The organism is Paracidobacterium acidisoli (assembly GCF_003428625.2).
Taxonomy (GTDB): Bacteria; Acidobacteriota; Terriglobia; order Terriglobales; family Acidobacteriaceae; genus Paracidobacterium; species Paracidobacterium acidisoli.
This window is the reverse complement of record NZ_QVQT02000002.1, coordinates 1-57,671: the sequence shown is the minus strand read 5'-3', so window position 1 is coordinate 57,671 and position 57,671 is coordinate 1. Positions and strand designations below refer to the sequence as shown.

Below are 57,671 nucleotides of genomic sequence, written 5' to 3'. Positions count from 1 at the left end.
GATCCTGAGTGGCATGGAATCCTGGATTCAGTGCCAGCTGATAATACTGGCGAGCTTTGTCGTAATCCTTATTGCTCAACGCATCGTCACCCCGCTTGATATAGCCGCCCGCCAGTCCGCTCAGCGAGGGCGGAGCGCTCTCCTGGCCAGCGAACAACGTCTGCGGAGTAACCATCAGGAACGCTGCCAGTAAACAAAGGCCACCGGACTTTCGCAGCATCATTTTTGCCCCTCAACCAGGCTATCGATATCCATTTGATAGCCCGTGTTCACGGTGCATGTGTTTTGCGCTGAGCTGACTTCACACCGTCCCATTCCCTTTGTGCCATCCGGCTTCGTATAAAAGACCTCATAACTTCCCGCTGGAAGATTCACCAGCATTGGCGTGTCCTGATTGATTACATGTTCCTCTGATCCATTGCCTGCTGAGCGTACCATCCGATCAATGTGAGCCCAGGGCTGAGCATTGATTTGTACCCCGATCTCCAGCACATGAATCGGACTCGCCGGACGAAGAAAATACGCCAGTGCACCGCCAGCGAGCAACACAACGACCACCGCTGTAATCAGCATCCAGCGACTCAGGCCCTTGCGAATAACAACATTTCCGGTACCAGAGCCCTGCTCAACAGTTACCCCTGCTTTGGCTGCTGCTTCCACTAACCGCTGCCATTCCTGGGTTGCCGAATCTGACGCAAATTTCAGCGCAGGCTGAGCCGCCTGCAGTCCCTGTGCCGCCTCTTCATGTTTCTTTGTCAGCAGGGCTTCGCGCGATTGCCGCACCGCCTGCTCCACAACCCGGTCGGCAACTCTGGCTGCATTCATCCTGTATTCGGAAATTGCAGATTTCCATTGCGGAAACTCACCGTATGCGTGACGAACTCCCTCAAGAACATCTATCCCTTTACTTAGTTCACCCGCCCGCAACGCTTCCGAGGCAGATTCTTTCGCCGTATGCAGAGCTGCTTCGCGTTCGATTGCCGCGCGTACCTTGTCCTGCAACGATTCAAGCTCAGGAATTACTCCGAACTGCCTTGTCACAGCTTCGATCGCTCGCAATGCATCATCGTACTGACCCGCGTCAATCAGTTCGCTTACTCGTTCCGACGCTGCCAGAATCCTGCGTCCACCCTCTTTCTCGCGTTCTCTCGCTTTTTCCAGCAATTGCTGCAGCGATGCATCAGAGGTTGTTGCTAAAGCAGCTTCCAGTACCTGCGCTGCCTCATTGAAGCGTCCTGTACCCGTCAGTCGATCCGCTTCCAGGATCGTATCCTGCACCATCCTTTGCCGCGTATATTCCTTCTGCTGCGTCTGCGCAATATCCAGTAACTCATCCAGTTCCGGTGAATGACCAAACTCTGCCCTCAGCCCTTCCAGAATCTCAATCGCCTCACCGAATCGCTTCTGACTTAGCGCTGTATTGGCCTGCCTCAGTGACTCTGCACGCTGCGCGCCCGATGCCTGCCGCTTCACCTGCTGCCGCACGCTCCGCTGCATGTCCAGAAGGCGCGTGTCTGACGGATACCTGCTTAGCGCGGCACTCACAATCTGCAGTGCTTCTTCCGGAGAGCGGCTCAGTGCTTCCTGCACAGCTCGCTGTGTTGTTTCCACCAGCTTCTGTGTCTCTGTCTCCTCCAGATGACGTTCCACCTGTGCTTTTCTGCGCAGCAGCGACGGCTCGCCTGCCAGTTTTTCCAGTGCTCGATTCAGCTTATCCAGAGCATCCGAATACTGTTCCGCGCGAATGCTTACGTCGATCTGCTCCTCAATCTGCTCCAGTATTCTTCTGCGGTGCTGTTGTTCAGCAGCGGCCTCCGCATCCTGACGCAGCTGATCGATATCCGCCGACTGAATACCCAGCGTCTGTGCCTCGCTCAGTATCCTCAGTACCTCAGTAAACTGCCGTGAGTCGAATGCTCTCTGTGCATTCTCAAGAATCGTACGGCGCTTCCCTGCCAGTGCCGCCTGTTGTGCTTCGCGGCCAATCTCCTTCTGCACAAGAATCACGGACGAATTTGCGGGATCAAGTCCGGCGGCCTCCGATGCAAGCGCCAGAGCCTGGTCATAGTCGCCGCGCGCTCTTGCTTCATCCGCCCGATAAATAAGATCATTCACACGATTCGCACGGCGTCGCTTTTCGGTAATCTCTTCCCTGATCTGCAACAGGGTTGCATTTTTTGCATCCCAACTCAGCGCTTCTTCTACTTTGCTCAGCGCATCGTCATACCGGCGCTCGCGCAGGGCATCTTCAATTTCAGAGGTCAGAACGCGCATCTTTTCACGGCGCTCCTGTGCAGCCAGCTCATTATCCAGCTTTACGCGCAGCTGGCGGGCCTGCAGATGATCGCGATCAATCCTTGTGATCTGCAGCACAATATCTTTTGCGCCCACCAGATCGCCGGATTCATATGCGCGCTGTGCCGTGCGGAAGAGATCTCCCACCTGCTCGCGCTGCATTGTTTCGATTACTCCAGCGAGATCGAGAGACATCTCTTCGGCCGTTGCGTACCGTTCATCCGGATTTTTTGCCAGCGACCGCGCCGCGATCTGATCCAGCACTTCCGGCGCATTCGGCAAAATCGACTGCAGCGAGGCATACGACTCATTGAGTATTTTCAGCTGCACTTGTCCTGCATCCGTGCCTGAAAACGGCAGTTCGCCGGTCAGCAACAGATACAGCATCACGCCCGTCGAAAAAACATCGGCACGCCCATCGCACTGGTTGCGAAACCGTTCCGGGGCGAGATAATGCAGCGTTCCGATTACGCTGCCCACCTGAGTCAGCGTGCTGTCATACTCCGGTCCGTTATCCGGCTGATCGATTCGCCTGGCGATTCCGAAGTCAATAATGGTCGAAGTGCCATCCTGCTGCACGATCACATTTGCCGGCTTAATATCACGGTGAATTACACCATTCTGGTGACAGTAATAGAGCCCGTCGCACACGCTGCGAATGATTTTCAGCCGCTGCAGCATTGGCATAGCGCGGCCTGATTTCAGAATCGAATCAAGAGGCTCGCCGGAAACAAACTCCAGTACCAGATACGGCAGTCCATCCTGCTCCCCCGCATCCAGAACACGAACGACATTGGGGTGAGTAAGGAAACCAGCCTGTTTTTCCCGTTCGAAGCGCCGCAGATTCTCTTCGGTGCGATTCGTCAGCGTCTTAATCGCCACTTCACGCCCGCGGATGCCTTTTCTGTCCACAGCTTTGTAGACAACACCCATCCCGCCCTGGCCCAGTGTGCCAGTTACTTCGTACTTGTCGAAATGCGTGACAGGGGACGAACTCACCGCAGTGTTTCTCCCGACAATTTCAAAACCTCTCTCCCAAAGCGCATCAGGAATCTTTACTTCACCGTTATATAGAAGTAGTGCGTTCCTGAAGCGCCACCACCTGAATAATTCACCGCAATCGCATATGTTCCCGAAGGGGTTGCCGCAAGGCCTGACGTCGTTGCCGGCACACTCGGTCCCGCTCCGCAGGCCATTAAGCCTGTGCACATGGCCAGTCCGGCCAGCAGCCACACCACTACCATGAATCTGGTATTTCCCTGCATCCACTTTCGACGGAAGGTCAGTGGAACAATCATCCATGGTGCGAGCAACGACAGGAAAAACTTGCTCGGCAGCCCGGGACTTCCTCCGATCGCCGGTCGCTCCATCCTGGCAACCGTCGCCGTCGTACCAATTACGACACCGGGAATTGTGCTGTTCGTAAATGTATAACCTGTTGGATTCAACGCGCACGTAATCCCGAGCGAGCTCGCTGCCCAGCTTGAACCAGAGACAGACGTGAATTGCACTGCTGAGCCACCGAGCGTGCTCACGCTCGCACAGCTCAATTGATAGGGCACTCCTGCATTCCCGCTCGCCAGAAAATACAGGCTTTCCCACGCGAACGCCTGGCTCTGTCCCGCCTGAATTGTTGGAACGGCATAACCAGCAGAAACGCAGTTACTCTCGCTTGCTGCGCAGCTTGCAGGCTCATTCGGTACCTGGACATCCGGATCGAGATATCCGCCGACTGTCACTCCGCCGCCTGCACCACCAGGACTCGGCAGATACAAAACCTCCGCGCCTGGAACCGTAACATTGTTCTTCGTTAGCGGCAGCGCCTGCGATTGTGACGGAGTGCTCGCTGCGATCGCCTGCGCGTTGCAACTCGAAGCCGCCAGATATGCATACCCCGCTCCCTGCACATTGGGGTCGCAGAAGCTCTCCTGATTAAACGTCTGACTGCCGATCTGATCCGTGACCACCACATTCAGGCTCGCGCCGGTCAGCAGCGTCACGCTTTGCTTTCCTGCCGACGGAACCTGGCTGAATGGGGCCATCGGATTATTCGTGCCCGGATACGCATATATCGGAACTGCCGATCCTCCCAGCGAAACCAGAGAAGCCGAAGGGCTCACCGGCTGTGGAGGCTGCAGCAGATTATTCCCCGTAAACAACCATGTCGTCAGATAGTTGTTATCGTGACATGCCGTTCGCTGCCCACCGAGGTAGCATGGCTCGCCGTCGTTGTAATCGAATACCCCACCACTCGCGATCGACAGATCGAGAGTATATGTGGATGCCGTCACACCCTTACCACCGCTTGTTCCCGTCGGTGTCGACAGCGCTGCGTTCGTACCGAATGTGGGAGCAAAATTCAGCGGCTCCAGGAGTGCCAGCTTCATCGGCGAGCCACTCGCTGTCACATTGCCACTCGCAGGATAGCTCAGCGCTCCATTCGCGTATCCGTCTACCGTTCCACAGAAAGGCTTACCCAGAGCACTGTTCAGAACACTCTTCCCTCCGGCAGTCACGGTCGGATAGCCGTCGGTAAACTGCTCCTGCTCAGTTGCTCCGCTAATCTCAGCAATCGGCACAGAAGCATTTGGAGGTGCAACATTGAATACTCCATCTGACTGTACAGAAATTGCTCCCGATTGCATTGTTCCGGAAGGCACACCTTGAAGTGCCCACAGCAGTGCCCGTTCCGGCTTTACAAAAACCTCAGGAGGATTCGCGATACACACCGTCGTCATTCCGGTAATCGCAGCATCGCTGGCCGATTCGTAGTAGTACGGTCCGGGCTGCGTTGCATTACTTGTCGACGGAGAGCCATACACATATAGCTTTGCACCCTTCGCGTAAGCAGCTGTTGCCGCAGCGGCCACCGGTAAATCGCCGTCACTTTGTGAAGCTTTTACCTGCTCCACGCTGGTAATTCCGGCCTGGCTAACCGCCGGAATCGTCAGCGTCAGCGGCACATTGCTTCCTGCAGTCTGCGCAGGATCATACGGCTGCAGCGTAAATGAGCTTCCAACGGGCGTGTTCACCACTGTCACCGGCAGAATGGCCAGGAGCGGAGGCAGCGGCACATTGCCATTCCTGTTATCCTCCGCCTTTGCATCCGCAACACTGCCAAAGGCAAAGGCCTGCGTCTGAGCTGTGGTTCCACATAATGAATTCGCCGGGGCGCCCGTCTGCACATCGCAGTTCTCATTGGCAAACGCTGACAGGCCATAAAATCCATCAAAATCAAACAGCTCCGCTGCACTGCTCATCTGGCTCAGCGGGCCAAGTGCCTGACCAGTACTCGTGCCCGAACCTGCCGCAGCCGTAGAGGCATAGGCAATCACTGCGCCATTCAGCGGCTCGCCCACCAGCGTAAAGTTTTTATCTGTCGCCGCAGTCAGCTGCGGTTGTACCGACCAGTTCGGCCCATCGTTCACCACTGTCGCTTCATACCGAAGATAATTCGCCACAGCCCCGCCCTGCACTGCGGTCTGAGCCTCGGCGATACCGGCTCCACTCACACCGCCCACCGGTGCCAGTGCCGTCTCATTCGTCTGCATGATCTTCGAGCTCAGCACATGCAAATGCACGACTCTCTGCACACTGAAAGGAATAGTGCCGCTGGCAGCATCGCTGTTACTCACCGGATCGACTGCATCTGGTACCAAAGTCATCCCGTTCGTCGACACCGCCTTCGAGGATGCTGCAATCAGCGGAATCTCAGGAGTCCATCCGCTGACGGGTGATCCTGTAATATCTGCTGCCGCTCCCTTTCCATCGATAAACTTTCCCTGATAGCAAAGGAACGCCGCATTTACCGTGCATGCACCGGCGGGGCTGAGCGCAGAGCCACCCGCGAGACTGCCCGACAGAGTGCAGCTCATCGCAGCACCGCCTGCGCCCGTCATGTAACCTGCCGTAATGGTGGCCCCTGCAACGACACAACTCGCCACGGATGGATTCGGAGCTGTGACAATTTCAAAATACGGAGGCAGCATCTCCGTCACGGTTGTCCATCCTGCCGGAGCCGCATTCGCACCCAGGTTGCTCAGTGTGAAATCGAACTCCAGAGCGTCATTAGCTCCTGCTATCAGCTGGCCTGGATGCTCATCCAGATTGATTACCGGTTGCCCATTGCCATCTGTTCGAATTGCGAACGTCGCCGCCGGTATATCGATCGCGATGTTCCGCGTCTTCGTCAGCTTCAGATGAACCGCCCGCGCCACGTATATCGAGGGGAGCGCGCTCGCTACAGTTGTTGATCCGCTTGCCGGCTGGCCCGCACTCGCTGCTGTCGTCGATACCGTTGCAGTGCTGGCCGCAGCGACTGCAGTCGACGCGGTGGGAACCGTCGCAGCATCATACGTACCGGCGAAGGTTACCGTCAGCACATTCGTTCCCACCGGCAGATTTCCGCCTGAACAGCTGATCGACGCCGCTGTTGCGGTACAACTCACGGCGCTTCCAAATGCAGGCGTACCAGGTGTCTCCACTGGTCCGGTCGTTACATTCACAATGTGTGCCGTTGCTCCATTCAGCGCCTGCGGCAGCGGCAGTGTGAAACTGACGCCCGTCGCTATGTCAGGTCCATTGTTACTTACCTGCACTGTGTAGCTCGCGATATCGTTTGGCCCATATGGAGACGCAATGGTATTGGCCATATACACGCACGGCGACTGACCTGCCGGGCATGACAGGCTGCCACCCGTCGCAGTCGGTGTCGGAATCACCAGTGTGGCCGTGCGATGCACCGGACTGTTCACCGTCGCCGTGTTATCGCCCGAAGCGGTTCCCGCAGCATTCGAATCCGACGCGCTCCTCAATGTGCTGACCGCCGAAAATGCCTCTGGGATCACGGCCCCGGTTACCGCGGCATTGGTTGCTGTATCCGCGTAGGAACCCTGCACCGTAAATGTCACAGAATGATTCGCCGGAATCGACGGCAGAGTACACAGCGGGTTTGATCCCGTCCCGCAGCTTCCTCCCGCAGGTACGGCGATATTCGTGACCGTAAAAGCTGCACTGCCTGAGGGAGGCGTCAGCTGCAGTGTATCTGTCGTGCCTGTCTGATTCGGTCCAGAGTTTGTCACGGTCACCGTATAGGTGACTGTGTCTCCCAGATTGAACGCCGTCTGTGCACCGGAATAAGCACTCTGGGATGTATTTACTTTCAAATGTGCCGATCGCTCCACGGTGATCGGACCCAGGCTCCCCGTATTGCTGCCTGATATCTCGGTAAAGCCCGTTGGAACCGTGATTGTACTGCCGACCGTTACAGGTGTTCCCGATCCTAGTGATGCATTGACAGGGGCTGGGCCATCAGGAAAGACCACAGTGGCGGTGAAGGCATGTGCCACGCCATCGGCCGGCAGCACCGGAATCGTGCAGCTTCCAAAACTGCTGCAGGAAATTCCGCTGCCTGTCGAAACCACATTTATGGTCAACCCGCCGACCGTCAGCGTGTTGCCAAGCTGCAATCCATAGACAGCACCTGGACCTGTATTCGTCAGGTTGTACGTCAGCGCAATATTTGTACCGAGAACAAAGGATGACGCACCGGGACCGGACACGCTGAAGTTGCCAATACTGAACCCTCGATTGACCGTTGTGGTCACCTTTGTCGTATCTACAGCCGTCGTTCCGGTGGCAACCGCAGTGGCATTCACATCCTGCAATACCGTCACCGGTGTCGCGTCCGGAAACAGTGCTGAGTCGCTGTAGTACCCGGTGATCGAATAGGAGCTGCTGCCGTTTGCGGCCAGTGTTGCGATAGAACATGTCATTGCGGTGCAGGTCGACGGAGAGACCGTCACTGCGACGAAGTTTGCAGGTAGCGACGGCGTGATCACAACGTTGCTTCCCACATAGCCCGACGCATTGCTCACCTTGAAGGTGTATGTCTCCTCAGCAGTACCGCTGAATGCCAGAGCCACGGTCTGCGATGCAGCCGCGTACACAGTAGCCGACGACTGCGCAATGCTCAGACTCAGTTGCGGCGCGCTTGCCTGGTTCAGAGAAATCTGATCGCCTTCCGCGTCATATCCGGTTGCCATCAGTGTTAATCCGGCGGCAGGGCCACCCGAGGCGCCCAGCGTCAGCGCTGCAGTGACTGTAACGCTGCTGCCATCACCAAGTGACGGAATTATGCATGTGAGTCCTCCCGCGCCTGTCACGCATGAGCCCGGAGATGCCGTCCCGGTTGCACCGGTGACAGTAAATGCACTGTTCGCGCTCGCAGTCACCGGCAGGTTGACGACTACATCTTTGGCACCGCCGTTTTGTCCTGTTAGTGTCCAGATCCACGAGACAGCGTCACCAGCTGCAAGCCCGTTCGCTCCATAATTGTTGGTCGCTGACGCGACCCTGAACCCCGCCCCCGTTCCCGGAGTTGCTGCAGCCAGCGCTGCGACATAAGGCGTCGATGCGCTGCTTCCCTGCCCACTTTGCAGGCCAGATGCCGAGGCATACGCGACACCTGTCAGGTTCAGCGCAGCATACGACAGTCCCTGTGCATCGGCTGTGATTGCGGCAGTTGCCGGACCAGTCCCCACCGGGCCCAGATTTGCATCGTACAAGCCTGCCGACAGATCACCTTTTATCTGCACTGCGAACGCGTGTGTGCCAGCGGCATTTTGCATATCGGAAGGCAACGTGGCCGCAACCGAAGGAACAAACTTGCCCGACGTGGAATCTGTGCTGCCTACCAGAACGACATTTCCGTTGCTGTCCAGTGTGCCGCCCTGCAAAAAATCTGATCCATCGCCACCAAGATAGGTAAAACCCACTGGTTTTCCAGTTGCGTCCACCTTTGCCAAGTAGCCGCCCGGTGTACCGCCCGTACTCTTTGCTGGAAATACCAGTTGCATCGCCGTGCCGTTGAGCGTGCCCGCAGTCGGCGCTGTTACCGGACCTGCAGTATTCGTATAGGTGAAATTTGCTCTCAGATCGCTCGATGCTGTAGTGCCAAAGGCATAAGCATTCCCTGCCGCGTCGAGTGCCAGGCCGGAAGCCTCATCCGCCGCGCTTCCGCTCAGCCATGCAGCATAGGCCACACCGTATGTTGTCGCTGCGCCGACCGGCGGCGTAATCTTCGCAACAAATACGTCCCCGGTACTGCCATCGCTGCTGTTGTGCGCAAAGCTGTTCGTCTGTGAGAATGCACCTGCCTCCGGGAAATCTCCGGTCGATTCGCCGGCCAGATAAATTCCACCCAGTCCATCCACGGCAACCGATGCCAGCGTCGTTGTTCCTGTAAACCCTCCCAAATACGTCGCCAGCTGTGCGCTACCTGTCAGTGTTCCATTCAGCACCAGCACTGCGGCTCCGGGGTTCGTCGTGTATCCCAGCGCATTCGCCGTCGTCGGAAACGTGCCTGTCGGATCTACTCCCAGAGCCGCAGTAACATTCCCTGACGAATCCACTGCCAGGCCCGCTATGGTCACCGTCGTCCCCGAGCTGGCGGGAACAAACGTCGCACTCTGGATTGCGCCGTTCAGATTCAGGCTTGCAATCCATCCCACGGAGGCAATGCTCCCTCGTGAAGTCGAGTATGCCCCTGAAGTCGCAGGAAAATCGACCGACGCCGTGCTGCCGCCGAAATAAATCAGCCCGGGCGTCGTCGGAGCAAGCGTAATTGCTGAAGACGTCGCGCCCAGAGTCCCGCCGATAATCGTCACCCACGAAGCTTCTGCGCCCTCACCATTCGCCGGTAATGCAGCGACAAATGCATCCGCCGTGTTGTCACTCGGATTGTTTCCATCTTCATTCGCAACAGCACTGCCGGGCCCGAAAAAACCGGCACTGTCGAATGCTGTTGAGGCCGCCGTGGACGTCACGTTTCCTGTCAGGTACAGATTCCCGCTCGCGTCTGAAACAATTCCGGTCACCGTTGTTCCGGTCGACAGAGTGCCTGAAGCATTCAGAAATGTCGACCACACAATTACCGGATCGATAATCAGTTCGCGATGCCTGTCGTAATCGGCAAGCCGAAAACGGATCGAATTTCCCGCAACAACATACTCTGCAGCTATCGATCTCCGGCTTCCATCCTTATTTGTCTGGTAAGCCTGCGGTCGAAGCATATTCACGACACCGGACCGCGTCATCAGCCTCAATGATCCATCTGCTTCACGCGCAATTTTCTCTGCGCCGCCCACATCGATCACGACCCGCGCCGGCTCCGCTTCCGGCGCAATTACAAAATCATGCTCCAGATGCGATCCCGTGCCGTAATACTCCACATGAATGCCTGGATAAATCTCACTCGTGATCAGCCGTCGGTAAGTCGGCAGATTTTCCTGCCACTTTGATCGGTCGGAACCGATGTATTCATTCAGCTTTGTCGGTGACTGCTCCGCGCGCATCGCTCCTGCAGGCATTGCACCTGCAAACCGCAGCTGCACGCCTGCGATGTGATTCTCGACGTGGGTAGTAACGACGGAAAATCCCGTCTGACGCACCCATAAAGCGTATTCGCTGTTGAGGCCGCTGTATGCGCCGTCTGCCCCTGGCACGCCATTCGGATCTTTTAAAAACAGCAACGGAAGATTCTGCGCCTGCCGCCTTGCCACAGTTGGTGGGAGAACGGAGCGCTCGGGGGAAGAGCCTGAAATCGAGCCATCGTAAGCAGCAGCCCGAAAGCCGCCTGCCAAAAAGCCTGAAATCAGGATGACGAGAAAATAAACAGGTGCAGATTTCACGCACCAAGGCAGACGTAGGGGCATTGCTTATCACCCGCTTACGCTAAATTTCTACAAATTATTTCAGAAGAACTTTAGATCAGCGCGTAAGAGCGGTCAAGGGCAATCCATTACGTCCACGACATTGCCAACAAATACACACTTCCCATGTTGACTGCCTCTTCACTTTGGTAACAGTCATGCTTTCAGTTTACTTTTCGGTTCTGCCCGGGTTCTCCTTCATCGCTGCCGTCTGTCTGCGATAAAGTCCCAGCCGCTTTGTCATTTTGCATGGCCTGCTGGTCTGACAAATCTTCCGGCGGCAGAGCGTTCTCTTTGGTTTCAATCTTCGTTGTCTTGCCTTCCGCGGCGATATTGCCTTCCACTTCTGCCGAAACCTTTGATGATACGCGCATCCGGTCCAGCCGGTACCCCGCTTTCTTTGCTGCTTCTGTCGCATCGGTTATTCGTTTGGCTATAGCTGATGCCAGGGTTGAGTCTTTTGCAGAGGCGGCCGCTTTTTTCTCTGTCTTCTGCATCAGCATTTCCGTCAATTCCGGCAGACAGGTCCACCACAGCAGTTGCTCATGGGCTTCTTTGTTGAACCAGCGGATGCCGTTCACCTCGTGCAGGCCGGTCAACCAGGAGACGTCAGGATCATTCCAGTTAAGATTAAGAGTAGTCTGCCTTTCTTTGCCGTTCAGCAGTATCCGGATACGAGCGGCGGCACGATAGCCATCGTCGCCGTTAAGACCCAGCGGATGAAAGCTCTCTGCCAGCGCCGAACGCAGATAGAGGCGATCGAAGATTGTGGTGGCCTCCTCGATGGGATGTGTTTTAACCAGGGCCTCCACCAGACACCAGGCTGCCACCGGAGCCCAGATCAGGATCGCATTCACTCTCGGGCTGCGGCTGGGGAGAACCGCACGCGCATCCACAGGCCATCCACCAGCAAAAGCGTCTTCCAGTTGCGGAATCCTGGTCGCCGCCATGAGCAGCCTGCTGTACATCTGCGCGGCCTCATAGCGCCATGACGTTCCTGCCGTCTCTCCATCTGTTCGCAGAGCGGCGTTCGCTTCGGTGAAGAACTTCCCCGCTCGCTTTACAAGCCCATTCAGAGCCTCGTCGCGATTACACGGTGGCTGGCTCGCGCGAGAGATATGCCTGCTGTGTTCCACGTCTTCAAACTCGGCAATATCGGCCAGACAGCGCAGCAGCGCCGGATCGAGAGCCTGCTGCAACGCTTCATGTAGTGGCCGGAGCCTGTACTTCGACAGCGCCTCATCGGGATTCCACACTCCGCGCCCATTCAATTCATCGCACAATGCGTCCCAGGGGTATTCATCGGTCGTACGCAGTTCCTGCCAATGCTGAAATACGTGGTACTGATATGCCCGCAGCTGCAGCCGCAATCCCTGAAAGGTCAGCTCCGATGAGCGCCGCAGATAATGAAGCCCTGTAGCATTGTCATGATATGCAAAGATAAGTCCATCTTCTGCATTCAACCCCAGTGCCTGATGCAAAAAACGCTGATGCAGCGCGCCTGTTCCTTTATCTATACCCGCTGCTGAACGATGTAAAGTGCCCGTCGTATCGGAATACTTGTTATGAAAGATGACCAGCGCCCGCCGATCTCCAAGGCGGTTGGAATAGGCGAAGACGTTTTCGTCTACAGTTCCATCATCCTTATAGAAATCAAACAGTGAGAACTCCGCGCTCTCAGCAAACACCTCGCGGTTCTTCAGCAGGGGAGCAATCTCACGCTGATGCCTCTCCACCAGGCCTTCGTTGGGTGCCTCTTCGTAGCGTGGACTTTTGTACTCCATACCGTACTTCTCCGTGAACGCTTCAATCTGGCCGTGGCCAAACATCGGCAACCCCGGCAATGTCGACATCACAGTGCATACGCCAAAGTACTTATCACCCGTCCCAAACTGATCGATTGCCGTCCTCTCATCCGGATTGCTCATAAAGTTCACATAACGCTTGAGAATATCCGGATCAAATTCAACTGTGTTTTTAATAACTGAGCGATACTTTGCGTTTTCCTCGTCGCGCAGCATATTCATAAACGCGCTGTTGTAGACACGATGCATCCCGAGAGTGCGAACAAAATATCCCTCCAGCAGCCAGAACGCTTCTGCCAGCAACAACGTGCCGGGGACCTCGGCAGCGACGCGATCCACCACCTCACGCCAGAACTCATGCGGCATCGCCGCATCGAACTCTTCCAGAGTCATACTCGATTCTGCGCGCGAAGGAATCGATCCTCCTGTTCCCGGGAGCGGAAACCACAGTCGCTGTACATGCTTGCGGGCCAGTGTCATTGCTGCATCAAAGCGAATAATGGGAAACTGCCGCGCCACATGAAGAATTGTCTGGATCACCTGTTCGCGCACGTCGGCACGCAGATAATTCAGTTGCGCGGTATCGTTCCAGGGAAAGCTGGTCCCATCGTTTCCGTGATACACGTAACGGGTTTCGCCCGTATGGTTGTCGCGGCGGCGGAACACGACAGCGGCATCGCTTTGGTTGTAATAATGATCCTCAATTTTGATCTCGACACGCGGATCGCTCGACAGGTCGGGTCCATTGAAGCTGTATGCCGGATACGGCGAATCCCACCGAGACAAGAACCAATCCGGATGCTCGACCACCCAGGGTGAATCGATGCCCATGTGATTCGGCACCATATCACTCGCGAGCCGAATGCCGCGCTGCGCCGCGCGCTCACGCAGGTTATGATAAGCCTCTTCCCCTCCCAGGTCCCAGGCAATGTGATAGCTGCTGAGTGAATATGCCGACGCTACCGCATCCGGCTGCCCGCAAAGTCGTTTGATCGTCTGCGAAGCCGGGCTTCGTTCCCATATTCCAATCAGCCACAGCGCATTCAGTCCGCGGCGCGAAAGCAGATCCAGCTCTTCATCCGGAATCTGATCCAGCCGTTCAATTGCGCGGTTGTATTGACGCGAAAGCTGCGACAGCCAGACATAGGTGCTCTTGGCGACCATGACGACATTCGGCATCCAGTCCACATCGGGGCTGAAACGCTCATACTCCGGATCGCCAGGCCTCTCGCCCGCGGCTCGCTCGTAAAACGGAACCTCTGCATGGACGCTGCCGGCAGGAAATGGATCGTGGTGCCACTGCTCCGACGCCGGATGAAACCGCATCCAGACAGCGACTTCTTCCTCTTTCAGGACGTCCGCAGCCAACAACACGCGACGCAGTCCCTCGCCCAGTGCACTGCCCAGCCCCGTAGCCCAGTTCTGACGAATCCACGCCAGCTGCCCACTCAGTGAATCCGGAGCAGCTTCCATCGGTGCCTGCAGCAGATCAAGAAGGCTGCCGCGGCCCAGACCTGTATCGGGACGGGTGGCAAAATAGCTGCTCAGCTCAGTCGTAATCTGCGAATACGCAGTATTTTGTGCCAGCTTTGTATCGTCGTAAAGCTCACGAAAGGGTTGAAATGCCGGGTTGCGATTCGCCAGCCATAACAAAATCAGCTCTTCCAGCACGGCCTCACGATGAGACATGCCATCTGCTGTTGAGCCTTCCAGCCACTCATCCGGTTTTTGCTGACCGCGATAAATCGCAACGTTTGGAAACTCCCGCACAAAAGCTCGCAACAGCTGATCGAGATGCTCTTCTCCGACCTTCGCGCCAAACCAGTCAAGAGCAGCACGCGTCACCTCGGGGTCGCGCTGTTTGCGGTAATGGGCGATGAGCGCGTGGCTGATCTCATCGATCAGTCCCATGGCAAAGAGCGCCCCAGGATGAATCGTGCGTTCCGGATCGTTCGCCGTACCGCGCACCTCGTTCATGCGATATGCCAGTTCACGGCAGGCCGAGAGATCGCCAAAAATAACGTTGCCAACAAAGTTAAACAGCATATCGCTGACCTGATAGCGATCCCGGGCTTCGCGCGAAATGTGAAACTCCATCATGACTTTCCTTTGAGATGCAGAAGTAAGCCTGATCCGTCGGCCCGTTTTCCGCACTCTGCTATATCAGCCACTGTAAACCCGTAAATGACTCATTCGAGGAAAGAAGCAGCGGGCTCATCATACATGGTGCGGCGTCTCAGTTCACTATTCGGAGCAGCATATCCAGCAGGACCCCCTGTCCCTTAAGGATTTTTTCGCGCGCGGTCTCCAGTAAGAACCATTCTCCACGATCGACCTCCGGAACCTTCATCTTTTGCCCGGACCGCGGCGGCCATTCAATCGCGCAGGTGTTGGCTACTAACGTGGAGGGATCAAAATCCCCCTCCATCGCCCAGGCTGTGACAACCTTGCCGCCAGCCTGTCGAACCTCTCCCAGCGCAAAGAAAATCCCTTCCGGCTGCATGCCGGTCTCCTCGGCAAACTCGCGCTTGGCCGCCTCCATTCCATCCTCATTTTCGGCGATCTCACCCTTCGGAATTGACCATGCTCCCAAATCCTTCTTTGCCCAGAACGGCCCGCCTGGATGTACCAGGAAGACTTCGATCCCCTGCTCACGCCGCCGAAACATCAGCAGCCCGGCGCTCCGTTTCGTCATAATGACCTGCCTCATTGCTATCATGCGATACACGCGAGGTCATTTCCATGCCAGAGGTCGCCGCTCAGTCCGCACCAGTTTCCCTGAATGGCTTCGTGATCGTTCTCATTCAGTTCGATATCTGTGAGGAAATTCGCCTCGATCAGCTCCAGCAGATCATTTCTGCACGTATTGTTCAGCAGCCAAGCCTGAAGCATCCGGCCCCTGGATACATCCGTTATCAGCGCCCGCCTGTCGTGGAAACGATCGAGCCGATGGTGCTCGAAAGCGGCGAACGCCTCGATGTTGAAATTAAATACTATGATTACGGCATCATCAGCGTCGTACTGGAGCTTCCCTTCTCAGGTGACTGGGAAACTCTGGTCCGCCTCTCCAGCCGGTGGGTATGGGATGTTGATTTCTCAGCCCATGCCGGCCGTATCGTGCGTCAGCGGCTTGAACGTGCCGCCCCGGCGCTGGTCAAGCCCTACACCACCGAATGGCTCAGCGAAGACTATTTCATCTTCCATGTACAGGAGATGACAGATTCACCTTCAGCCAGCCAGATGATCACAGCCGACGGAAGTCGCATTGCCCAGGTCGTTCGCGGTGAAGTGGCTGCACTGGCCGAAGGTGAGATCAACGAAGTCCTCCAGTCGCGCATCTCGTACTACGCCTGTGATCTTGCCGTCATCGGCTGGAACTGCGCTTTTCTTTACGACACCGGTCCCGGAGCGGACACTGCGGTTCAATTGCTGGAATATGCCAATTCTCAGCTGCTGGAATTCCGCCACTACGATGAGCTTTTGACCGCTGAGCTCGAAACCGTCTACGACTCGCTGGACAACGGCACCGGTCTTCTTGCCCGCTGGCGTCTGGCGCGCTCAGCAACCCGCCTGCATACCGTGCTGCTCGACGTCGTTGAGCTGACCGAACACGCCGATAATGCGATCAAATTTCTTAGCGATATGTTCTCCGCTCGTCTTTACAAACTGGCGGCAGCCCGCGTGGGCGTGCCCGACTACAAAGATCTTGTTTCGGAGAAAATCCGAACGGCAGAAGACCTCTACCGCTTTATGGTCGATCAGTTCAATCAGGGACGCGCATTCTTCCTGGAATTGACCGTGGTCATCATTCTCATCATCGAGCTCGTCTTTCTTTTTCGCGGCAAGCCGTTCTGATGAGCCGGAGCTTCGTCATGAAGACATTCGATGGTTCGCATAACAGGATTCAATTAACTGACCAGGATGTCCTGCTTGTCGTGGATGTTCAGAATGATTTTTGCCCGGGAGGTCGTCTTCCCGTTCCGCACGGAGATCATGTCATTGAAGTCATTCATCGCCTTGCAGTCCGTTTCGCCCATATCATTCTCACTCAGGACTGGCACCCTCCGGGACATATCTCCTTCGCATCGTCACATCCAGGAAAGCAGCCATTTGAGTCCATTCAGACCGGCCACAGCGTACAGGTGTTGTGGCCTGATCACTGCGTTCAGGGAACGTCAGGAGCGGATTTTCCATCAACCCTGCACCTGCCTCAGGCAGAACTGATCCTGCGCAAAGGCTTTCGCCCGGAAATCGATTCTTACTCCACTTTCTTCGAAAATGACCACACCACATCCACAGGACTTGCCAGTTATCTTCGGGATCGTGGATTCGCACGCGTTTTCTGTGCCGGGCTGGCCTATGACTACTGCGTCGGCTTCTCCGCTGTCGACGCGCGGCGCGCCGGTTTTGCTTCCGTGATCCTTCCTGATGCCTGCATGGCAATCGATCTCAACGATTCCGTCGCCAGTATCGAGAGAGAATTCTCCCGGTCCGGAGTTTCAGTCGCACACAGCCAGAGTCTGGTGAGATAATGAGTTCCGCAGAGCTGCTCTTATTACTTCACCACTGACTGGAAGAGCGGCGACTGCAACAGACTCGAAAACTGGCTATCGGAAGCCGCAAAACTGACCTCGAGCTTACCCGCAGCAGAGTTGATCGTGGTGCTGTCGACGGCCTGCTTCTCTGTAGGCGTCCCACTTACTTTTTCATACATAGCTGCCGCATTGAGCAGAGAGGACATCGTGGCGGCCGTAAAGGTATCCGGTGTAATGACATAGAGGCTGAACTTAACTCCATTGTCAAAGTTCATGGTGTAGCTCGAACTTAACAGGCGCTTTTTGACGGTATCGTAATCGGCAAGCTGAGAAGCCTGCCCCAAAAGAGAGCGCATCATATACTGCGTTCCCTTTTGATCGAGAATGCTCCAGAGAGGCTCGGAATCGACCGACTGCATCGCCGTCATCATCGCGCTGTTATCCATAAAGTTCTGGGCGAGGTCATCGCGAGCGTCGAGTGCAGGCCGAATGGCGTCATTGGAACCGAAAAGCATCGTTGTCGGGTTAAGAAAGGTCACAAGCATCCCACTGGAACCCATCGGATAAAGATGGTTGTTACGAATGGAAGTGAATTTAATCTTCTTTTTCTTGAAATTTGCCAGAATATCGGCCACCGAGAACTGCCCCTGAGCAATTCCAACGACTTTGGTGCTGTCGCCATTTCCCGCACGGTAAGCGGCAAAGGCCAATATCTCTACATCATGGTTCTCATTAAAGCCTGAACTCTTCAGTGCATCTTCGAGCTGTTTCAGCTCCGGAGGCAGGACACGCGCTTTGAGATCCATCGCTGCCGTCGAATTCTGCATGGCACGGTAGTCAATCACGATAAGCTGCTGAACATTCAGGGGAATGGCTGAACGCGCATCGTTATCGAGCTGCGCTGCAGAGGCGGGCATTACAGAGACAGAGAAGGCCAAAGCGGCAATCAAAGTCATGCTCAGGATATTTCCGTATCGCTTACCGTGTTTCACGAAGACTTTCCTCCACATTACCGGCGGTACCGGATCATTCCGTTGACCGCCATTGTCATCTTAGACCCGAACCGGCTGGCAGAGATGCGGGCCAGGAAAGCGGGCGCTCCAGTCTGCGCTCGATGATCCGGCTGTCGGAGTCGAACTCCTTAAATAGACGCATCCACTCGCTGTCCCGCTCAATCGCGGCTTCCGGGATAAGACCGATAAGCTCGCCCTCTGTTACCGAAGCTCCGTAGCGAGCAGCCTTGTATTTCACCATGGCGTACACCTTTCCGACCGGTGTTCTCATGAAATCAGTGATATTCATTGAAATCTGAGCCCGCCCATGGGCCAGCACCCCCATTGCTTTTACGCCGGTAAGCCCGCCTCCGGATTGCCTGATTTCCTTTGCAATAGCTCTGGCAACAGCAACATCAGGAATGTCAAGATAAAGATTATAGGCAATAAGAAAACGGCGCGCGCCGACAGCGGAAGCTCCTGCGGTTGGATGCAGATCAGGACCGCCAACATCCGGCTGACGGGCTGTTTCTTTCTTTACCGCCTCGCGCAGACCTTCAAATTGCCCTCGGCGAACCTCCTCCAGCAAAACCCGGTCCGGGCGGGCGGTTGCGGCTTCATAGAAATAGACCGGCACACCGTACCGGGACCATATCTGCTGGCCGGCCTGACGCGCCAGCAGCGCACACTGATCCAGCGAAATGCCCTGTACCGGAACAAATGGGATCACATCCGCGGCCCCGATACGCGGATGAACCCCTCTCTGAGACGTCAGATCAATCAGCTCGGCGGCACGGCCCGCTCCGCGAACGGCGGACTCGAGCACACCGGCCGGCGGCCCGACTATGGTGACCACCGAGCGATTGTGGTCCGAATCGAGCGACCAGTCCAGAAGAGACACACCCTCTACCGCCATTGCGGAAACGATCGATTCAACAATGACGGCATTTCGGCCTTCTGAAAAATTGGGAACGCACTCGACAAGAGCATCAGACATTGTGTTCTGAGCCTTTCCCGTGCACTCTGCCCTGCTTCACTTCCACCAGGTATAGCCAATCTGGAACTGTATGCTGGCATTGACGCCTGGGTTTCTGTCTCCCAGCGAAGCACTGGAGATATGGATAGCGTTTGCGGAGAAGGTAATCGACTCCTTCGGCCTTACAAAGTAATGAAAGCCGCCGCCGCCCTGCGGACTGAAATTAAAAACACTGGTAGCACCTGGGGTTCCGTGATGAACCAGAACATCGGGCGGAAACTTATGTGTCGTATAAATCAGACCGCCGGCCCCCTGAAACCAGGGAACAAACCTTCCGTGCGGCTTAAAGTTCCAGCGCAGAATGATCGGCGTAATACTGACACCGGTATATGTGCCGCCGCCCACTGGCTCATTGACATAAGTTGTCAGGCCGGTAGCAGGATCGACAAATTTTTCCGCCTGGAGATGTGGAGGAGGTGTAAATGCCTGCCAATACGGCATGATCTCTCCCGCATACTCGAACTGCCCGCGGAAGAAGCCTCCCAGGTGCTGGTCGGTAATCACTTTACCCAGACGCACGCCTGCGCTGGTAAAGGAAAAGTCCGAGCGCTCGCCTACCCCGACACCGCCCTGAAAGAATGGTCCCCACTCCCACGGCCGTGCAGCAAGAACCGCGTCAGCTGACCGATCACCTGACCCGGTTGATACGTGCGCGGACTGCGCATGGACGTTGGGGACTGTTGTCAGTGAAATCCCAAACAGGGCAGCGAAAAAAAAAGCAAAAAGCTGTTTGCGCATTTAAATCCGTTCTCTCCACGGAGCAAAGCAAAGGCCGCCGATGGGCGGCCTGCCGGATGATATGACTACGGCCGTCAGCCCGCAACCTCTTCGAGCTGCTTCGCGTCCATGTCAAAGTTCGAATAAACGTTCTGTACATCGTCATGATCTTCAAGGGCATCGAGCAGGCGCAGCATCTGTGCAGCAGCCGCCCCTTCGAGCTTCGTGTAAGTTGAAGCGATCATGGTGATCTCGGACATGACGGTCTCAATACCTGCATCGCGAACAGCCTGAGCAACGGCTTCGTACGAGCCGGGATCGGTGAGGATTTCCCAGGTATCGCCCTCGTCGTTGAGGTCTTCGCCACCCTGCTCGAGCACAATATTCATGAGCTTCTCTTCGTCGGCCACTTCTTTAGCGACGGCAATGAGGCCTTTCTTCGAGAACATGAAGCGGACGGAGTTCGGCTCACCGAGGTTGCCGCCATTTTTTGAGAAGGTATGGCGGATTTCGCTGACGGCGCGGTTGCGATTGTCGGTGGTGCAGTCGACGATGACGGCAACGCCGCCAGGGCCGTAGCCCTCGAAGGAAATTTCCTCGTACTGCAGACCGGGGATCTCGCCGGTGCCGCGCTGAATGCCACGCTTGATGTTGTCGGCGGGCATGTTCTCGGCCTTGGCAGCCGCGATGGCAGAGCGCAGGCGAGGATTGCCGTCGGGATCTCCGCCTCCGGAGCGGGCCGCGATGGTGATTTCCTTGATCAGACGGGTAAAGATTTTCCCGCGCTTGGCATCGAGCGCGCCCTTCTTGTGCTTAATTGTCGCCCATTTTGAATGGCCGGACATGAGGACCTCGGAAGCATTTTGCTGGAGATGATTTTGCGGCGAAGTACAGGAAAAGAGGTGACTTCAGAGTACGTCCCGCAACTTAAAAGTATATATCAGGCCTTCGCGCATGGACGAACCTGTACCGGCGACAGACAACCGTAAGCAGCAAAACTGAAGGAACAGATCGGCATTCCCTGCCTCTGTAACAGGAATCAGAAGCTCTTCGGTGAGGCATAGTCACCTGATCCACTTTCATTCCCGGCATCGATTCGGACATTTATGGGCATCGAAAGAAGCATACCGGTGCCATAAGAAGTACTATTTCCCGCTGGGAACAAGAGCAGCGAATATAAAGGAGCGTTATGGAACCGCAGCTTCAGCGATCTGCTCATCGAATCTGGATTCTGGCCATCCTCCTGTCTTTATGCTTTTGCGGTTGCCTGCACCAGGTAGAGGCGCAGTCATTTCCCGGGAGAGAACAGGTCGAGATCGATGTAAATGCGAAGTCAGCTCCTTTTCCCCACTTCTGGGAAGAGATGTTTGGCTCGGGGCGAGCTAATCTGATGCTGCGTGAAAGCTGGCGCGACGATCTGCGCGCGGTGAAGCAGGTGACGGACCTGAGCTACGTGCGCGGCCACGGGATTCTGGATGATGAGAATGGTATCTATACCGAAGATGAACATGGAAACCCGGTCTATAACTTTCAGTACGTCGATCAGATTTACGACGGCCTGCTGAAAGCCGGCGTCAGACCCATAGTCGAGATCAGCTTTATGCCCAGAAAGCTGGCCTTCAATCCGGATGCGCTGCATGCCTTCTGGTACAAACCCAACGTGTCGCCGCCAAAAAGCTGGGAGCGATGGGATGGATTGATTACGCATCTCGCGCAGCATCTGGTCGATAGATACGGCGTCGATGAAGTATCGAAGTGGTATTTCGAAGTTTGGAACGAACCGAATATTGATTTCTGGGGCGGCATTCCCCGGCAGGACAGCTACTTCGAGTTGTATGCACACACAGCACGCGATATCAAGGGAGTCAGCAGCAGGCTCCGCGTAGGAGGCCCTGCAACAGCGGCAGCACAATGGGTGCCTGAATTCCTTAAGTACACGTCTGAAAATCATGTTCCCGTCGATTTCGTTTCCACGCACGGCTATGCCGATGACACGGTGTGGAACCTCTTCCACACACATGAAGAGATTCCGATGGACGACCGGGTGTGCCGGGCAATCGGAATGGTGAAAAAACAGATTCAGGCATCGTCAATGCCCAGCCTGCCGCTTCTGTGGACGGAATGGAATGTGCCCGGGCACGATGCCATTCGCGATACGACATTTGTCGGTCCGGCTCTGGCAAATACTGTGCGCGAATGCGACGGGCTGGTAACGATGATGTCGTTCTGGACCTTCTCGGATGTTTTCGAGGAGGGCGGTCCGATTGCCCAGCCCTTCGAAGGGAATTTTGGATTGATCGCGGAAGGGGGCATTAAAAAAGCGAGTTATTACGATTTCAGCCTGCTGCATAAGCTCGGCGATGAACGGCTGGCAAACTCATCGCGAGACGCAATCGTGACCCGGAGAAGCGATGGATCGCTGGCAATTGCCGTATGGAACCTGGTAGATCCGCAGGAGGGCGGCCTGGTAAAAGGCTCTCCAAAAGAGATTGTGCTGAAGCTTACAGGACTCCCTGCCGGAGCCACCGCTGCAGTAAGCCGTGTGGATGATGAGCATGGAAATACCCTGGGACTCTACCGAAAGACAGGAAGCCCGCAGTATCCCACCGTGAAGCAGGTTGATTCGCTGAATCAGGAGAGCGCACTGCCTCCACCCCAGGAGCGCAGAATCGAGAATGAACAACTGGAATTAAAGCTGGAGCCAAATGCATTGCTGTTGGTAGAGATAAAGAAATAACAGAAGGACGGCGCCCGCCACGGAGCAAATGCCCGAAGAGCTTTGTTTCGTCATTGCACTCTTTCTCTGCCCACTCTCCTGGAAGTAAAGAGGTGGGCAGAGAAAACGCAGCTTATGCTATTCGTTGGAATTTCCGCCCTTATAGACAGGGACAGGAGGCGGATTGCGTTCGGCGAACTGCCGCTGATGCCAGTAGGGATAAATCGGCGTCCGTTCACTGGCTTTGTCTAGTTTCTTCACCTGTTCAGCGCTAAGGGTGAATGTTGCCACCTCAAGATTCTGGCGAAGCTGGTGTTCATTGCGCGCGCCAAGGATGATGCTCGAGACAGTAGGACGCTGCAGAAGCCAGTTAAGGGCAATCTGCGGAACAGATTTCCCAGTCTCTTTGGAGACTTCTTCAAGGGCATCGACAACCGTATAAAGATATTCGTCGTCGACGGGCGGTCCCATCTCGGCAGTTTTGTGCAGACGGCTTTGTTCGGGAAGCGGCTGACCACGACGAATCTTACCGGTGAGACGGCCCCAGCCAAGCGGGCTCCAGATCAGAGCCCCAACACCCTGCTCCAGACCAAGCGGCATCAGTTCCCACTCGTATTCGCGGCCAACGAGCGAGTAGTACACCTGATGCGCAACATAGCGCGCCCACCCATAACGCTCCGAAACGGCGAGAGATTTCATCAAATGCCAGCCGGAAAAATTGGAGCATGCGATGTATCGGACCTTGCCGCTGTGCACCAGCGTATTCAAGGCATCTAAAGTCTCTTCGACAGGCGTGGCCGCATCGAAGCCATGCATATGGTAGATGTCGATGTAATCGGTGCCCAGACGCTTCAGACTGTTGTCGCATTGCTGCAGCAGGTGATACCGCGAGGAGCCGACATTGTTCGCCGCTTCGCCCATGCGGAAGGTAGCTTTGGTGGAAATCAGAACCTGATCCCGCTTGCCCTCGATAGCCTTGCCCAGAACCTCTTCAGCAAGACCGTAGGAATAGATGTTGGCCACGTCGAAGAGATTAACGCCTGCATCGAGACAAAGATTGATGAGGAGCCGAGCCTCATCCACATCCGTTTGTCCCCATGCGCGAAAAAATTCATTACCGCCGCCGAAAGTGGCCGCACCAAAGCTAAGCGCGGAAACCTTCAGACCCGATCGTCCAAGCTGTCTGTATTCCATCTTTGATGGATAACGCGTACTACGCAGAGATGCAAGTGGCCGGGCAAAGATTATGCAAAAATACAGTTTCGCCGCGTGTCCAATTATTTCCGGGAACCTGTATCCAGGTTCTTCCGTATGTCCAGTAACAGGCGGTGGCAGGTGTGCGACAGCCCAGCCAGGCACCACGAATCGTATGGAAAAAGGGGCAGACTATGAGCTTCTGCAGGAATCGATGGGGAATGGTGGTAACCACTCTGGCCATGCTAGTTACGCCGCTTGCAGCGCTGGCGGCAGATGGAGCATTCGACAAAACGCTTTCAGTGAGCGGGCAGGTAATTCTCAGCCTGAATACCGGCTCGGGGTACATTCATGTGTCGTCAGGGCCGGATGGAGAAGTTCATATTGTCGGCCACGTTCACGCGGGGAGCTGGGGAGATTTCGGTTCCGCTCAGGATCGTGTTAATGATGTGGTGGCGCACCCCCCGATTGAACAGTCCGGCAACGTTATCACGGTGGGCAAACACACCAACTATCACAACATTTCGATCGATTACGACGTAACGACTCCACGGGGCTCTGAGCTGGAGGCAAATTCAGGCTCAGGCGATCTGCGACTGCTGAACCTGGGTGGACCTCTTCGTGCGAATACCGGGTCAGGAGAGATCGAAGCCAGTGGGCTGACAGGCAGGGTGGCACTCCAAACCGGCTCAGGCGATATCCATGCAGAAATGCATGCGGCCAATGACGTAAAAGCTCAGACCGGAAGCGGATCGATTCATCTGCAGGGAGTGCAGGGCGCCTTATATACGCAGACAGGCTCCGGCGACATCGAGGTGAACGGGCAGCCGACGACAAACTGGAAGCTTCAGACTGGTTCCGGCTCGGTAACGCTTAATGTCGGAAACGCCAAATTCTCGCTGGATGCCTCGACCGGATCGGGCTCGGTCCACAGTGATCCGCCCATCAGCACGCACGGAAGTCTGGAGCACCATCACATTATGGGAGATGTGAACGGCGGTGGACCTACGGTACGGATCGAAACCGGCTCTGGCGATATCCGGATTCACTGACGATATAGAGATGTCTGTACCAGGCGGGTTGCTTTATTCGGAGCAACTCGCCTTACTCTGAAAGCTGCTCTATGCTGATCCACAGCGCGCAACAATCAGCGTAATATCGTCATGCTGTTCGCCCGGATGGAACCGGCGAATTTCGCTCACAATAGCCGAAAGCAGTTCTGACGCGATCATGCTCCGATGACGCCGCAAAGCTTCAATAAGACGGTGTTCGCCAAATTCCTCTCCCTGTAAGCCGGATGCTTCAGTAACACCATCGGTATACAGCAACAGCAGATCGCCGGCGGAGAGTGTGGTCTCGCCCCTCACGCACTCCCATTCCTGGAATAATCCAAGCACCGTGCAGGTCGAATCCAGGCGTTCGATAGCCCCGTCACTCCTGAGCAGCAGCGCGCTCAGGTGGCCACAGTTCACATAACGCAGCCGCTGTGAAGTGTCTTCGTACTCTGCAAAGACGAGCGTGGCATAAGCATTGTCATCCGTGTTCTCGAAGAAAAGCCGATTCACGGAATGAAGCAGACTCTCAGGATGATCCCACGCAAGAGCAGCCTGACCACGCAGGTTTGCCTGCAGATTGGCCATCAGCAAAGCAGCAGCAATCCCCTTCCCGGCAATGTCACTGACGATCAGCCCGAGCCGGTCGCGGCCGAGACCAAGGAAGTCATAGTAGTCGCCGCCTATCTGACGAGCCTGAAGACAAATGCCGGCATAATCAAGGGTCCGGAGCCTTGGTTGTGACTGGGGGAAAAGCCGCGCCTGCACCTGCCGGGCTATCTCCATCTCCTGAACCACGCGGGCCTCGGCCTCTCGCTTCGCGGCAAGAGTGCGCTGATATGCCTCTGCATCCCGCCTCACCTCATCCTGAAAGCGCTCCGTCGACATCTTCCATTGCTCTGTCAGATCAAAATCGGCTGGCCGTTCGCAGGCAAGGTCAAGTATCGTCACCTCCTGCATTCGGGAGATTCGATAAGTTCTGAATCCAGCCGGAGTACGTGCATACAAATACCATGTGCTGCCTTTGGCAATCAGCCCCAGCGGATCGACCGTCCGCTGCTCGACAATCCATTCCTGCTGACAGCCATCCGATTGCGGAACATCCCGCTGAACCGGGCTCCGTCTCTTGCGGTAGGTGAATCTGAGTTTTCGGTCCCCGGAGACAGCATCCTGTACGACCGGCAGAAGCGAGAGATCCTCCGAAGTTCCGGTCCATGCCGTGGGGTCCACATAAAGACGCTCCCGCATGGAAACAGCGCGATCCCGCATGGCTGAAGGCAGTGACGCCAGCAGTTTGCCGAGTGCCCGCTCCGCGGCCGAGGCAAGCCGCTTATCACCAAGAACGCGAGGCTGTGACATCAGGAGCGCACGCAACTCTGCGTCATCCAGACCGGGGACGTGCATCCGCCAGTTCTCATCGAGTTGCCAGCCTCCGCTGGCGCCACGCAGGGCATATACCGGAACCCCCGCGGCGCTGAGAGCCTCCATGTCCCTGTGTACAGTGCGCTCCGAGATTTCAAGCCGCTTCGCCAGCTCTTTACCGGTCAATTGGCCGTGAGCCTGAAGCTGCAATAAGGCTGAGAGCAGTCGATCAGCCCTCATAAGCACCTCGCCGGATGACCAGCACACATTCCGATCCGCTGGTTGTCAGAAATATTTTTTAAAATCCTGGAAATTATGACACAGGGTGACATATATGCGCCGTTAACTTCCATAGTGCGGGCTAAAGAGCCCATCGCGGAAAGGATCACACCATGAAGATGACTGATTTGTTTCTGGATGAACTGGCGCGGGAAGCGAACGCTACGAGGCGAGCACTGGAGCGTATCCCCGATGGCCGGTCGGACTGGAAACCACATCCGAAATCGATGTCACTGGGGCAGTTGGCCACTCTGGTATCAAGTCTGCCGTCATGGATTGTTACCACAGTGAATCAGGAAGAATTGGATATGAAGCCCGCCGGCAGCCCGGGTTATATGCCGCCTCCTGAACTGCACACCAGCCGCGAGCTGGTGGATGCCCTGGAAAAGCACGTCTCCGCCGCGCAGGAAGCGCTGGAAAAAACCAACGATCGGCATCTGATGATGCCCTGGCGTTTTAAAGTCGGCGGAATGGTTGTGAGCGAGGAGCCGCGCTACCAGGTCATTCGGGACTCGGTCTTCAATCATCTTGCACATCATCGCGGACAGCTTACCGTCTACCTTCGCCTGAACGATGCTTCCGTTCCGTCTATCTATGGACCTTCAGCGGATGATGGACATTTCGGCTGATATCCTGCCCGGGCAGAAAAACAAAAGTACGCCCGGGCAAAAACGCCATGTGGCTCCCGTTAACTTCTTCTCCTGGCAACGTCCGTATAAACCTTCACATATTCAGCAGCAGGACCGGACCAGGAAAAATCCTTCATCATGCCATTGCGCATCAGCTTGCTCCATGCCGCCTTGTCGGTAAACAGCGTCAGGGCACGATGAATAGCAGCGAGAAAATTTTCAGGTTCATAGCCGTGGAATTTAAAACCTGTACCAGACTCCGCAACCGGCTCCCACTCCGCAATCGTGTCATCAAGACCGCCAGTCGCACGCACGACCGGAACGGTTCCATATTTAAGGCTGTAAATCTGATTCAGACCGCACGGCTCATAGCGCGACGGCATCAGAAAAATATCCGAGCCGGCTTCCACCTTGTGCGCCAGCATCTCGTCGAAAAGAATGCGCACATGAACCTTATCCGGAAATCGCGACTGAAGATCGCGAAAGAGATTTTCGTAATATGGCTCGCCGGTGCCGAGCACGATCAGAGTGATGTCTTCTTTCATTAAGCGATCGGCAATACCGGCAAAGAGATCAAACCCCTTCATGGTCGCGAGGCGTGAGACGATACCGAGAATCGGGGTCGCCTCGCCAACATGAGAAACGCCGAACGCGTGCAGCAGATCGCGACGGCAATCGGCCTTTCCCGCAAGATTTTCCGGCGTGAAATGCGCGGCGATATTGTGATCCGTGGCAGGATTCCACTTGGTGTAATCAACACCGTTAAGGATTCCGTGCAGATCCTCTGCACGCCGGCGCAGAATCGGGTCCAGCGCATTGCCGAATTCGGGAGTCTGAATTTCCTCGGCATATTTGCGACTGACGGTCGTCAGCGCATCGGAATAAACGATGCCGCCTTTAAGGAAGTTGAAGTTGTTGTACTGCTCTACACGGTCCATGTGGAATATTTCCCAGGGAAAGAGCAGGTTTTCGGTGGTTGCAGGCGGGAAGAGCCCCTGATAGCCGGCATTGTGAATGGTAAGAACGGCAGCCGTACTGCTGAAAGCAGGATCTCCGGAATACACTGTGCGCAGATACACTGGCAAAATCGCCGTCTGCCAGTCATGCACATGAAAAACATCGGGGACGGCTATCTGCTTGGAAGCCTCCAAAACGGTTCGGGAAAAGAGACCAAAACGCTCCCAGTTATCTCCATAGTCTCCACTCGGCGTGCTGTAAAAAGACTCGCGGTCGAAAAGCTCCGGACAGTCTACAAAGTAAAACTGCACGCCATCCTGTTTGCCTCCATCCAGAATCGCAACGAAACGGTTGTAATAACGGAAGGGGATGGTAATGCTGCGGAGAACGATCTTCTTCTCAGGCAGGCGCGCCGCCACTTGCCGGTAATAGGGCAAATAGACCGTAACCTGATGACCAAGACGAACAATTTCGCGGGGCAATGCTTCGACTACGTCGGCAAGACCACCGGTTTTGGCGTAAGGAGCACACTCCGACGCTGCGAAAACAATGTGCATAAGAAGATTCTCCGGTGAAATATGATGCAGGAAGGCCGGAAGAATGAGTCTAACCTGCAGCCCTGAGCCAGGCAATGCGGGCACAGAAACACCATTTTCAGCCTACCTGTTTATCGATGCCGCAAAACACCAGGCGATCTAAACTCGGACAAAACTTTCTTGTGAATCTGCAGGCATGCGAGGCCATTGCGGCCGCGTCCGGAGATTTGTCACAACGAGCTGTTGTCGAAATCGGACCAGGCCGCGGTGCCATTACGGAGATTCTGGCGGCACGGGCGCAGCAGCTGATCGCCATTGAACTCGACACATTGCTGGCAGCACAGCTTCGCCAGCGCTTTGCAGCGCAGACGCACGTCAAAATTATGGAAGCCGATGTACTTGACGTTGATTTTGGCGAGCTGCAAACAGATAAAGCAAAGCTCGAGGTCATCGGTAATTTGCCGTACTACATTACGTCAGACATCCTGTTACATCTGTTCCGTTATTCCGCGGTGATTCATCGTGCGGTGATCATGGTACAGCGCGAAGTAGCCGAGCGGGTATTGGCCACTCCGGGTACAAGCGAATATGGAGTGTTGTCTGCGACCGCACAAATGTTTGCGCAGGTGGAGAAACTTATGACTCTGCCGCCCGATGCATTCTCTCCGCCACCTGAGGTGCATTCGACGGTGATCCGGCTAACGATGGCGCCTCGATTTGAAGAGCTGAAGGTCGATGCGGAGGGCTTCTTCGCCTTTCTTCGGGCAGGATTTGCGCAGAAGCGAAAAATGCTCGCGAAAAACCTGCGCATCGCGGGACTGGAAGCACAAACGATCGCAACCGCTTTCGAAAAGGGCTGCGTTTCGTCAACGGCCCGTGCGGAAGAACTGACTCTGGAGCAGAGCGCCGCTCTGTACCGGGAGATCAAAGGACAAAATTCGATAGCTCTTATCCGATAAAACCAGGCGAACCGTGTACGGAAATTCCTGCACTATCGATGAGGCGGTCCGCCTGCCGGATGAGCGGCCCCACCTCCAGCTCTCGGGGGTGCCGGTGGTGGCTGTGGATGGGGCGCTGCAATACCAGAATTCGGGTTTCTGCCGCCGGGAACTTCTATATTGCGGGGCGGCGCTCCAGCCGGATAGCGCGGCTGCACCTCGGGCGGATGCGAGCCATAAGCCGACGGAAAGTGAACATCCGGATTGCGAAGGCTGCCGCCATTTCTCAGGATCTCAGGATGCGCTCGTTCGACAGTCCTTGTGAAACCTTCTCCCAGTGGCCCTGGCTGTTGCGGATGAATCGTCCGTGCAATGGGGACAATGGTTTTTCCTTCGAAGCCGAAAGTCCGAGGTTCCGGTCGGCCCGCACCTAAAGTACGAAATCCCTGCCGAAACTGATCTCCTCGATTCACAGCGACCAAAGGCTCGGGATGCGGAATCCTGCCCGGACCTTTGCGTGGACTAAGGATGGGCACAGGCCGCTCCGGCGGACGATATCCATGGGGCACCCGCCATACGGTTGCGTAGGGATACCATCCTCCCCCGCGCGGACCCCAGCCACAGTTTCCTGGAAACCAGAGCCAGCCGAAACCATCGAACCAGCTCCATGCGCCGCAGTGATACGGCCACCATCCCCACGAGTAGCCGGAGATCCATGTGTACCCAACTCCACTGTAGTAGCCCCAGTAGCCCACGCCAAAAGGATCCCAGTTCTGATCGACTCCGGAGGGAGCCCACGCCTGACCGTATCCAGGAATGTCGTACCAGTCCCCGTAATAGTCAAGATCGCTCCAGCCCGGATCATCGGGGTTATCGGAGCCTGCGCGTGCCAGGGTCTCGCTCGCATCAAGCTGGGCCAGAATCTGATCTCGGTCCGAGTTCCACTGGTCCCAGGAATTTGCGGCGATACTCTGCACCAGAGTAAACGGTCCGCCGCCGTCTTCCATGCTGCAGCGCAGAGTCTGGTTGGTATGCACATCCGCTGTCTGAGACGGGCCTTCTTCGATGTGAACCGTGCCGTGCATCACGGCAAGTTCGGCAGGAGTATTGTCGAGATCAATGCGGAAAACCGAGTTCACCGACGGCGTGACAGCGTTTGCCCCAAAGTGCACACGATACTGCGCGGACTGGCCGTTCAGCTCGTAATAGCTGAGACCGCTGACGGCTTCGATCCCGGTCGTGAAACTACCGTCGGCTGCGCGGCTGAGCTGCGGAAAGGCTACAGAGCTGTCAGGCGCAACGCGAACCACACTACCGTCTTCGAGCTCGATCTCGGCGCGTCCATCATCAGCAGTTGCAATGCGCATCCCTTCGACGATGGGCATATTTCTGTATGCCTGGCTGAAGTCGAGCTGATCACCGCTGAAGATTTGTACTGTGCCCTCGACACTGCTGAGGCGAACGGTGCGAATATTGCTTTCCGGTGCAGGCTGCTGCTGCGCCTGATCACTCGGTGGCGGAGGAGGCGCACTTTGAGTGTCCTGTGCCTGAAGCGCCACGACAGCCGAAAGAAACGCGGCCAGTAAAGCCGCCAGAAGAATGGATCGACGCCTCGATGCCATTCGGACCCATTTGTTTCGCTTCAGGTGCCTCACCGGACACCTCCTTCGACGCGCTGCCGTCTGATTCTGAAGATGCCGGACGACGGAAAACGCTCCTCTATTCTTCGCCCGGCGGTATTGCTGTTCATCTGCTTCCCTGCCCCAACACTCTATAAACGTTTCAAAACGCCGTATGTTTCGCAATTTTGAGTAAAGGCACTCTGACCATGCGAAAAACGGGCAGATTTACGGATATGGAATCGCGGCGTCATCAACGATGAGCGGTTTCACCAGCGGCTGCGTTCAGTAAGGTGCGGGCACGATACCGTGCACGCTGCATCACTGCGTCGTCACCAGCAATGGCCTCGAGGACTGGGGCGATATTATCCAGTCCGGCAGCGCGCTGGTCTTTTGCTGTGCTTTGCAGATTCTCGAGCTCGGCATCAAGGCTCAGCCGGTTGTGCTTCAGCTCCACATCCAGCCGCCGCCCAATCTCCAGCGTATAGGCGACCGAAACAAGTTGATCGGAGAGCCGCTGCAGCGTCGCATCAGATGCCCAGTCAAAATCACATGTGCCGTGACCATCGGGACCGGCATACGTCAGCGTCCGCTTTCCGGTAAATGCCAGCTTCTTCTGTCCACGGTCGCACTTTCCGGCAAAGAAGTGATGCGCGCGGGCGTACTGGAAGAGCTCGGTGCGCAGTGAGTCGCTAATGTGTATGTCGCGATCGAGACGCGCAGGCGCCACCTGTTCGTCGGAAGCATCCACAGAGGCCGGACCGGGAAGAGAGTCGAAGCGCCCTGAACCATCTTCATGAAGAACGAGGGTGTAGCTGGAAGGCTGCAGCCGCTGATTCTCGAAGGTGTATGTGATCTGCGCCGGCGGGTTCTGAGCAGACGCCGCCGGCGGTATCAGGCAAAGCGCTCCCAGTGCGATCAGCGGTAGAAGTTTCATAAAGTCAGATAACGGAAACACTCTGCCGAGCCAGCGTCTGGGCATGATGTACGTGGCAGATTGCAATTGCCAGCGCATCTGCGGCATCGGCCGGTTCGGGGGCAGCGGCGAGACCGAGCAGCCGCGCGATCATGAACTGCACCTGTTCCTTTTGCGCCAGACCATATCCGGTAACGGTGGATTTGATGGTCAGAGGAGCATATTCGGCAACAGGCAGGCCGGCATTGGCTGCAGCGAGCAAAGCCACTCCGCGGACGTGCCCAAGCTTCAATGCGGATTTGGCATTGACCGAGTAGAAGACTTCCTCAATGGAGACGACATCGGGCTGGTGAATCTGCAACAGAGAAGCAATTTCAGCGTGAACAAAGGCAAGGCGCTGCGGCAGGCCCGACTTCTTCGGCGGACGGATACCGCCCGCAGCAATGGGGACCAGATGCGGATCGCGAGCGGCAGCGTTCCATTCGACCACGCCGTACCCGGTGATTTCGGTGCCGCAATCGATGCCAAAGACACGCATATTCGACTCGAGTTTACCTGAGAGACCGGTCCCGAGACAGTGACAACAGGAGTTCGCTCAGCGTGAGACGCCTTCGAGCGGCGAGCTCGCTGTGGCATAGAGTTTGCGCTGCATCCGGCCGGCAAGATACGCCTGACGTCCGGCGAGGATGGCGTGCTGCATGGCTTCTGCCATAAGGATGGGGTCCGCCGCCGCGGCGATGGCGGTGTTCATGAGGACACCATCCGCACCCATCTCCATCGCGAGCGCCGCATCCGAAGCCGTGCCGACTCCGGCGTCGACGATCAGCGGCACTTCTGTGATCAGTTCGCGGAGGATGCGGAGCGTCGCCGTGTTCTGAATGCCGAGACCGCTGCCGATGGGTGCGGCGAGAGGCATGACGGCGGCAGCTCCGGCGTCAATGAGACGTTTCGCAAACACAATATCATCAGAGGTATAGGGCAGAACGGTAAAGCCTTCCCTCACCAGCACCCGCGTCGCTTCAAGGGTTGCCTGAACATCGGGATAGAGGGTGGCCAGATCGCCGATGACTTCGATCTTGACCCAGTCGGAGAGCCCCACTTCGCGGCCGAGGCGAGCGGCGCGGATGGCCTCGTCGGCGGTATAGCAGCCGGCGGTGTTCGGAAGCAGGAAGTAACGCTGCGGGTCGATGAAGTCGAGCAGCGATTCCTTCGAGCGGTCGAGGTTGACGCGCCGGACGGCGACGGTCACCATCTCCGCGCCCGAGGCTTCAATGGCTGCCTGCGTCTCGGCGCCATCCCTGTACTTTCCGGTGCCGACGATAAGCCTGGACTGAAAGGCCCGACCTGCAATGACGAGAGGTTCCATAGCTGTATTGTAGAGCGGAAGCGGCTTTACCAGATGATTCGTACCAGGCCGGAGCGGCGGATATTCTCGTCCGCCGTTACCAGAGAGAAGCCCTCCGCCAATGCTGTTGCGGCAATGATACGGTCGGCAGGATCGCCGGGGAATGGAGAAGGAAACGATGCCGCCAGGAGAGCGATCTCTCTGGTCAGAGGGAGAACAGAAAACCGCGATTCAATCTCTCGCAGAAAAACCTCGACAGGGATATGTGTCTGGATTCTGCCCCGAACCACCCCGCGCGCTGTTTCATACAGAGACTGGCTGGAAACGGCGATCACAGCCTTTCTTTGGTGCGCCTCTTTTATGGCGTCCTTTGCCAGCTGAGAGAGCCGTCCAGGACTACCCAGCAGCCAGACAACAACATGCGTGTCGAGCAGAATCAATGGCTACGCTCAGTCGCTTTGGATGAAATGGATTCCTGCCCGGAAGAATCAGCATTGTTCTGCACCGCTTTGTTCCGCGCTTCTATGGCTGCCCGTTCCGGAGTTCCGTGAGGAAAGAAGTCGTCATCCACTTCCCATGGTTCGGTGATGGGCTCTACCAGATCACCGATAATCTCAATTTTCCCCGCAAGAGCACCGAAGATACTTTCCGGCTTCTCCTCCAGCGGAACCAGTTTTGCCATCGGTTTGCCGTGTTTGGTGATGATGACTTCACCATGGCCATGGTAGACGTCATCGATCACCGACAGGCAGTGGGTCTTGAAGCTTCCAGCAGGCATGGTTTTCATGGTGAAATTCCTTTACGACTATGGTCATTTTACCATAGTCATAAGTTATGCCCAGGGTTTGGACCCGCCGATAAAGGGAAAGGCCCGCTGCCTGTTCGGCACGCGAGCCTTCTGTCCCGGTGAGCTGTGGAGATTGACCTGAGGCGCCCTCGCTTACCATGAGTGGGCCTCGGCGATGGATGCGGCTTTCGCCAGGACTGGAGCCGAAGGCGGCTCTAAGCCTCAGTCACCTCACGTTGAGTCATACAACTACTGCCATCAGAATTCTTCATAGACTGGATCATCCTCCTTTCCCGTGTACCTCAGAAGTTATGCCTGAGTCCTGCGGCGGTCAAGTGGGACTGGCCGTCCAGACAGGACTGGCCGTCCGGCAATCGCAATCGCTGCGCGATTGCCACTCCTGCATCTGGTTCTCGGGCGCTCCTTCAAGTCGCGTACCAGGCGAGGCGCTTCCTCCGGTGGCTGTAGACTGAGGACGGATTCCAATTCATTCTGAGGAATGTTGCATGTCTGAGGTGAAGATTACGGTTCGTCCCAATGGACCGCTGCGGATCGAAGGGCCGGTGAAGCTGGTGGACGCAGAGGGCAACGAGTGGGATGTGGCCGCGAAGCCGGCATTCTCGCTGTGCCGCTGCGGCGCTTCGGCGAACAAGCCTTTCTGCGACGGATCGCACAACAAGATCGGCTTTCAGTCGGTGGAGAGCCCGGTAAAGCCGACGGAAGCGTAAGCACGAGGTCGGTCCTGAAACAGCAATGGCGGGCATAGTGCCCGCCATTTGTGCGTTTGCAGCGGTCTCAGTCGTAGTATTCGAGGCCAAGGTGGGTGATCAGGTCTTCGCCCATGATGTGGCGGAGGGTGTTCTTGAGCTTCATCGACTGGATGAAGAGGTCGTGCTCGGGGTAGAGGCCGGGAGCGGACTGCGGCGACTTAAAGTAGAAGCTGAGCCACTCCTGAATACCGAGATGGCGCAGCGACGAGGTGCGCTGGGCCAGGTCGAGGAAGAGGATGAGATCGAGCGCGAGCGGCGCGGCGAGGATCGAGTCGCGGCAGAGGAAGTCGACCTTGATCTGCATGGGATAGCCGAGCCAGCCGAAGATGTCGATGTTGTCCCAACCCTCTTTGTTATCACCACGGGGCGGGTAATAGTTGATGCGCACCTTGTGGTAGATCTCCTTGTAGAGATCGGGATAGAGCTCGGGCTGGAGGATGTAGTCGAGGACGCCGAGCTTGGACTCTTCCTTGGTTTTGAAGGACTCCGGATCGTCGAGGACTTCGCCGTCGCGGTTGCCGAGGATGTTGGTGGAGTACCAGCCGCTGAGGCCGAGCATGCGGGCCTTGAAGGCGGGGGCGAGAACGGTCTTGATGAAGGTCTGTCCGGTTTTGAAGTCCTTGCCGCAGATGGGAGCGCCGTTGGCGCGGGCCAGCTCGATCATGCAGGGCAGGTCGACGGTGAGGTTCGGCGCGCCGTTGGCGAAGGGGACGCCTTCCTTCAGCGCGGCGTAGGCATAGATCTGGGAGGGCGCGATGTTCGGGTCGTCCTCGAGCAGGCCCTTCTCAAAGGCCTCGACGGTCTGATGAACGGCGGAGGGCTCAAGGAAGATCTCGGTCGATCCGCACCAGATGACGACGACGCGCTCGACCTGGGATTTGAAGGTCTGAATGTCGGAGCGGAGCTGCTGGGCGAGGTCGCACTTGCTGCGGCCCTTCTTGACGTGCGTGCCGTTGAGGCGCTTGACGTAGTGCTGGTCGAAGACGCCGGGCATGGGGCGGATGCTCTGCAGGAAGGGCTTGATGCTGTTCAGATGGTCGTTGTCGAGCACCTGGGCGTGCGCCGCGGCCTCGTACATGTCTTCGGGGAAGATCTCCCATCCGGTGAAAACGATGTCGTTGAGGTCGGTCAGCGGGGCGAAATCCTTAATGAGGGGGGCCCGGTTATCGGTGCGCCTGCCGAGGCGGATGGTGCCCATCTGGGTAAGCGAGCCGATGGGTTTGGCAAGGCCTTTGCGGACGGCCTCCACGCCGGCGATGAGGGTGGTGGCTACGGCGCCCATACCGACGACCATGACGCCGAGCTTTCCGGTGGCTGGCTGAATCTTCGCTGCAGTGGCTTCTGACATCTTGCTTCGAGTACCGTCCTTCGGTTGAATAAGCCTTCTCAGTCCAAGCAATCAGTTTCTGCCGCATGGTCCGATTTGGCAAAGCGGGTTGGCTACTGCACCGGTTACGGAAAGGTTCAACGGCGGGAATCGGCAGTTGAATGGGGATTTCCGGATTTCAGAAGAAGGGCGGACGGGCACGCGGGCTCTCGTCCCGCGCAGCGAGACGGGAATGATGCCGAAGAGTTTGATTTTTGTGAGGGGTGGTTGCTGTAACCCGTTTATTTTCTGCGCTTTGTGGAGGGATTACCTCGGTTATCCCCGGCTAAGTCGCTCATTTTAAACGATACGGGCGTCTCGACATGGCAGAGAGGAAGAGTGAGAGGCGCTGTCCCTATTGTAAGGACCGAAGAGAAAAAACATGCCAGCTTTTTGAAGGCCGAAGCGGCGTGGATTGTGCAAGTTAGAGAAAGAAGGGCTTGACAGGCCGCGGCCGGGGCATCCGGGCGGGGGCATCCGGATGACTCCGGGAGAGAAAAGCAGATCCCTCCGCTGCGCTTCACTACGCTCCGCTTCGGTCGGGATGACAAAGTAAGAAGGTGTTTTCCGGATATTCCCACTGACTATGCAGCTTCTGCGTCTTCGGGGCGGACGCGGTTCTTCCAGTGCGTCCAGACAAACCAGACGAAGGCAACGACGACCAGAATCTCCACGGCAAGGTGGAAGCGGTGGTAGATGGCCTTGAAGCGCGGATCGCTGTCCCACGCCTGGCCCATCTTCATGCCGGCGTAGGCGAGGGCGTAGCACCAGGGCAGCGAGCCGAGAAAGGTATAGACGTGGAAGCGGAGCTGCGGCATTTTGGCGATGCCGGCGGGCAGGGCGATGAAGGTGCGGATGATGGGAAGAAGGCGTCCGATGAAGACCGTGATGCCGCCGTAGCGGTTGAAGAAGTGCTCGGCGCGGTCGAGGTCGTGATGGTTGAGCAGAATGAAGCGGCCGTATTTTGCGATGAAGGGGCGTCCGCCGATGGCTCCTATCCAGTAGGCGATGAGCGAGCCGATGTTGCAGCCGAGGGCTCCCGCGACGGCGACGCCGATGAGCTTCAGCTGGCCGGTGTGCACCAGATAACCGGCGAAGGGCATGATGATCTCGGACGGGAGGGGGATGCAGGCCGACTCGATGGCCATGAGGAGGGCGACGCCGGCATATCCGGAGGCGGAGATGACGGCAATGATGAAGTGGGCCAGAAGGGCGACGATCTTTTCGCTCATTCGAGTTGAGTATACCGGGACAGGGCGCAGGCTCAGGTCACAGGGCGCAGAAATCGGGATTAGCGATTGGGCATCAGGGATCAGGGATCAGGGATTAGGGATTAGGGTGCAGGGCTCAGGTCGCAGGGCGCAGAGTTCAGGACGCAGAAAAGCTCTTACAATGGCCTGCATGGCAGCGGAGAAAAAGAGCACGGGGCGCAAACAGGGTACAGAAAGACAGAGCACAGGGTACAGAGCGCAGGGCGCAGGACCTGAACAGGGCTCAGGGCGCAGGGCGCAGAGCACAGGAAAAGCGCGAAAGACAGGCGCGGCGGAGAAGGCAGCCGAGGCGAAGGCTCCCAGGCCGACGGGAAAGAAGAAGGTGGCCGCTGGAAACGATCTGGCGCCGGAGCGGGTTGCGGAGATTCTGCGGATTCTGGCGAAGACCTATCCCAACGCGGAGTGCGCGCTGGTGCACCGCAATGCGTGGGAGCTGCTGGTGGCGACGATTCTCTCGGCGCAGTGCACCGATGCGCGCGTGAACATGGTCACGCCGGAGCTGTTTCGGACATTTCCAGGGCCGAAGGCAATGGCGGCTGCTTCCCTGCCCGCGATCGAGGAGATCATCCGCTCGACAGGCTTTTATCACAACAAGGCGAAGTCGATCCTGGGCGCGGCGAAGAAGATCGTGAGCGACTTCGGCGGGAAGGTTCCGCAGACGATGGCGGAGCTGCTGACGGTTCCGGGCGCGGCGCGGAAGACGGCGAATGTGGTGCTGGGCGTGGCGTACAGGAAGGCCGAAGGGGTGGTGGTGGATACGCATGTGCTGCGCATCTCGAACCGGCTGGGGCTGACGCACTCCGATGACCCGAAGAAGGTGGAGCAGGAGCTGATGCAGATTCTGCCGCACGATCGCTGGATTGCGTTTTCGCATGAAGTGATTCACCACGGACGGAATCTCTGCGTGGCGCGCAAGCCGAAGTGCGTGGATTGTCCGCTGGAGAGGTTGTGCCATGCTCCGGACAAGACGTGGGAGTCGGGGGAAGGCAGGGATTAGCGATCAGCGATTAGCGAAAACTGCAGATCCCTCCGCTGCGGAGCTGCCTGACGGCTGCTCCTTCGGTCGGGATGACAATAACTTTCTTTATGGTTGGGGTGACAATGACTCTCTTTATGGAAGATGCTTCTCCAGCCGGCTCATCGCTGCGCTGATCCTCGCCCTCGCGCTGTCAGGCTTTACTTCCATGTGCCGCTACATGGCGGCGGACTCGATCGGGATGATCATAACCCTCTTTATGGTCGGGATGACAGATTGAGCAATTGCCCTGTGCGTTGCGCCCTGAGCCCTGTTTTCTGATCGCTAATGCCTGATCGCTAATCCCGATTTCTGCGCCCTGTGACCTGAGCTCTGCGCCCTGTTTTCTAATCCCTATTCCCTGTTAGCCAGTCCCTTCTTCACGGCGGCGACGAGGCCGGCGATGGTGTGCGGATCGGCTTCGGCGGCGGGCTCCCACTGATAACTGCGCAGGGTCTGGCTGGTGACGGGGCCGATGGAGATCGCCTTCATCGCGGGCGGCTGCCGGCGGATGCCCGCTTCGGAGAGCAGCGCAAAGAAATTAGTGACCGATGAGGAGCTGGTAAAGGTCGCGGCGCCGGGAAGGTCCTCTTTGGCGGCGAAGAGCTCCTGAATGCGCTCGACCGAGGAGCGCGGAACGATGGTGGTGTAGGCGTCTACGACGGATATCTCGGCTCCCCTTTCGCGGAAGGCATCGGGGATGAGGTCGCGGGCGATGGCGGCGCGGACGAGCAGGACGCTCTGGCCGCGGATCTGATCGCCGAGGGCGTCGATGAGGGACTCGGCCACATACTCCTTCGGCATGAAGGAGACGCGAAAGCCGATTTCGCGGAGGGATTCGGCGGTGGCGCTGCCGACGGCGGCGATCTCAAGATGCGCGAAGGAGGCGCGGGTGAGGCCGAGGACGGCCATGCGCTCGCGGAGGACCTGCACGGTATTGGTGCTGGTGATGATGAGCCAGTCGTAGCGCTGGAGCTGGCCGAGGGCCTGATCGAGCGGCTCGTACGAGGCGGGCGGCGCGATCTCCAGGGTGGGGATTTCGATGACCGATGCGCCGAGGGCCTGGAGCTCGGCGGTGAGGCGTCCGGCCTGATGCCGCGCGCGCGTGACGAGCACGGAATGTCCCTGCAGGGGGAGAGGCATGGGCTCACCGGTGAGCGAGGGCGAGGCGGTCATGACGGGGCAGCCTCGAGAAGCCGGCGGGCTCCCTGCTCGAGGAGACGGCCGGCGAGGATGCGGCCCAGCTCGGAGGGATATTCGATCACCTGATTTTCAAGCTCGATGCGGAGAAGCTGCGAGCCGTCGGGCGCGGCGACGGCGGAGGTGATGCTGTATCCCCGCTCGGCGGGAAAGCAGTGAATGCCGATGGGGACCTGGCAGCCGCCGCCGAGGGCGGCGAGGGCCGCTCGCTCGGCGGTGACGGCGTAGCGGGTGGGCGCGTGGTCGAGAAAGGCGAGAGCGGAGAGGGTGGAGGCGTCGCCGGAGCGGGCTTCGATGGCGAGAGCTCCCTGCCCGGCAGAGGGGCAGAGGATGAGCGGCGAGAAGCATTCGCGGCGGTAGGCGGTGAGGCCGAGGCGGTCGAGACCGGCGGAGGCGAGGATGATGGCGTCGGCCTGCTCTTCGAGGAGCTTGCGGATGCGGGTGTCGATGTTGCCGCGGAATTCGATGTAGTCGAGGTCGGAGCGGTGACGGCGGAGCTGCGCCTGGCGGCGGAGGCTGCTGGTGCCGACACGGGCGCCGGAGGGCAGCGACTCGAAGCTGCGGTGATGGACGGAGAGGAAGGCGTCGCGGGCGTCGGCGCGGGGCGGGATGGCGGCGAGGATGAAGGGCGGGGCGAGCTCGGTGGGGAGATCCTTGAGGCTGTGTACGGCGAGGTCGATGCGGCCGTCGAAGAGCGCCTCTTCGATTTCTTTGGTGAACATGCCTTTGGAACCGACCTGGGAGAAGGACAGGTTCTGCAGGGCGTCGCCGGTGGTGCGGATGATCTCGATGGAGACGGTGTGACCGGCGGCGCGGAGCTGCGCGGCGATGTGGTTTGCCTGCCAGAGCGCGAGCTGCGAGCCGCGCGAGCCGATACGGAGGCTGACAGGCGCAGAGGACGAATTGCGCGATGTGTCGGACATTTGGAAAGCAGTGATTGATCCAGATTCAGGCTATCGCTCCCTGATGTGTGCGTCCAGGGTACGGCCGTGACACCGGTGCAATCTCTTTTCACGCGATGAGGAGAGACGGCGGAATCCGGTGAAGAATCCGCCGCGTGGTTATTTCGGGATATGCGCAGTAAAAGCTATTTCGAAATATTTACGGTGATGGTGATCGACTGCGAGGCACCGCCGGAAGCCGCGGCTTTGATGGTCACGGTGGAGGTGCCGGGAGGGGTCGACATGGGCACACCGCAGGCGATGCCGCCGGAGGCCACGATGGCGAGGACGAGCATCCACAGCACTCTGCGGGTGGAGGCGCTGAGACGCTTTCTCTGCCAGCCGAGCAAGAGAGCGAGCAGGCTGCCGGGCAGCAGACCGTAGAGCATTCCTGTTGCAGAACCGCCGGGGCCGGAGTGCAGCAGGCTGACGGTGCCGTGATTATGGCCGAGGGTGGCGATGATGAAGGTGGTGGTGAGCGGCGTATTGGAGCCGTTGGCGGTGAGTGTGGTGGGGCTGAAGGTGCAGAGGGAGTCCTGGGGCACGCCGGTGCAGCTGAAGGTGACGGTACCGGAGTAGCCGCCGGAGGGCGTGAGCGTGATGGTGCTCTGGGCGTTCTGTCCGGCAGCGAGGTTGAGCGTGGAGGGACTGGCGGTGAGCGTGAAGGACGGAGTAACGGCGGCGGTGATCTGCTGCGTGACGGAGCCTGTGGAGCCGGAGAAGTTGGCGTCTCCGGAGTAGACGGCGTGGATGGTGTGCGTGCCGGCGGCGAGGCTGGTGGTGGTATACGCGGCCGAGCCCTGCGCGTTGAGCGAAACAGAGCCGAGGACGCTGGAGCCGTCGAGGAACTGCACGCTGCCGGTGGGCACGGTGCCGGTGGTGGAGGCGACCATCGCGGTGAAGGTGATGGAGGCTCCGACGCCGGCGGATGGGCTGGACGAGGTGAGCGTGGTGGTGGTGGCGGCCTGGGTGACGGTGATGGTCTGCGCGACGGGCGTGGCCGGGGAGTAGCTGCCGTTGCCGCTCTGCGAGGCGGTGACGACGACGGTGCCTGCTCCGGTGAGGACGAGGGTGCTGCCGCTGATGCTCGCCGGACCGGTGACGGAGTAGGTGATGGGGAGTCCGCTGCTGGCGGTGGCGGCGAGGGCGATGGGCGCGGCTCCGAAGGCGGCGGTGGCGGGAAGCGCCGGGAAGGTGATGGTCTGCGAGGACGCGGAGACGCTGAAGGGGGTGCTGGCGGCGCTGAGGCTGATGGGCGCGGTGAGCGAGGCCGGCGGCGGCGTGGTGGTGATGGGCAGCGCGGCGACGAGGGTGTCTCCGGTACCGGGAGCGCTGACCTGCAGAGAGGATGACGATGCGATGCCTGTGGCTGCGGTGGTGAGGCTGGAGGGAGTCAGGGTGCCGTTGTCACCGGCTCCGAGTGCGATGGGGATGGCGACGCCCTGCACAGCATAGGGGCTGCCGCTTTCACTGAGCTGGAGCGCCGCGGTGAAGCTGGCATTCGGCGAGACGGTGGATGGAGGCTCGGTGCTGAAGGTGAGCGAATAGTTTGACTGGATGGCTCCCGCATCGACGCAGGTGACGCCGCCACCGGAGGTCGCGTACGTGGTGGTGCGAGGCAGGCCGCGCTGGTCGGTGGTGATGCCGGAGGGAATGTCGGCGACGATGCCGGCGCAGAGGGCAGCGCTGCCGGGGGTCGTGGATGAGGCGCCCGGACCGACGACGTTGCCGTCTGTGCCGTTTGCCGGGCAGTTATTGCCGCCGCAGTCTGCATCTGTGACAGATGAGGAATTATCGCCGATGATGCTGTTGGTGATCACCATCGAGCCCTGGTTGTAGATGCCGCCGGTCGTGTTCTCGTGGTCACTGTTTTGAGCGATCGTGCTGTCGCGGACAGTGAGCGTGCCCTGGTTGTAGATACCGCCGCCTTCCGGAGTCTGTGAAAAATTCGGGTTATCCGGAGGGCTGTAGGGGATGTCGTTGCCGTTGACGATGCTGTCGATCAGCGTGAGTGTTCCGTTGTTCTCGATGCCGCCGCCATTCTGGGAGAAGGGATCGGAGGTATTCGAAGAGATATTGCTGTCGAGGATGGTCGCCGTGGCATTGGTGTCGTTGAAGAGGCCGCCGTTACCGATGGGGACCACATCGCCCATGTTGACGCTCTGATTGCCGGTGATCGAAGTGCCGGTGAGGGTAAGAGTGCCCTCGTTGTCTACTCCGGCGCCATTGCCGTTGGCGGTATTTCCGGTGATGAGGCAGTTGGCGACGGTGAGCGTGCCCTGGTTGTAGATGCCGCCGCCACCGGTGCTGTTGGAGCTGTTTCCATCGGTGAGGATGAGGCCCGAGATGGTGGCAGTGACACCGCTGTTCACGGTGAAGATGCTCTGAGCCACTCCTGAGGCGGCGTTATTGCCGTCGATTATGACGAGCTGCGCGAGCGTGGAACCGCTGCCGGTGACGGGGCCGGTGAGGATGGTGTCGGCCGAGAGGTTCAGCGAGCCTCCGGGGCCGGTGTTGATGGTTCTGGCCGAGGCGGGCTGGCTGGCGGCAAAGACCGTCGCGTCGAAGCTGATGTTGCCTCCGGAAGAGGCTGCAGCCGCGGCCAGGGCATCGCGCAGACCGCAGCTCGCGTCGCGCGTGGCGCCGGGAGCGCTCTGATTGGTGCAGTTGGAGGCGGCTCCGGTGGCGTCGTCGGTATTTACGGTGACGACATAGGTATGAGTCGTCTCAAAGTTGGCGGTCACGGACTCCGGCCCGGTCATGGCCACGGTGGTGGAGGCGCTGGAGGGTGAGGCGACGCTTCCCGTCCAGCCCGTGAAGGTGTATCCGCTGTTCGGTGTTTCTGTAATGTTCACCACAGCATTCGCGGCGTAGTACGCGCCGGAGGCTGGGGTGACGGTGCCGCCGTACGACGGGTTGGCGGAGATGGTAAGCAGATAGGCCGCGGTAAAGGCGGCGGTGTACTGCGTGGTGGAGGCTGACGCCGTGACGGTGTGGCTGAGGGCTCCGCCATCGCTCCACGAAGCGAAGGTGTACTGCGCGCCGCCGGAGGTCTGCGGCGACGTGGCGGCGAGCGTGTGCTGCGAGCCGACGACCCAGGTCAGCGTGACCGGAGCTGTGTACGTGGTGCCATCGACCGTGAACTGCGCCCCGGCCGGCGATGCCGAGACCGTCACCTGAATGGTGGTCGAGGGTGTGACGTCAAAGGGCGTGCTGGTGGCGGTAACACTGAGAGGTGCGGTGAGCGAGGCCGGCGGCGGCGTGGTGGTGAGCGGCAGCGTGGCGATGAGCATATCTCCTCCGCCTGCGGCGCTGACCTGCAGAGAGCCGGATGCAGCGATGCCGTTTGTGCCGGTGGTGAGGGTGCTGACGTTCAGCGCGCCGTTATCGCCCGCGGCGAGCGCGATGGGGATGCTGATTCCGTTTACAGGAAACGGGCTGCCGTGGTCACTGAGCTGGATCGCGGCGGTGAAGCCTACACTGGCCGCCACGGTGGCGGGCGGGTTGGTGCTGAAGGCCAGGGAATAGCTGGTCTGCGCAGCTCCGGCATCGACGCATGGCGTTCCGCCATAGGTGGTGGTGCGGGGGAAGCCGCGCTGATCGGTGGTGATGCCGGTGGGAATGTCGGCGACGAGGCCGGCGCAGAGGGCGGCCGAGCCGGGCAGCGGCGGCGCGGACGGAGTGGGACCACCATAGCTGCCGAGCGGAGCCAGCGGCACGGCCACGCCGATGACATTTCCGTCTGTGCCGTTGGTGCCGCAGCTTCCGAACTCGCAGTCGTCTTCGGTTCCACTGCCGGTGATGGTGTTTCCGGTGATGAGGTTGTTGAAGCCGGTGGTGACGCCGCCGACGATGCCGGCCCCGACGTCGTTCGACGAGCCATCCACGGTGTTTCCGGTAACGGTGCTTCCTGTCATGTTCAGCGTGCCGGCATTGTTGATGCCGCCGCCGTTTCCGGGGCCGGTGACGCTGTTGTTCGCAATAATGCTGTTGATGATGGTCATGGTGGCGGTGTTGAAGATGCCGCCGCCGGAGGTGCCGTAGGGGAAGGAGGGATTCGTGATCACTCCGCCGGTGAAGTTTCCGACGACGGCGCTGCCGATCAGGGTCATGGTGCCCGCGTTGGCTATACCGCCTCCCGCCGGGCCATTGCCTGCGCCGGTGGAACCGCCGGAGATGGTGCAGTCCGTGATTGTCAGCGTACCGCTGCTGTTGATGTCGGCGCCGTTTTCGCCTGATCCATTGGCGATGTTCAGTGCGGAGATGGCGGCTCCGGTCACATCGCTGGACGTCATGAAGACGGTGTAGGAGCCGGCGCCGTCCACGGTGACCAGATTGGACAGCGTTGCGCCGCTGCCGCTGGTGAGACCGGCGATGGAGGTACCGGATGGAATATTGAGGGTTCCGGCGCTGCCCAGAGTGATGGTGCGCGCCGAAGCAGACTGGCCGGCGGCGAAGACGGTGGCGTCGAAGGTGATGTTGCCGCCGGAGGAGGCCGCAGAGGCGGCCAGAGCATCGCGCAGGCTGCAGGCGGCGTCGCGCGTAGCGCCAGGCTGGCTTTGATCGGTGCAGTCGGAGGCGGTGCCACTCGTGGCGTCAGCGGCGGTGGTGACAACATAGCTGGGCAGAGCCTGGGCTATGAGCGGGCAGACGCAGAAGAGGATGGCGAAGAGAAGAGTCTGAAAAAGACGCCCGGAGTTGCACTTCAGGGCACGAAGACAGAACGAGAGCATGACTGACCTCCAGCGGCGAGAGGTGGAGCGGCAACGGATCGAGGAACCAATACGGTAATAAAGACTGCAGATAAACAGGACACGGCGCTGACGGTTGAATCGCAGCAGAAGGAGGGTTCGATTCGGCGCCTGAAACAGCAGGCATGCTTCCGCCAGTCGCACCGGAACATTACCCTGAAGTCAGCGCCTGTGTCTACTACTTTGTTACTATTTGACGGAATTTCACAGATGGGGCGATATCTTCCCGAGTCGCGCCGGCCTGGCGGAAGAGATACCGTCTGCAGGGACTTCTGCGGTGCCATGCACCGCTGGGCGTTACTGGAAATTAAGAAGATGTAATACGGATATTACCAGGGATTTATCGGGAATTTTATAAGTCCGGCTCTAACCGGCAAAGGAATGGAAACAGAAGGTCGCGGGTCAGATTGCCATGGGACCCCGATTGCGGGGGCTTCTACCGGGTCTCGCTGACGCGAGACGACAGGCGGCAACAGGTCAATACTGCATTCATCCCACCTTAGCCGCCAACGACGGGCGGCGAAGATGGGGCACCCCCGGCAACATGCGCCCCGGCTACTTTTTGACTTCTGAGGGCTGAGGATCGGAGGGGATCAGTTCGGACTTCGGCGGGGCGGCTTCCCTGCTCTCTCCGCTGCTCTCTTCTTTGCTTTCCGGCTGGAAGATGTGGCGGATGGTCTCCAGCGCGGCGGTGTCGCCCTCGCGGGCGGCGGCTTTTAAAGCCGTCAGCGGCAGGTGGAGGAATTTGTTCATGAGGCCGCGGGTAAGGGCTTCGACGGCGGAGTGCTGCTCGGGGGTGAGGGACTGAAGGCGCGAGCGGGAGCGGCGCAGCTCGGCCTGGCGGAGGTCTTCGATGGCGGTCTGCAGATCGACGATGGCGGGGGCGAGGTCGATGGTGCGGGCGCGCTGCTCGAAACGGCGGGCCTCTTCGACGATGATGGCCTCGGCGCGCTCGGCCTCGTCGTTGCGATGGCTGAGGTTGGAGGCGGCGACGGACTGCAGGTCGTCGATGTCGTAGAGGAAGACGTTGTCGAGCTGGTTGATGGCCGGGTCGATATCGCGCGGCACGCCGATGTCGATGAACAACATGGGCCGGTTGCGTCGGCGGTGCAGAAAGGAGCTGGCGTGGCGCGTGGCGATGATGGGCGTGGCGGAGCCGGTGGAGGCGATGAGGATGTCGGCCTCCGGGGCGATGGTCTGGAGGTCGTCCCACGGATGGGCCTTGCCCTGGAAGCGCTCGGCGAGGCGGACGGCCCGCTCGAAGGTGCGGTTGACGACGACGAGATGGCGCGCGCCGTGGTGCATGAGATGACGGGCGGCGAGCTCGCTCATTTTGCCGGCGCCGACGAGGAGAATGCGGCGGCCGTCGAGGGAGCCGAAGATGCGGCGGGCGAGATCGACGGCGACGGAGGCGATGGAGACGGAGGAGGCTCCGATCGCGGTCTCGGTGCGGACGCGCTTCGCGGTGGAGAGGGTAGCCTGGAGGAGCTTGTCGAGCGGGCCGCCGCGGTGTGAGCCGATGGCTCCGCTCTCTCGGGAGACGGAGTAGGCATACCTGACCTGGCCGAGGATCTGCGCCTCGCCGACGACCATGGAGTCGAGGCTGGAGGCGACGCGGAAGAGATGCTCGACGGCCTGGCGGTCACGGTGATGGTAGAGATGCGGAGTGAGGCTGCCGGAGTCGACGGAGAAGTGGCCGGTGAGGAAGCGCTCGAGGATGGGCTCGGCTGCGGATTCGCGTGCTGATCCACTCTCTGGCTCGGACCCTGATTGACTCCCGGACTCACTCCCTGACCCGCTCCAGGAGATGAGCAGCTCGACGCGGTTGCAGGTGGAGAGGATAAGGGCTTCGTCGACGCCGGGATGGGCGAGCAGAGCGCGGGTGGCCTCGGGCAGCGACTCGGGCGAGATGGCGAGTCGCTCGCGCAGCTCGACGGGCGCGGTTTTATGGTTGAGGCCGGTGAGCAGGATCTTCATGGCAGGCTGAACCGGTGCACGGAGCTGAGAAGATTGGCAGCCCAGACACAGATGATAGCCACGAAGACGACCGAGGACAGCCACGCGGCGCGGCGTCCGCGCAGGCCGGTGCTGCGGCGAATGAAGAGCAGGGCGACGTAGAGCGCCCACATGACGAAGGAGAGCAGAACCTTGGGATCGGCGAAGTAGGCGGCTCCGACCTGCTCCTGCGCGATGAGGGAGCCGGCGAAGAGGCCGGCGGTCATGCAGACGAAGCCGATGACGAGCGTGGTCTGCGAGATCTCTTCCATGGTGTTGAGCGGCGGGAGCCAGGAGACGAAGCCGGGCGACTGGCGGTTCTTGAGGCGGCGCTCCTGCGCGAGGTAGAGGATGCTCGACAGCATGCTGAAGAGCAGCGCGGCATAGGCGGCGAGCAGCGCGGTGACGTGAAAGATGATCCAGCCGTTGCGGACGAGCGGCGAGCTGAAGGTGTAACGGCCGGGTCCGATGGCGGGGACGATGGTGAGCAGAAAGGCCAGAGGCAGCGCGAAGAGTCCGAAGGAGATGGTGCGGTAGCGCCAGGCGATGAAGAGGAACACCGTCACGATGAGCAGCGCGAGCGTGGCGGCGATCTCACGGGGACCGACCGGCATCCAGCGATGCGCCGCGATGAGCATTTCGACCGAGGAGACGAAGTGAAAGAGCCATCCTCCGAGGGCGAGCGGCATGGCGAGGCGGCGCCAGAGCGGACGGCTGCCGAGCACACCGGGAATAACGGTGATGGCGGCCAGACCATAGAAGAGGACGGCAACTCTGAGCCAGAGCAGGAACATAGGGTCCGAAAGATTATCTCTCAGTATACGAGGTGTGGGGCGGTCACACGGGGGGCTGCGCCGGTGCCGACTGCACAGGCGCACGCGGCCCCGCCACTTATTTCTGTCGGGAAATTCCTGCCGGAGTAGTGTAAGGTAACACTCAGGACTACTCTTCTATGCGTCTTTCCTCCACCACGAGTCTGAAGCTTACTCCCGAAACAAGGGAGCGGGTGCAGCAGCTGGCGGCTGCTCGCCGGCGTACTCCGCACTGGGTGATGCGGGAGGCGATTGAGCAGTATGTGGAGCGGGAAGAAAAGCGGGAGAAGCTGCGCCGGGATGCGCTGGCGGCCTGGGCCGATTATCAGGCGACCGGGCTGCACGCGACGGCTGAAGAGGCTGATGCCTGGCTGGCAAAGCTGGAAGCAGGCGAAGAAGCGGAAGCTCCTGCGTGCCACGACTGATCTGGTCACCTGCCGCTCTGAGGGATGTGGCGCGGCTGCATACTTTTCTGGTCTCCAAAAACAAGGACGCTGCGAAGCGGGCCGTGGGAGCGATTCGGCAGGGCGTGAAGCTGCTGGCTCATCATCCGGAAGCGGGCCGCATTGTCGAAGAACTGCCTGCGGAGTTTCGCGAATGGGTGGTTGAATTTGGCGATGGCGGGTATGTGGCGCTCTATCACTACGACGGACTGCGGGTCGTGATTCTGGCGGTTCGCCACGGCCGCGAAGCCGGGTATTAATGCAGGCAAGGGCTCAACTTCTTCAAAACTTACCGGCGAGTATCTCTCCTGCGAGCTTCGCTGTATCCTGACGTATTCCTGTGAGTGAGATTTCGGACAATCAGACGCCGCTGATGCGGCAGTATTATGCGGCGAAGCAGCAGAATCCCGATGCGTTGCTGTTTTTTCGCATGGGGGACTTTTACGAGCTGTTTTATGAAGACGCGAAGGTTGCGGCGCGCGAGCTGCAGATTACGCTGACGGCGCGGGACCGCGAGAAGACACAGCCGATGTGCGGGGTTCCCTACCATGCGGCGGAGGCGTATCTGACGCGGCTGCTGCGCAAGGGGTATCGCGTCGCCATCTGCGAGCAGATGGAAGACCCGAAGCTGACGAAGAAGATTGTGCGGCGCGAGGTGACGCGGGTGCTGTCGCCGGGGACGGCGATCGATTCGGCACTGGGGCCGGAGCAGAACAACTATCTTGCGGCGGTGTATGCGGACGCTTCTGAGGCGAAGGCCGGCAGCAAAGGCGTGGAGCGGACGGCCGGGCTCGCGTATCTGGACCTTTCGACGGCGGAGTTTCGGGCGACGGAGTTTTCGGGCGCGAATGCGCTGGCGCTGTGCGTGGATGAGCTGCTGAAGCTGAATCCGAGCGAAGTGATTCTGCCGGGCGGGGCTTCTTCTCTTCACCCCAGCGCGCCAAAACCGAGCGCGCCGGGGACCCCGGATTTGTTTGCGAAGGATGGGGAATTCACGAAAGCACTGGAGCGGGTGAAGACGCGGACGCCGGTCGAGGACTGGGTGTTCACTCCCGATTTTGCCCTGCCGCTTTTAGAACGGCAGATGGGGAGCAAGTCGCTCGAAGGCTTTGGGCTGGCGGAGCATCGCGCGGCGGCGGTTGCGGCGGGGGCGATCGTCCACTATGTGAGGACGACGCAGCAGAGCGAAGCGGTGCATGTCGATTCGCTGCGGTTCTACCGGCGGGCGGAGTTTCTGCACCTCGATCAGGTGACGGTACGCAATCTCGAATTGCTGGACCCGCTGTTTCATGATGCGGGGCGGGAGACGACGCTGTTTTATGCTCTCGACGCGTGCGCGACGCCGATGGGCAAGCGGATGCTGCGGGCGGCGATTCTGCGGCCGCTGCTGGATAAGGCGTGTATCCACGAGCGGTATGAGGCGGTGGACGCGGCGCGGCAGGATCTGATCCTGCGCGAGGAACTGCGGCGCGGGCTGGCGGGGATTCTGGATTTAGAGCGGCTGCTGGCGCGGATTTCGCTCGACAGCGCAGGGCCGCGGGATGTGCTGTCGCTGGCGGCGTCGCTGAAGCATCTGCCCGATGTGAAGGGCACGGTGGGAAGGCTGGCCGCAGGGGCTAAAGCCCCCGCATTTTCTGAAGCGGAATCAGCACGGCTAAAGCCGTGCCCTGATACGAAGCATTTGTTCTGGGCGCGTGCCGGACAGAATCTCGACACGCTCGAGGATCTTTGCGCGGCGATTATGGCGACCATCGTGCCTGAGCCGCCGCTGACGCTGGCCGATGGCGGTGTGATCCAGCCCGGAATGGACGCAGAGCTGGATGAGCTGCGGACGATTGGGCACAGCGGACGGTCGGCGATTGCGGCCATTGAAGAGCGCGAGCGGCAGCGGACGGGAATCGGATCGCTGAAGGTGCGGTTTAACTCCGTCTTTGGGTATTACATCGAGATCACGAAATCTAATTTGGCGAATGTTCCCGCGGATTATGAGCGCAAGCAGACGCTGGTGAATGCGGAGCGGTTTACGACTCCGGAGATTAAGGAGTACGAGACCAAGGTTCTGACGGCGCAGGAGCGCTCGGTCGAGATCGAGAAGCGCATCTTCGCGGCGCTGCGGGCGCGGCTAATGGAGAACGCGGGGCGGATTCGGCGGACGAGCACGGTGGTGGCCGAGATCGATCTGGTGGCGAACTTCGCGCATCTGGCGGCGATGCGGAATTACACGCGGCCTGTTTTGGATTCTTCGTGCGTGATGGAGATTGCGGCGGGGCGGCATCCGGTGATCGAGCGGCTGATGGAGGATGCGGGCGAAGGGCGGTTTGTGCCCAACGATCTGTATCTGGATGGAAGCGGGAACGTGGCTGCGCCGAATCTGCTGCTGATTACAGGGCCGAATATGGGCGGCAAGTCGACGTATCTGCGGCAGGCGGCGCTGCTGGTGATTCTGGCGCAGATGGGGTCGTTTGTTCCGGCGGAGCGGATGCGGTACGGCATTGTCGACCGGGTTTACACCCGCATCGGCGCGAGCGATAACGTGGCGCGGGGGCGGTCGACGTTCATGGTGGAGATGACGGAGACGGCGACGATTCTGAATACGGCTACGGCGCAGTCGCTGATTCTGCTGGATGAGATGGGGCGCGGGACGTCGACCTTTGACGGGCTGGCGCTGGCGTGGGCGACGCTTGAATACCTGCAGGAAAAAGTCGGGGCGCGGGCGCTGTTTGCGACGCACTATCACGAGCTGACGCTGCTGGCGGAGCAGCTCCCCAAGCTGAAGAACCTGCGCGTGGCGGTGAAGGAGTCGGCGCAGGGGATTGTGTTTTTGCACCGGATTGAAGAAGGGCCGGCGAACAAGAGCTATGGCATCGACGTGGCGCGGCTGGCGGGATTGCCGGCAGGGGTGATTCAGCGGGCGCGGCAGGTGCTGAAGCAGCATGAGCGGTCGGAGCGGCACAACGTGGCCGTGGAGACGGAGCCGTCGCTGCAGATGACGATGTTTACACCGCTGTCGCAGCGGATTCTGGACCGGCTGAACGAGACGGATATCAATTCCCTGACGCCGCTGGAGGCGCTGAATCTGCTGAGTGAGCTGAAGGTGGAGATTAAGGGCGGGCAGTGATGCAGGGCACAGGGCGCAGCGTTCAGGTTTTAGCGGGTCTTATCTTCGGGCCGAAGAGGGTGCTGAAAAAATCCCGATACCATAGAAACACTTACCTGCAGGGGCTAAAGCCCGATATATTTTCGACCGCTTACGGCACGGCTAAAGCCGTGCCCTGATACAAAGCAGACTTTTTCAGCACCCTCTGAAACCCGGAGCTCCTGCCAGGTCTCGCTGGCGCGAGACGAATGGTTGGGATGGGTTAGAGTTTACGTTCCCATATCTGCCAAAGGCGGGGCAGATATGGGGCACCTGTAAATTCCTGCCGGGCGGGAGAGAAATGCAGGTCCCTCCGCCGCGTTGCCGCCGAATGGCGCAACTTCGGCCGGGATGACAAATTGAAGGCGAAGGCGGCAGAGGATGAATCTGCGGGAGCAGGTGGGACAACTGATCGTTGCGGGCGTGGAGGGGACTTCCCTTTCTGCCGCCGACCGGGCGTGGATGAGGGCGGTGCGGCCGGGCGGGGTGATTCTCTTTCGGCGCAACATCGAAGCGGCGGCGCAGGTGCATGCGCTGCTGCGTGCATCGGCTGAGGCTGTGGATGCGGCCGGGGCTCCGTTGTTCCGGTGCATCGATGCGGAGGGCGGGCTGGTGGACCGCTTTCGCGATCTGATTGCGCCGATGCCTGCTCCGGCAGAGGTGTTTGCGACGGGCAGGACAGGGCTCTTCAAAAAGCACGGGCGGCTGATCGGCGCGGAGGCGCGGGCGCTGGGGTTTAATGTGGCGTTTGCTCCGGTGCTGGATCTGGCGCTGCCGGAGTCGGCACTGGTGATGCGGACGCGGGTGGTGTCGGCGGACCCGGCCGAGGTGGCGCGGTATGCGGGCGCGTTTCTCGACGGGCTGGCGGCGGAAAAGGTGCTCGGGTGCGGGAAGCACTTTCCGGGGCTGGGCGGAGGGACGCTCGACTCGCACGAGGCGATGCCGGAGATTCATCGAAGCTGGGAGCAGATGTGGGAGCAGGACCTTGCGCCGTACCGGGCGCTGGCGAAGCGGCTCCGCCCCAGCGCACGAACCGCGCGTGCGCCGGGGACCCCGGTACTCCACCCCAGCGCACGAACCGCGCGTGCGCCGGGGACCCCGGTGCTACCGTTTGTGATGGTGGCGCATGCGGCCTATCCCGATGCACTCAATCCGCGTCAGAAAATCCAGGCGTTGGGCACCCGGCGCAGTCGCGAATTCGGGGCTTCGACTTCTTCGTTCTGGATTGAAGGCGTTTTGCGGCGGCGGATGCGCTTTCGCGGGCTGGTTATCTCCGATGATATGGAGATGGGCGGCATTCTGACGCAGGCTTCGATGGAAGAGGCGGCGGTACAGGCGGTTCTCGCGGGGACGGATGTGATCGAGATCTGCCGCGATCCGGTTCTCGTGGTGCGGGCGTGGGAGGCACTGCTGGGTGAGGCGGAGCGGTCGGCGGCGTTTCGGAAGCGCATTCATGCTGCATGGCATCGCGTAATGGCGCATAAAAAACAGTGGCTGGAGGAGCGCATGCCACGGCACCCTTCGACGGCGCAGATGGTCCGACTGCGCGAGAGCGTGACGCGGTTTGCAGAGACGGTGGCGAAGGGTGAAACCGCTTGAAACGTGGAATCTCCATGCTCAGGCAAAATGCAGATCCCTCCGCTGCGCTTCCCCACCCCAGCGCACGAACTGCGCATGCGCCGGGGACCCCGGTTCCCCACCCCAACGCACGAACTGCGCGTGCGCCGGGGACCCCGGTTCGCTCCGGTCGGGATGACAATTCCTCAAAAAGGAAGTCCCTCATCGTGGCCGGCGTGATGAGCGGGACGTCGGCGGACGGGATCGATGTGGCCGTGGTGCGGATATCACCGCGCCGGGGTGCGCGGGCCGGCAGGCCGGGGATCGAGCTGATCGGGCATCGGGCCTTTCCCTTCTCCAAAGCACTGAGGACGGCGGTGCTGGCGGCGATGGATGCGAAATCGACATCCACGGCAGAGCTTGCGCGTTTGCACTGGCGGCTGGGGATGGCCTACGCGGAAGCGGTGCGGGCAACGGTCACGGATCTGAAGGCCGCGGTGGATCTGGTGGGATGCCACGGGCAGACGGTGTATCACCAGGGCGTTGCGCAGCCGTATGCGGGGCGGAGCGTCGCGTGCACGTGGCAGCTGGGCGAGCCGGCGCTGATTGCGGCGGAGATGCGGGTTCCGGTGGTGTCGAATTTCCGGCCGGCGGATATGGCGGCGGGCGGACAGGGCGCTCCGCTGGTGCCGCTGCTGGATTATGTGCTGTTCACGGATACAAAACGGGCACGGGTGCTGCAGAACCTGGGAGGCATTGGGAATCTGACGGTAATTCCGGCAGGAGCGGGGCCGGAGAGGCTGATCGCCTTCGATACCGGTCCGGCGAATATGGTGATCGATGCGCTGATGGAGAGGCTCTTCGACAGGGCGTTCGACAAAGACGGGCGCGTGGCGGCGCGGGGACGGGTGCTGGATTCGGTGGTGAAGGCGGCGCTGCGGGAGAGGTATTTCGCGATGAAGCCGCCGAAGAGCGCGGGGCGCGAACAGTTCGGGGCGGCGTACACGGAGCGGTTTCTGCATGCGTGCGAGAGGGCGGGCGGCGAGCCCGCGGATGCGGTGGCGACGGCGGCGGCGCTGACGGCGGAGAGTATCCGGATGGCCGTGGAACGATGGGTGAAGCCGCTGACCGGGCGCGCGGCGGTGGACTATATCGTTGCCGGCGGCGGAGCGCGGAACGGCACGCTGATGCGGATGCTGCGGGAGCGGCTGGAGCCGCTGGGGTGTTCGGTGAGGACGAGCGGAGATTCCGGCATTCCGGTCGACGCGAAGGAGGCGGTGGCGTTTGCGTTGCTGGCGTGGGAGACGTGGTTTCACAGGCCAGGAAATCTTCCGTCGGCGACGGGCGCGAAGCGGGCGGTGGTGCTGGGCGAGATCTGTTATGGGTGAAACAGGGCGCAGATCGCAGGGCGCAGGGCGCAGCTTCAGGCCGGAGCTGAAGCCCCTCTTTTTCCGCATTCTGTATCCCCGGGCTCTGCTTCGCAGGGCGATTGGTCTTTTCCTGCCGTGCGTTCTCGTATGCGGGCTTTTCGTTGCAGGGTGTGCGCGGAGCAGGCCTGATCCCAATACGGTGGTGATGTTGATCGAGAGCAGCCCGGCGAGCCTTGATCCGCGGGTCGGGACGGATGCGCAGGCGGAGCATATCGATTCGCTGCTCTTTGACGCGGTGGTGCGGCGCGATGCGCACTTCGGGCTGGAGCCGGGGCTGGCGGTGAAGTGGGAGCAGCCCGATCCGAAGACGTGGGTCTTTCATCTGCGCAGCGGCGTGCGCTTTCACGACGGACGGCCGCTGACCTCGCGCGATGTGAAGTGGACGATCGACTCGATGCTGAACGGGACGGTGACGACGGTGAAGACGGGGTCGTATACGAGCGTGGATCATATTGACGCTCCCGATGCGGCGACGGTGATCTTTCATCTGAAGGAGCCCGATCCGGCGCTGCCGTGGAATCTGAGCGAGGGCGCGATCGGGATTGTGCCTTACGGCAGCGGGCGGGATTTCTTCCGGAATCCGGTGGGCAGCGGGCCGTTCCGGTTTGTGAGCCAGGAGATCGACCGCGATGTGGTGATCGAGCGGGCGCAGAGCTACTGGGGCGGGCTGCCGCATATCGGGCGGGTGGTGTTCGAGGTGGTTCCGGATGCGACGACGCGGGCGCTGGAGCTGCAGAAGGGCTCGGCGGATGTGGCGAGCAATGCGCTGTCGGCGGACATGGTGTATGCGCTGAAGCGCGATCCGAAGCTGGCGGTGGAAGAGGGTCCGGGGACGGTGCTGAATTACATCGTCTTCAATACGCATGACGCGATATTGAAGGACGCGCGGGTGCGGCGGGCGATTGCGCTGGCGATCAACCGGCCGCTGATGATTCATGCGCTGTGGCGCGATGAGGCGCGGGTGGCGGAGAGTCTGCTGCCGCCGGAGCACTGGGCGTGGACGGGCGAGACCGATCAGCATCCGTATGACCCGGCGGCGGCGAATGCGCTGCTGGATGCGGCCGGGTATAAGCGCGGAGCGGACGGAGTGCGCTTCCACATCGCGATGAAGACCTCGACGGATGAGACGACGCGGCTGATGGCGGCGGCGATTCAGCAGGAGATGGCGGCGGTGGGCATTGCGCTGGATCTGCGCAGCTTCGAATTTGCGACGTTCTATTCAGACCTGACGCGGGGCGCGTTTCAGATGGCTCCGTCGCGATGGATCGGCGGCAACGAGAATCCGGACATTTTTCGCTACACGCTGGCGACGAGCAGCTTTCCGCCGCACGGGGCGAATCGCGGGTACTACAGCAATCCGGAGATGGACCGGTTGATCGCGGACGCGGCGGCGACGCAGGATCATGCGCAGCAGCTGAACGACTACCGGCAGATTCAGCAGATTGCGGCCAGGGAGATGCCGGCGATCGACCTCTGGTATCTCGATTCGGTCGTGGTGCACTCGCGAAGGCTCGGGAATATTCATCCTTCCGCGTCGGGGACCTTCGACTTTCTGAAGGATGCGGTGCCGGAGAGGTAAAGGAAGAGGCTCACGTCCGCAGAGACGGACGTGGGGGGACCCTGATTCGTATCCCCCGCTTTGACGGCTTACAGTCCGGCCTGTTTTGCGGCGAGGTTGCCGATGACGGGCAGGCGAGGCGTCTTTCCCTGCGAGGCGCTGAACATCAGCCATATCCAGAGGACGAGTCCCCCGAGCCCGATGAGCAGATTAACCGGGAGCAGAATGAAGGCGAAGAGACCCTTCGTGATCGCGGTAAGGATGAAGCCGATCACCGACCAGCCAATCCAGAAGCATATCCACGCGATGTTGAAGAAGATGGACTGAAAGGCGTGGAAGCGCACGAAGCGGCTGTTCTTGTAGGGATCGAGAACCAGGAAGAGGATTCCGGTAATCAGGCCGAGGAGGTAGCTGAGGGCTCCGGCGCCGTTGTCGGAAAGGCCGGAAGCGGTGGCAGCGGGCGCAGGCGGCGGGATCGGAACAGAGGGTGTGGTGGCGGCTGCAGCCGATGGGGTGGACGACCAGGCAGCAGAGGCTTGGGAGGCTCCACAGGTACCACAGAAGGCGGCGCCAGGATTGAGATTGGCTCCACAGGATACGCATGTGCTCATGGTGATGTTTCTCCTTATGCGAACGCAGATTCGGGGGGCGAAACTAAAATTGAGGCATTCTATATCGCAGAGGCAGGGTTTTCGCCAGCAGAATTATGGCCCCGGGTCAGACCGTCCCCTTGTACCACTCACGATGGTGGAGGGCCGGGCGGAAGCGTTACACGGCAATCCGGGGCTCGTGTTCCGATGGGAACGAAAAACGCCGGGGCTGAAGCCCCTTTTTTCTCACATCTTTATTCCCCCGGCTAAAGCCGGGGGCCTCTACCGAGTCTCGCTGGTGCGAGACTAAAAGTGTTCTGTGGCTATATTGCGCAGGGGCTGAAGCCCCTTTTTTTCGGATCTCTTTTCGGCACGGCTGAAGCCGTGCCCTGATACAAAGCGGTGAGGCTTCCCA

General features: G+C 59.2%; 41 protein-coding genes (1 of these 41 running past the window's edge). 15 read left to right on the top strand and 26 right to left on the bottom strand.

Annotation, left to right across the window (positions count from 1 at the left end):
• The 4 genes from D0Y96_RS03965 to D0Y96_RS03950 all read right to left on the bottom strand — a co-directional run.
• Nucleotides 1-223, bottom strand: the beginning of a protein-coding gene (locus D0Y96_RS03965) for a tetratricopeptide repeat protein (protein WP_147324901.1). 824 nt of this gene lie to the left of the window's left edge; the window shows 223 of its 1,047 coding nt (coding positions 1-223); its start codon is at nucleotides 221-223; the stop codon falls past the left edge of the window.
• The gene (locus tag D0Y96_RS20670) at nucleotides 220-3,294 is read right to left on the bottom strand and encodes a serine/threonine protein kinase (RefSeq protein ID WP_158562181.1); all 3,075 of its coding nucleotides are present in this window, start codon (nucleotides 3,292-3,294) and stop codon (nucleotides 220-222) included. Before D0Y96_RS20670 ends, D0Y96_RS03965 begins: the two co-directional genes overlap by 4 nt.
• Nucleotides 3,295-3,350: 56 nt before the next feature.
• Nucleotides 3,351-10,826, bottom strand: a complete 7,476-nt coding sequence (locus tag D0Y96_RS03955) for a beta strand repeat-containing protein (RefSeq protein ID WP_158562179.1) — start codon at nucleotides 10,824-10,826, stop codon at nucleotides 3,351-3,353.
• A gap of 344 nt (nucleotides 10,827-11,170) precedes the next feature.
• The gene (locus tag D0Y96_RS03950) at nucleotides 11,171-13,990 is read right to left on the bottom strand and encodes an alpha-amylase family glycosyl hydrolase (protein WP_252263480.1); all 2,820 of its coding nucleotides are present in this window, start codon (nucleotides 13,988-13,990) and stop codon (nucleotides 11,171-11,173) included.
• A gap of 549 nt (nucleotides 13,991-14,539) precedes the next feature.
• Between D0Y96_RS03950 and D0Y96_RS20355 the strand changes: the two genes are divergently transcribed.
• Nucleotides 14,540-14,995: a hypothetical protein gene (locus tag D0Y96_RS20355; protein WP_252263479.1), complete on the top strand. Its 456-nt coding sequence runs from the start codon at nucleotides 14,540-14,542 to the stop codon at nucleotides 14,993-14,995.
• A 52-nt stretch (nucleotides 14,996-15,047) separates the two neighbouring features.
• Here D0Y96_RS20355 and D0Y96_RS03945 read toward each other — a convergent pair whose 3' ends face one another.
• On the bottom strand, nucleotides 15,048-15,521 hold the full coding sequence (locus D0Y96_RS03945; protein ID WP_252263478.1) for an NUDIX hydrolase: 474 nt from the start codon (nucleotides 15,519-15,521) through the stop codon (nucleotides 15,048-15,050).
• Between the two features lie 32 nt (nucleotides 15,522-15,553).
• Between D0Y96_RS03945 and D0Y96_RS03940 the strand changes: the two genes are divergently transcribed.
• Entirely contained in the window at nucleotides 15,554-16,666 is a 1,113-nt protein-coding gene (locus D0Y96_RS03940) for a hypothetical protein (protein ID WP_117298073.1), read from the top strand.
• Between the two features lie 17 nt (nucleotides 16,667-16,683).
• Complete coding sequence (pncA, locus tag D0Y96_RS03935) at nucleotides 16,684-17,343, top strand: bifunctional nicotinamidase/pyrazinamidase (RefSeq protein WP_117298668.1); 660 nt, start codon at nucleotides 16,684-16,686, stop codon at nucleotides 17,341-17,343.
• A gap of 23 nt (nucleotides 17,344-17,366) precedes the next feature.
• Here pncA and D0Y96_RS03930 read toward each other — a convergent pair whose 3' ends face one another.
• From D0Y96_RS03930 to D0Y96_RS03915, 4 genes are all read right to left on the bottom strand, one after another.
• Nucleotides 17,367-18,338, bottom strand: a complete 972-nt coding sequence (locus tag D0Y96_RS03930; RefSeq protein ID WP_350448961.1) for a hypothetical protein — start codon at nucleotides 18,336-18,338, stop codon at nucleotides 17,367-17,369.
• Between the two features lie 55 nt (nucleotides 18,339-18,393).
• Complete coding sequence (gene ftcD / locus D0Y96_RS03925; protein WP_117298072.1) at nucleotides 18,394-19,335, bottom strand: glutamate formimidoyltransferase; 942 nt, start codon at nucleotides 19,333-19,335, stop codon at nucleotides 18,394-18,396.
• 36 nt (nucleotides 19,336-19,371) lie between these two features.
• A complete protein-coding gene (locus D0Y96_RS03920; protein ID WP_158562177.1) occupies nucleotides 19,372-19,893 on the bottom strand; it encodes an acyloxyacyl hydrolase in 522 nt (173 codons plus the stop codon).
• Between the two features lie 293 nt (nucleotides 19,894-20,186).
• The gene (locus D0Y96_RS03915; RefSeq protein WP_117298070.1) at nucleotides 20,187-20,936 is read right to left on the bottom strand and encodes a YebC/PmpR family DNA-binding transcriptional regulator; all 750 of its coding nucleotides are present in this window, start codon (nucleotides 20,934-20,936) and stop codon (nucleotides 20,187-20,189) included.
• Between the two features lie 344 nt (nucleotides 20,937-21,280).
• On the opposite strand from D0Y96_RS03915, the gene D0Y96_RS03910 reads away from it, so the two are divergent.
• On the top strand, nucleotides 21,281-22,828 hold the full coding sequence (locus D0Y96_RS03910) for a GH39 family glycosyl hydrolase (RefSeq protein ID WP_117298069.1): 1,548 nt from the start codon (nucleotides 21,281-21,283) through the stop codon (nucleotides 22,826-22,828).
• 117 nt (nucleotides 22,829-22,945) lie between these two features.
• Here D0Y96_RS03910 and D0Y96_RS03905 read toward each other — a convergent pair whose 3' ends face one another.
• Entirely contained in the window at nucleotides 22,946-24,001 is a 1,056-nt protein-coding gene (locus D0Y96_RS03905) for an aldo/keto reductase (RefSeq protein WP_117298068.1), read from the bottom strand.
• 194 nt (nucleotides 24,002-24,195) lie between these two features.
• Here D0Y96_RS03905 and D0Y96_RS03900 point away from each other — a divergent pair, with 194 nt between their 5' ends.
• Nucleotides 24,196-25,053: a DUF4097 family beta strand repeat-containing protein gene (locus D0Y96_RS03900; RefSeq protein ID WP_252263477.1), complete on the top strand. Its 858-nt coding sequence runs from the start codon at nucleotides 24,196-24,198 to the stop codon at nucleotides 25,051-25,053.
• 69 nt (nucleotides 25,054-25,122) lie between these two features.
• Here D0Y96_RS03900 and D0Y96_RS03895 read toward each other — a convergent pair whose 3' ends face one another.
• A complete protein-coding gene (locus D0Y96_RS03895) occupies nucleotides 25,123-26,682 on the bottom strand; it encodes a SpoIIE family protein phosphatase (protein ID WP_350448960.1) in 1,560 nt (519 codons plus the stop codon).
• Nucleotides 26,683-26,807: 125 nt separating this feature from the next.
• Between D0Y96_RS03895 and D0Y96_RS03890 the strand changes: the two genes are divergently transcribed.
• Entirely contained in the window at nucleotides 26,808-27,323 is a 516-nt protein-coding gene (locus D0Y96_RS03890; RefSeq protein ID WP_117298065.1) for a DinB family protein, read from the top strand.
• A 59-nt stretch (nucleotides 27,324-27,382) separates the two neighbouring features.
• Here the strand turns inward: D0Y96_RS03890 and glgA are convergent, their stop codons facing one another.
• The gene (glgA, locus tag D0Y96_RS03885; protein WP_117298064.1) at nucleotides 27,383-28,837 is read right to left on the bottom strand and encodes a glycogen synthase GlgA; all 1,455 of its coding nucleotides are present in this window, start codon (nucleotides 28,835-28,837) and stop codon (nucleotides 27,383-27,385) included.
• Nucleotides 28,838-28,911: 74 nt separating this feature from the next.
• On the opposite strand from glgA, the gene rsmA reads away from it, so the two are divergent.
• On the top strand, nucleotides 28,912-29,775 hold the full coding sequence (rsmA, locus tag D0Y96_RS03880) for a 16S rRNA (adenine(1518)-N(6)/adenine(1519)-N(6))-dimethyltransferase RsmA (protein ID WP_252263476.1): 864 nt from the start codon (nucleotides 28,912-28,914) through the stop codon (nucleotides 29,773-29,775).
• Between the two features lie 32 nt (nucleotides 29,776-29,807).
• On the opposite strand, the gene D0Y96_RS03875 is transcribed toward rsmA, so the two are convergent.
• The 6 genes from D0Y96_RS03875 to D0Y96_RS03850 form a co-directional block, all read right to left on the bottom strand.
• The gene (locus D0Y96_RS03875; protein ID WP_117298062.1) at nucleotides 29,808-31,376 is read right to left on the bottom strand and encodes a FecR family protein; all 1,569 of its coding nucleotides are present in this window, start codon (nucleotides 31,374-31,376) and stop codon (nucleotides 29,808-29,810) included.
• 250 nt (nucleotides 31,377-31,626) lie between these two features.
• Nucleotides 31,627-32,310: a hypothetical protein gene (locus D0Y96_RS03870; protein WP_117298061.1), complete on the bottom strand. Its 684-nt coding sequence runs from the start codon at nucleotides 32,308-32,310 to the stop codon at nucleotides 31,627-31,629.
• Between the two features lie 4 nt (nucleotides 32,311-32,314).
• Nucleotides 32,315-32,827: a crossover junction endodeoxyribonuclease RuvC gene (gene ruvC / locus D0Y96_RS03865; protein WP_117298060.1), complete on the bottom strand. Its 513-nt coding sequence runs from the start codon at nucleotides 32,825-32,827 to the stop codon at nucleotides 32,315-32,317.
• Between the two features lie 57 nt (nucleotides 32,828-32,884).
• On the bottom strand, nucleotides 32,885-33,655 hold the full coding sequence (locus D0Y96_RS03860) for a thiazole synthase (protein ID WP_117298059.1): 771 nt from the start codon (nucleotides 33,653-33,655) through the stop codon (nucleotides 32,885-32,887).
• Nucleotides 33,656-33,681: 26 nt separating this feature from the next.
• A complete protein-coding gene (locus tag D0Y96_RS03855; protein WP_117298058.1) occupies nucleotides 33,682-34,074 on the bottom strand; it encodes a type II toxin-antitoxin system VapC family toxin in 393 nt (130 codons plus the stop codon).
• Nucleotides 34,071-34,421, bottom strand: a complete 351-nt coding sequence (locus tag D0Y96_RS03850) for a type II toxin-antitoxin system Phd/YefM family antitoxin (protein WP_117298057.1) — start codon at nucleotides 34,419-34,421, stop codon at nucleotides 34,071-34,073. The genes D0Y96_RS03855 and D0Y96_RS03850 overlap by 4 nt, the downstream gene beginning before the upstream one ends.
• 506 nt (nucleotides 34,422-34,927) lie before the next feature.
• On the opposite strand from D0Y96_RS03850, the gene D0Y96_RS03845 reads away from it, so the two are divergent.
• Nucleotides 34,928-35,149, top strand: a complete 222-nt coding sequence (locus D0Y96_RS03845) for a CDGSH iron-sulfur domain-containing protein (RefSeq protein ID WP_117298056.1) — start codon at nucleotides 34,928-34,930, stop codon at nucleotides 35,147-35,149.
• Between the two features lie 67 nt (nucleotides 35,150-35,216).
• On the opposite strand, the gene D0Y96_RS03840 is transcribed toward D0Y96_RS03845, so the two are convergent.
• Both D0Y96_RS03840 and D0Y96_RS03835 read right to left on the bottom strand, forming a co-directional pair.
• Nucleotides 35,217-36,539, bottom strand: a complete 1,323-nt coding sequence (locus D0Y96_RS03840) for an inositol-3-phosphate synthase (RefSeq protein WP_117298055.1) — start codon at nucleotides 36,537-36,539, stop codon at nucleotides 35,217-35,219.
• Between the two features lie 602 nt (nucleotides 36,540-37,141).
• Entirely contained in the window at nucleotides 37,142-37,789 is a 648-nt protein-coding gene (locus tag D0Y96_RS03835; protein ID WP_117298054.1) for a DedA family protein, read from the bottom strand.
• A 160-nt stretch (nucleotides 37,790-37,949) separates the two neighbouring features.
• Between D0Y96_RS03835 and nth the strand changes: the two genes are divergently transcribed.
• Nucleotides 37,950-38,825, top strand: a complete 876-nt coding sequence (nth, locus tag D0Y96_RS03830) for an endonuclease III (RefSeq protein WP_252263475.1) — start codon at nucleotides 37,950-37,952, stop codon at nucleotides 38,823-38,825.
• Between the two features lie 372 nt (nucleotides 38,826-39,197).
• On the opposite strand, the gene D0Y96_RS03825 is transcribed toward nth, so the two are convergent.
• The 5 genes from D0Y96_RS03825 to D0Y96_RS03805 all read right to left on the bottom strand — a co-directional run bounded on the left by D0Y96_RS03825 (nucleotide 39,198) and on the right by D0Y96_RS03805 (nucleotide 48,524).
• On the bottom strand, nucleotides 39,198-40,019 hold the full coding sequence (locus D0Y96_RS03825; RefSeq protein WP_117298052.1) for a uroporphyrinogen-III synthase: 822 nt from the start codon (nucleotides 40,017-40,019) through the stop codon (nucleotides 39,198-39,200).
• Nucleotides 40,016-40,966, bottom strand: a complete 951-nt coding sequence (gene hemC, locus D0Y96_RS03820) for a hydroxymethylbilane synthase (RefSeq protein ID WP_117298051.1) — start codon at nucleotides 40,964-40,966, stop codon at nucleotides 40,016-40,018. Before hemC ends, D0Y96_RS03825 begins: the two co-directional genes overlap by 4 nt.
• 164 nt (nucleotides 40,967-41,130) lie before the next feature.
• The gene (locus D0Y96_RS20570; protein ID WP_117298050.1) at nucleotides 41,131-45,717 is read right to left on the bottom strand and encodes a beta strand repeat-containing protein; all 4,587 of its coding nucleotides are present in this window, start codon (nucleotides 45,715-45,717) and stop codon (nucleotides 41,131-41,133) included.
• A gap of 573 nt (nucleotides 45,718-46,290) precedes the next feature.
• On the bottom strand, nucleotides 46,291-47,712 hold the full coding sequence (hemA, locus tag D0Y96_RS03810) for a glutamyl-tRNA reductase (RefSeq protein WP_117298049.1): 1,422 nt from the start codon (nucleotides 47,710-47,712) through the stop codon (nucleotides 46,291-46,293).
• Nucleotides 47,709-48,524, bottom strand: coding sequence for a cytochrome C assembly family protein (locus D0Y96_RS03805; RefSeq protein ID WP_117298048.1), 816 nt, complete (start codon nucleotides 48,522-48,524; stop codon nucleotides 47,709-47,711). The genes hemA and D0Y96_RS03805 overlap by 4 nt, the downstream gene beginning before the upstream one ends.
• A gap of 158 nt (nucleotides 48,525-48,682) precedes the next feature.
• On the opposite strand from D0Y96_RS03805, the gene D0Y96_RS03800 reads away from it, so the two are divergent.
• From D0Y96_RS03800 to D0Y96_RS03775, 6 genes are all read left to right on the top strand, one after another.
• Nucleotides 48,683-48,967 (top strand): CopG family ribbon-helix-helix protein, encoded by a 285-nt coding sequence (locus D0Y96_RS03800; RefSeq protein WP_117298047.1) that lies wholly within the window; start codon nucleotides 48,683-48,685, stop codon nucleotides 48,965-48,967.
• Nucleotides 48,955-49,245: a type II toxin-antitoxin system RelE/ParE family toxin gene (locus D0Y96_RS03795; protein WP_117298046.1), complete on the top strand. Its 291-nt coding sequence runs from the start codon at nucleotides 48,955-48,957 to the stop codon at nucleotides 49,243-49,245. The genes D0Y96_RS03800 and D0Y96_RS03795 overlap by 13 nt, the downstream gene beginning before the upstream one ends.
• A gap of 113 nt (nucleotides 49,246-49,358) precedes the next feature.
• Nucleotides 49,359-52,103, top strand: a complete 2,745-nt coding sequence (gene mutS / locus D0Y96_RS03790; protein WP_117298665.1) for a DNA mismatch repair protein MutS — start codon at nucleotides 49,359-49,361, stop codon at nucleotides 52,101-52,103.
• 399 nt (nucleotides 52,104-52,502) lie between these two features.
• Nucleotides 52,503-53,720 carry a glycoside hydrolase family 3 N-terminal domain-containing protein gene (locus tag D0Y96_RS03785; RefSeq protein WP_117298045.1) on the top strand — a complete coding sequence of 406 codons (1,218 nt, stop codon included), beginning with the start codon at nucleotides 52,503-52,505 and terminating at the stop codon, nucleotides 53,718-53,720.
• A gap of 14 nt (nucleotides 53,721-53,734) precedes the next feature.
• Entirely contained in the window at nucleotides 53,735-55,066 is a 1,332-nt protein-coding gene (locus tag D0Y96_RS03780) for an anhydro-N-acetylmuramic acid kinase (RefSeq protein WP_117298044.1), read from the top strand.
• Nucleotides 55,067-55,253: 187 nt separating this feature from the next.
• A complete protein-coding gene (locus D0Y96_RS03775) occupies nucleotides 55,254-56,687 on the top strand; it encodes an ABC transporter substrate-binding protein (protein ID WP_252263542.1) in 1,434 nt (477 codons plus the stop codon).
• A 68-nt stretch (nucleotides 56,688-56,755) separates the two neighbouring features.
• Here the strand turns inward: D0Y96_RS03775 and D0Y96_RS03770 are convergent, their stop codons facing one another.
• Nucleotides 56,756-57,277, bottom strand: coding sequence for a magnetosome magnetite crystal formation protein family (locus tag D0Y96_RS03770; RefSeq protein ID WP_158562174.1), 522 nt, complete (start codon nucleotides 57,275-57,277; stop codon nucleotides 56,756-56,758).
• Nucleotides 57,278-57,671 lie beyond the last annotated feature (394 nt).

Coding starts and splice junctions, on each gene's coding strand:
- D0Y96_RS03780 (WP_117298044.1), top strand. CDS start 53,735: ATGCTCAGGCAAAATGCAGATCCCTCCGCTGCGCTTCCCCACCCCAGC.
- D0Y96_RS03840 (WP_117298055.1), bottom strand. CDS start 36,539: ATGTCAGAAGCCACTGCAGCGAAGATTCAGCCAGCCACCGGAAAGCTC.
- D0Y96_RS03785 (WP_117298045.1), top strand. CDS start 52,503: ATGAATCTGCGGGAGCAGGTGGGACAACTGATCGTTGCGGGCGTGGAG.
- D0Y96_RS03870 (WP_117298061.1), bottom strand. CDS start 32,310: ATGAAACTTCTACCGCTGATCGCACTGGGAGCGCTTTGCCTGATACCG.
- D0Y96_RS03775 (WP_252263542.1), top strand. CDS start 55,254: ATGTTGATCGAGAGCAGCCCGGCGAGCCTTGATCCGCGGGTCGGGACG.
- D0Y96_RS03835 (WP_117298054.1), bottom strand. CDS start 37,789: ATGAGCGAAAAGATCGTCGCCCTTCTGGCCCACTTCATCATTGCCGTC.
- D0Y96_RS03800 (WP_117298047.1), top strand. CDS start 48,683: ATGCGTCTTTCCTCCACCACGAGTCTGAAGCTTACTCCCGAAACAAGG.
- hemA (WP_117298049.1), bottom strand. CDS start 47,712: ATGAAGATCCTGCTCACCGGCCTCAACCATAAAACCGCGCCCGTCGAG.
- D0Y96_RS03805 (WP_117298048.1), bottom strand. CDS start 48,524: ATGTTCCTGCTCTGGCTCAGAGTTGCCGTCCTCTTCTATGGTCTGGCC.
- D0Y96_RS20570 (WP_117298050.1), bottom strand. CDS start 45,717: ATGCTCTCGTTCTGTCTTCGTGCCCTGAAGTGCAACTCCGGGCGTCTT.
- D0Y96_RS03905 (WP_117298068.1), bottom strand. CDS start 24,001: ATGGAATACAGACAGCTTGGACGATCGGGTCTGAAGGTTTCCGCGCTT.
- ftcD (WP_117298072.1), bottom strand. CDS start 19,335: ATGTCTGATGCTCTTGTCGAGTGCGTTCCCAATTTTTCAGAAGGCCGA.
- D0Y96_RS03860 (WP_117298059.1), bottom strand. CDS start 33,655: ATGGAACCTCTCGTCATTGCAGGTCGGGCCTTTCAGTCCAGGCTTATC.
- D0Y96_RS03825 (WP_117298052.1), bottom strand. CDS start 40,019: ATGACCGCCTCGCCCTCGCTCACCGGTGAGCCCATGCCTCTCCCCCTG.
- nth (WP_252263475.1), top strand. CDS start 37,950: ATGGCCTGCATGGCAGCGGAGAAAAAGAGCACGGGGCGCAAACAGGGT.
- glgA (WP_117298064.1), bottom strand. CDS start 28,837: ATGCACATTGTTTTCGCAGCGTCGGAGTGTGCTCCTTACGCCAAAACC.
- pncA (WP_117298668.1), top strand. CDS start 16,684: ATGAAGACATTCGATGGTTCGCATAACAGGATTCAATTAACTGACCAG.
- ruvC (WP_117298060.1), bottom strand. CDS start 32,827: ATGCGTGTCTTTGGCATCGATTGCGGCACCGAAATCACCGGGTACGGC.
- mutS (WP_117298665.1), top strand. CDS start 49,359: ATGCGGCAGTATTATGCGGCGAAGCAGCAGAATCCCGATGCGTTGCTG.
- D0Y96_RS03850 (WP_117298057.1), bottom strand. CDS start 34,421: ATGAAAACCATGCCTGCTGGAAGCTTCAAGACCCACTGCCTGTCGGTG.
- rsmA (WP_252263476.1), top strand. CDS start 28,912: ATGCGGGCACAGAAACACCATTTTCAGCCTACCTGTTTATCGATGCCG.
- D0Y96_RS03900 (WP_252263477.1), top strand. CDS start 24,196: ATGAGCTTCTGCAGGAATCGATGGGGAATGGTGGTAACCACTCTGGCC.
- D0Y96_RS03945 (WP_252263478.1), bottom strand. CDS start 15,521: ATGAGGCAGGTCATTATGACGAAACGGAGCGCCGGGCTGCTGATGTTT.
- hemC (WP_117298051.1), bottom strand. CDS start 40,966: ATGTCCGACACATCGCGCAATTCGTCCTCTGCGCCTGTCAGCCTCCGT.
- D0Y96_RS03940 (WP_117298073.1), top strand. CDS start 15,554: ATGCCAGAGGTCGCCGCTCAGTCCGCACCAGTTTCCCTGAATGGCTTC.
- D0Y96_RS03890 (WP_117298065.1), top strand. CDS start 26,808: ATGAAGATGACTGATTTGTTTCTGGATGAACTGGCGCGGGAAGCGAAC.
- D0Y96_RS03910 (WP_117298069.1), top strand. CDS start 21,281: ATGGAACCGCAGCTTCAGCGATCTGCTCATCGAATCTGGATTCTGGCC.
- D0Y96_RS03915 (WP_117298070.1), bottom strand. CDS start 20,936: ATGTCCGGCCATTCAAAATGGGCGACAATTAAGCACAAGAAGGGCGCG.
- D0Y96_RS03770 (WP_158562174.1), bottom strand. CDS start 57,277: ATGAGCACATGCGTATCCTGTGGAGCCAATCTCAATCCTGGCGCCGCC.
- D0Y96_RS03845 (WP_117298056.1), top strand. CDS start 34,928: ATGTCTGAGGTGAAGATTACGGTTCGTCCCAATGGACCGCTGCGGATC.
- D0Y96_RS03875 (WP_117298062.1), bottom strand. CDS start 31,376: ATGGCATCGAGGCGTCGATCCATTCTTCTGGCGGCTTTACTGGCCGCG.
- D0Y96_RS03950 (WP_252263480.1), bottom strand. CDS start 13,990: ATGCCGAATGTCGTCATGGTCGCCAAGAGCACCTATGTCTGGCTGTCG.